Origin of the sequence: Fictibacillus sp. NRS-1165, assembly GCF_050468105.1 — a bacterium.
GTDB classification, from domain to species: Bacteria; Bacillota; Bacilli; order Bacillales; family Fictibacillaceae; genus Fictibacillus_C; species Fictibacillus_C terrinigri.
In genome coordinates this window covers 55,585-103,030 of sequence record NZ_JBDPNU010000024.1, presented here as the reverse complement: position 1 = coordinate 103,030, position 47,446 = coordinate 55,585, and the positions used below count along the sequence as shown (strand labels likewise).

The window sequence follows — 47,446 nt, the reverse complement described above, 5'->3', positions numbered from 1 at the left end:
TTTTAACATCGGCTTTAACAGAACCATGAGGGAGTGAATGAAAGTAATTATAGAACAATGAATGAAGAATGATGAAGATATATAATTTTTAATAGCTGATCCATCTTGTTTGCAGCTTCGTTTAAGGTTGTTCTAATATCCTGATTATGGTAAATAATAGCTTCCATCGCTTTCGTATATTCGTTTTCCATACGGGACCAGCTTTTTACGGGTGGACGAAGACGGGCGTTCTCCAGGCTTTCAACATACGCTTTCATGTATGGTGTTTTTAGCATCGCTGAAGAGTTTGCCGCCGCTTTATTTGCAGGGAGGATACCTGAATTAAACATACGCTGCTGAATATCTTCACTCGTCATCCATTTCATAAATGTCCACGCAGCATCTCTATGTTCAGTACCATTCATAATTACGAGGTTCTCTCCCCCTAGAATAGATCCCTTTCCTTGTTTATCAACAGGGAAAGGATAAGGTATCGTTACGTTCATCAACTGATCCACTGTATAATAAGATGTGGAGAGCACACTGTAAAACCATGGCCCTTCTTCGGCCATAAAAGCCTGTCCCTGCAGGATTTCGTTCCATGTATCGATCGATCCCGATGAAAAGTTTGGTGCCAACAGTCCTTTATCTTTCCAGCTTTTGATTGTTGATACGGCGTGAATACTTTCTTTACTGTTAAAATATCCAGATGCTTGCGTGTAATCACTGTTCGTTAACATACCGCCAAGTCCCCAAAAATAAGGAAGGCTGTCCCATGCATTTAATCCTTTCATCCCGATATAACCAATACCATGCTGTTTTTCAGCGAGTTTCAGAAAGTCATTCATTGTTTCAGGCGGTTCATTAATGCCAGCCCTGTTTAAAGATATTTCGTTATAAATTGCTGCTTTTGTTGTCAGATTAACGGGAAGTCCGTAGTATAAACCGTTGTAAAGGTTGGTTTCTAGTGCATTTGCGTATAATCTTTTTTTCTTTTGATTAAATCCTTTAAAACTATCCAATGGTTCAAGAAGTCCTAGAGATGCGAATTCCGGAACCCAGGCAATATCAATCCTTACAACGTCAGGAGCTTGTCCTGAAGATCCTTTTGAAATAAGAGCGGATTTTAAATGTTCATTATATGGCTGCCTGACTGACGTGATTTTTATCTCAGGGTATTTCTTTTGAAAGAGTGGAATAAGCTCTTCCTCAAACACCCTTGTTTCCTCATCACTGTATGTGTGCCAGAAAACAAGTTCTTCAACCTTCTCTTTTTTATGAAGTGAAGAAATAGTTTCTTTATTGCTAATAATTTGATCAGAGCAGCCGTTTACGAATAAAGCTAAACAAAAAAACATCACCATTTTATGAATGAACATTCTTTGTTTAGCCATACGTAAACCTCCTGCACTCTTGTTTATTTTTGAGCTTTTTCTCGAAAGTCTACTGGACTTAGCCCTGTAAGCTTTTTGAACAGTTTGCTGAAATATTTTACATCATTAAAGCCCGACTTGTGTGCGACTTCATAGACTTTTAAAGAAGTATTGGCCAAAAGGTCTTCAGCCTTCTTAACCCGCAATGAAATCACATAATCAATGAAATTCTGATCCATGTATTTTTTAAACAAAAGACTGAAATAGTTTTTGCTTATAAAACTGTAGTCAGCAATTTTTTGCAGCGTTAGATCGGACGTGTAATTTTGCTGGATATAATGCAATGCTTTTTCCATGAGTTGTTGATGGGAGGTAATAGAAGCAAATGTAACCGGGTGTTCAATTTCCCACCGAGCGATCGTCGCATTCAGAAGTGTTTTAAGCTCTTCCAATGTTTCTGTATGAGTCAGCTCGTCCATTTTTTGAAGAAGGATCGGAATATCTACTTTTCTTTGAAACAGTATGCTTAACATCTCTCCTGCTTCACGTTTGACTCTATCAGGTGATTTATTGCCTTTTTCCCACTCAGCTACCCACTTTTCTTTTACGATTTCCGTTTTTACGCCGTCACTTTCTCTGACAGCTTCTTTTAAATAATCCAAATAGCTGGTCTTACTCTCATCATTCGAAAATCTGGAAGCATATGGATAACTTTCCGATGATACTTGATAAAAATGAGTGTCACAGGCTTCTTTCGCCTGGTAAAAACACGTATTAATATGTGAAGCAACTTTTCCTTTTTGGTAACCGATATATAAGGTGATTCCTGTATCCGCTTCCAGTTTTCTTTTCACATGCTGAAGATTACTTTCGAATTCTTTGGAATAAGGCAGAACGAGAACAACATCTGAGTTATAGAGTGAAAACATCGAGCCCCTATCAAAATTCCTGTAAAAAGTATCAATCACTTCTTCTGCTTTAATTCCCGCGTAAAGGTAGCCGAATTTTTCCTGAAGTTCTTTTTTATTATGAATCCTTCCGTATGAGATAATATAGCCTTCACCAAACGCCGCGTTCCATTTTGCGGGATCAGCTCGATATTCAATTGAAGTAAGCATCTGCTTCAATTCCTGTTCCAATTCCTTGCGGTGAAGCCCTTTTTGGGTTTCTCTATGTTCATCAAGGTCTTGCTGTATCTTGTGTTCCTGCTGAATGAGCCGCGTGCATTTTTCCAACAGCTTAATCAGATCTTCTGGTTCTAATGTTGGCTTCAGTAAGTAATCTACAGCACCGAGCTTCAGACCTTCTCTTACATAATCAAAATCACTGTAGCTACTGACAAAAATAATCTTCAAAGAAGGATGAATGTCTAACGCATGTCTAGCTAGCTCTAATCCGTCCATAATAGGCATCTTAATATCCGTTATAAGAATATCGGGACATTGTTCGTTAAAATGTTCTAACGCTTCTTTTCCGTTTGCAAAAGCACCGGTTAGTTCGTACATACCATTCTCTAAAGGTATCGATGCTTTTAATCCATAACGGATAACAGGTTCATCATCCACTATCATGACTTTATACATGTTCTTCACCCTCCTTCAGCGGATAGAGAAGCAGCGTAATCTGTGTTCCCGTACCTTCCTGACTTTCAACGATCATCGTCGATTTTGGCGAATAATAAAGCTGGATACTCTCGTAAACATGAGCTAATCCAATCCCTACAAAACCATTCTGTATGGATGTTTCGATATCTTTGATCTGCTTTAATTTTGACGGATCAAACCCTTTTCCGTTATCCGTAATGATAAATCTTATAGATCCGCTTTTCTCTTCTTCTGCCTTTAATTGGATCAACCCTGTTGTATCAGTAGGAACGATGCCGTGAAAAATCGCATTTTCAACAATCGGCTGCAGCAGCATTCTCGGAATCTGAAAATCCAGCAGCTTATCATCGATTTCAATATCCAAACGGAATTCTCGATCATACCTAATTTTTAGAATCACTAAGTATTTCTCTAAAATATCTAGTTCTTCCGCAACCGTTATAAGGTTTCCTTTCTTCCCCATGTTCGCTTCTAATAACCGGGTTAGCGCCGAGATCGCTTCATTCGCTTTTTCATTTTGTTTAAATTGAATCAGCCACTTAATTGTACTTAACGTATTAAACAAGAAATGAGGATTGATTCGGTTCTTGATCGCCCTTAATTCTGCCTGCTGCTTTTTGCTCCGTTCATCATTTACACTCGCCATTAAATCCTCTACACGGCAGATCATCGTGTTAAACTGTTTGCTCATCAGTCCGATTTCATCATCAGAAACAACATTTGTGCGGGCTTTTAAGTTTCCTTTTTCAACATTTTTCATCTGGGTCGTTAGCTGCTTGATAGGATCTGTAATTTTGCCAGCGATAAACAAACCGATCAGAATCGCCGCAATGGTTAATCCGATGGAAGAAAGCAGGACTAGCCGGTGCAACTTCTCCATCTCTTCTGTAATCTCGTGAACCGGTACAGTTCCTACGATCATCCACCCATTGCTCAGCGGCTGTTTAACACCATAATAATTCGTGTTGTTATGTACGTATTCAAACTCTGCACTTTCATTTTGTACGACAGAATGATACAGATCCGCATTCTTCAGCTGACTTCCAACTCGGGAGACATCCGGATGGATCATGATTTCCCCTGATTCATTTACCACAAAGAATTTTCCGGTCTGCCCGAGTTTCAGCTGATTAATCTTGGATAATATATTTTTCCCATCTAAATTCACTAAAATATAGCCAATATTATTTAGCGTTTCAAAATCCTTCAGGACACGGCCAACCGGAAGAACGAGCTCTGTATTGTCTCCGCCGCCGCTGTATTTGTCTTTCTGCAGACCCATCCACACAAGCTCCCCGTCTGTCTCCTGTGCCTGCTTCAGCCACTCAAGCTCTGATTTTCTTTCCTTATTCCATTTATAAAAAGAGAAAGTGCCGCTTCCCCAACTCGTATTCTCTTCTTTTAACACATAGATAATTTTTACGAAGGAACTCGAGAAAACATAGTTGTTCAGTTTATCAGTCAGGGTATTATTACTTTCTTGTTTTTCGATGTTTAGTGCAGCAGGATCCGCATCCATTATGACCGTTTGTTGAACGGCGGAATCTCCATATACCAATTCTGATGTATCACTGCCTACCGTAAAGATATACGAGAGCGTGTTTGCTGCTTGTTTCGTAATCTGAAGAGAAGATTCGCGGACATTCTGTTTAATAATAGAAGAAGAGGAGTTGTAATAGAAAAAACTTAAGAAAAAGGCTGGAATTAAAATCACGACCAAGAATGCTGCGATTAGTTTTACAGCAATACTTTGTTTTTGCCACATGTGTCGGATCACCTTTCCAGCCCCTCATTTGTAAGACTATAATATTATGATGTTATTTCTCGTATTCAATGACAAGCATATCCCAATATTTCAATGCAGGAATGGTTACAGTCATTTTACCATTTTTTTGCTTAAAATCTAGTGAAACCGGGGATCCCAAATAATGGTCAGGAGAAGCGTTCCATACGTTCTCTACTTCTTTATTTGCACCAATCTCTAGCTCTGTATCCTTCACTTCTTTCGGCTCCGTCTGCATGCCCTCATTATCTCTCCACTCCATCGTAGAAGCGTCGTTAAAGTTAATAAGATGCACGATATCTTTATTATCTTTTTTGTATGAAGAGTAATGAATTTCTCCTTGATTAAAATCAGGAGAGATCTTGATCTCTTTCCTTGCAGCTTTAACTTCGAGAGTACCTGGTTTTACACCTTCACGAAGAAATTCTGGTAACCGGTTAAAAAGTCGTAATACGAGATTAATTGATTTTCCAGCTGATTCGTCATCTCCAGGTTTTTATGCGGAAAGTATTCTTTTGACAGCATATTTTCCCCAAGCTCTAAGTGAGAGCCTCCTGAAGAGAAGATAACCGCATTCGCCAGTAGAACAGCTGGAGTATTAAATTCACCTGTGCTATCTGACAAATCATAATTCATGTAGGCGGCGAGCACCGTATTTCGTTGAAACGCACTGTAATGATTGTTCTGCTCAATAATCTGCTTTAAATGACTAAATTGATTGTAAGGCTCCCAAATCTCTGTATAAAGAAAATCAACAGGCGCTTCTTGACCGATATTGATTTGCGCATACTGGTTTACCGCATTCATGACGAGGGGAACTTTCAACTCTTCTTTTGCAGCTTTTAAGAAGGGGATGTACGCTTTGTCGAGCGGCACGATATTCCCTTCATAATCCCACCTCATTCCCCGGTCACCGAGCTGGTCAACATGCCAGCCATCAAAAGGAAGCTTACTGAATGCTTCTTTTTCTTTTTGAATCAAAAACGACTGCCACTCTTTATTAGACGGGTCCAGCAGCATAATATCACTCGCCCATGAATCAGGCAGCGGGTGAAAATCCTGCGTCCCATGTGCGGAATCCTGATACAGTCCCCACTCCCGCTTCACCCCGTCTTTTTCTGACTCTCCATAGGCACCAAACAATAAGTTATAGTTCATCGCCATCATATTAAATTCATGGGACATATTTATATACTCTCTAACGGTTTGGTAAGATACTGGTCTGTTCGCGATATCAGGCCATTCGTTTTCTAAAGAACTGCCTTCTGGAGGAACCGGCTGATTATGCTTATACTGCCAATCGTAAAATTGAATACCATTGATATGATAGCGATTCAAACGCTTCATTATTTTTTGCTGTTCAGTCGCATCCATCGGGCCAAAGTCTGCCAAATACCCGTATCGCGGAAACTTTGACCAATTCTCTGATACATCCACTGCAATGTTCAAGTGGTCCACATACTCTTTATCTTTCTTTAAAAGAATCTCTACCAAGTATCCTTTTTCATTGTCTTTCGGAGACTTCCACTCCCATGTAAACGTTTTGTCGTTTTTAGCGTTCTTTTCCACTTCTTTTACAATTTCGTCACCATTGCGATAACGAATCACGAGTGACTCTCCGTTCATTTTTTGACTGAGACCCAATGTGAAGTGAATCGTGTCACCTGGATTATATCTGGCTTTGTCCGTATCGACAGAGTTTAAATATGACCTTTTCTCTTCTCTTTCCTCGATTTCAACGACAGTACTCTTGGATATGCATCCTGTAAGCAAGAGACATAGGCAAACAAACAGCGGCAATACAAATGACGATGTTCTTCTCATCCTTTCATACTTCCTTCACTTAAACCGCTCTTCACAAAATGTTTTTGGAAGATGATATAGATCAAGACCACTGGCAGCAGTGCGATGATAGACGCTGCAAAGATCCAGGCCCAGTTGCTGGCGTGCTGGCCCTGAAACATCATAAGTGCGATCGGCAGTGTACGAAGGGCTTCATCTTTAATAATCGTAAGTGCCACAAAGTACTCATCCCATGTTCCTGAAAAGGAAAAGATCGCCATCGTTCCTAACGCCGGTTTTGATAATGGCAAGTAAATATTCCAAAAAATACGCCAATTTCCACCGCCGTCAATCCGGATGGAATCTTCGAGCTCTTTCGGAATCGTTTCAAAAAAGCCCCGTAGAAAGAATGTTGAACCGACTACTCCACCGCCGATGTAGAGAAGCCACAGTCCAGCATACGTATTTACGAGTCCGAGATTGCTGATGACTGTAAATTGAGGAACGATTGCCAGTACAACTGGAATCATCATCGTAAAAAGAAACATACGAAATAGAAATTCTTTAAACGGAAATTGAAAACGTGCGAACGCATATGCTGTCAGCGCACCTAAAAACAAGCTGCCAACCATCGAGACACCTGCAATCAATAAACTATTTAAGAAATAACGAAAAAAGTTATTCCTATTCCAAACCGTTTCATAATTATCCAGATTCGGTGTTACCGAGAAAACCTCGCTCGGCCTTGGCAGTGTATACGCATTGTCCACAAACGTCGTTAAAAGCATATAGATAAACGGAATAATAAAAACGGCTACACCTAATATCAGTACGGCATATACGACAAACTTCCAAAACAAACTCGTTTTTGTTGTATACACGATTTGTCCTCCTTTCTAAAAGACAAAATTAAAAGTATCGCTGGTTTCCAATTTTCTTTTGCTGCGTCCAGGTTACGAAAAAGATCGTAAGCCCCATCATGACACCGAGTGCAGACGAATACCCAAAATTAAAGTTGTTGAAAGCTTCCTTATAGATCATGCTTTGTAAAACTTCAGTCTGACCGATCGGACCGCCATTGGTAATGAAGTACACTTGCGGAAAAATATTAAATGCGCCGATCACAAGGTTGATCAATACAAAGATCGTCACCGGACCTAACAATGGAATGGTGACATTTCGGAAAAGTCTTAATCCGTTTGCTCCGTCGATACTTGCCGCTTCATACAGCTCTTTCGGGATTCCTTGCAAAGCCGCTAAATAGATTACAACCGTCCACCCGACTGTTTTCCAAATATGAAACGTCCAGATTACAAACATGGCTGTCCATTGGTTCTGCAGCCAGCTGATCGGTTCATCGATGAGCCCGAGCTTTGTATGCAACAAAAAATTAATAAGTCCATTCTCTCCATCTGCAAATAAATAGCGGAATAAAAAAGCTACGACGATCCAGGATGTGATGATAGGCAAATAGTAAAGCGTTCTGAACGTAATTTTATATTTAATAAAATGCATGTTGATCAGTACAGCAAATACCAAACCTAAAAACCAGTTGATCGGTACGGTTACCACTGTGTTTAACAGTGTATTTCTGACCGCATATTTAAATTGTTCATCGCGGAATGCTTCTTTATAGTTTTCAAGACCAACAAAAGGACTCTCTGCCCCAGGGATGATGCTGTAATCTTGAAAGCTCATAATTACCCCCTTAATCAAGGGATAAATAACAAAAACAACGGCTCCAATCAAGCCAATAATAATAAAAGGAAACACTTCTCCCCATTGTTTGATTCCTTTTGTAATGGCTTTTTTCTTTCCTTCTGATCTGGGATTTGGCTGCTGATTGTATTTAGGCGCTTGGTTTAATTCTGGTTTTACAGATGCCATCTTTCTCCCCCCTTGCGATTAATGATCTGATAGTTGAACAAATGCACTCCACTTGATGTGAAGTGCATCTGCGGATTTCTATTTCTTAAGGATGGCTTCTCCTTGTTTAGCCGTATCATCCAACGCTTCTTTTGCTGACATCTTTCCTCGGATGGCTTTTTCAATGTTTAAGTTAAACACTTGTTCGAATTCAGACCACTGTGGAATCGGTGTACGTGGTAATGCTGTTTCCAATTGGTCGACATACTCTTTTACAAAAGGAACTTTTAAAAACTCAGGGTCTTTTGCCACGTTCATGTTCGTTGGGATTAAGCCTGTTTCAGACATAAGTTTTTGAGGCTCTTTTGTCAGCATCCATTGTGCAAATGTCCAAGCTTCTTCTGGATGCTTGGAGTTTGCAAAGATTACGAGATCCTCTCCACCAATTACAGAACGGCTGCCACCAGGACCTTCAGGTATAAGTCCGCGCACCGTATATTCTAATGGGTCTTCTTTTTTCTTCTCTTCATTCATCAAGACACTGTAGAACCAAGGTCCGTCATCAAGCATCATATATTCATGCTTCTTGATCCCGTCCCATGCACCCGGCTCTCCTCCAAGAATGGTCGGGCTTAAAATACCGTCTTTTTTCCACTGAATGATCTGTTCTAACGCTTTTACACTTTCAGGGCTGTTTACAAACCCATCAATTTTTGTGTAGTCTTCATTCGTTAATTTGCCGCCTAAGCTCCAGAAATATGGAAGCACACCCCATGCATTGGCCCCTCCGACTGTGATTCCGCCTTTAGCTCCTGCATCCTTTGCTTTTTTTGCAGCTGCCGCAAGCTCTTGCATCGTTTTTGGAGCTTCGGTTACACCGGCTTTGTCTAACACTTTTTTGTCATAGATAGCTATTTTTGTGTTCGTATTTACTGGAACACCATAATATTTTCCGTCAAACATATTTGTAGCCATAGGACCTTCAAATACAGACGATTTTACTTTATCAAAGCCGTCTAAGCTGCTGACTTCCTTTAAAGCTCCCATTTTTGCGAACTCTGGCACCCAGATGATGTCCATTCGCATGAGGTCAGGTGCTGCGTTTCCTGAGACACCTGCAATAACTTGCTGCTTAAGCCCTTCATAAGGCATGCGTGTTAATTTCAACTTTATATTGGGATGTTCTTTTTCAAAAATCGGTTTAATCTTTTCTTTTAATACTTTTTCTTCTTGATCACTGTAAGTATGCCAATATTCAATGGTTACTTTTCCATCTGAACTCTTTTCCGAAGAACTATCAGAGGATGAGCAAGCGCTTACGAAAAGCAAGGCAATAATGGACAAGATTCCTAACACTTTAGAAAAAGGTGTTTTCATTTTTTTAATTCCCCTTTTATTGTTGTTAGTTCCATTATTGAAAATAGTCAGACTGTTTGTAACCGCTTTCATTATTCAAATGGTGTATAATCTTCCACAAAGGAATGGCTTCCTTTTTGTTGTAAAAAAAAAAGGTGCACTATATCTCTTTTGAAAGAGAAATAATACACCTTAAGCTAGAAAAGCTCTTTATTTTGTTTTGAAGACAGTTGTAGAATCTGCTCCATAACGTTCTGTACCTGATGTCCATCGTAGAAATCCGGCTGCTGAATCGCTGAATTTTGGCTGGATATCCTGTCTATCCACTTCCATATTTCGTTTCCTGGTGTTAACCGCCATGGACGGAAATTTTCTTCTCCGCTTTCTTCTGTTTCTTTCCACTTATAGGTTTCGTTTCTTTCGTCCTGAATAGAAAGCTGAATGCCGAACTCTGTTGATAACAGTTTTATTTTTCCTTTGTCACCGTAAAGATTGATCTTAATCGTTTGTCCCCTGTCTCCTTGGTAGCGAACCCAGCTAGTCTGAAAGTTTGCGATTGCGTCATTAGGCAGTTTTGCTGCAAAGAACACTGAATCGGGTGCTTTCTCTTTTTCGTTATTGTCTCTTTTTAAAATCTGAGTGGAAGCCGACAGGGGACGAATAGATCCATCGAACAGATAATGTGCCAGATCAATAAGATGAGACCCAAGATCAGCAAGAACACCGCCTTCTCCACCAAGCTGGACATCTCCTCTCCACCCGGGTGAGGATTGAATTCCATAATCACCGGTGTATTCAAAATCAGCTTCAAGGATGTTTCCTATTCTATTTTTCAGCAGCTCATTCTTCATCTTTTTAATAGCAGGATTTTCACGATATGTAAAATTTACTGCATGAATGATAGACGAATTTTTTACAGCATCTACTATTTTTGCAGATTCCTCGGTATTAAGAGTTAAAGGCTTCTCACAAATAATGTGCAGACCGTTCTTTGCTGCTGTTAAGACCATATCAGCATGTGTCCTATTCGGTGTGATGATACACACACCGTCTAAATTCTCTGTAACTATCATTTCTTCATAGGAAGTATAGCTTCTTGGGATTCCGTATTTTCCAGCCATTAAACGGGCATTGTTTCCTTTCTCACTGCAAATGGCTGACAGCTCAGCATTCGGATGTAGGCTGAGAACGGGTAAATACCATAAATCTGCAAACCAGCTCGCTCCGATTACACCTATTTTAATTTGTTTCACTTTATCACCTCATGCTCAGAGGTGATTGTCGCGTTTCCAAGAATTTGATGAAGCACCTTTTGATTTTCATAGCCATCATAAAAGGTTGGGCAGTCCTCTGGTGAAACACCGTTAATTAAATCTATGAAGTCCTCGAGCTGATTCCTTTTATAGTTTAAAGGGACTTCTAGGCTCGTTCTATCTCTCGTTTTCTGTTCATGATTGAATTGAATCAAACTAATTTCGTCAGGGCGCTCGCAAGAAAGCTCCATCGTTCCTTCATCTCCAAAAAGGGTAACCTCTAATGCGTTCGAAAAACCAACCGCATTCCTAGTTGTCATAAACTGTCCCACAATTTCATGATCGAGCACCGCGATAAACGCCGAATAATCATCGACATCTACTTCTTCAAGCTGATTGGTTTGGTCCAGGGAAGCTCTTTCATTTACAAATGTAGTATTTAAACTTTTAATATGCTGAAACTCTCCAGCAAAAAAACGGGCTGTATCGATCATGTGTGAACCAAGATCTCCGAGTGCACCCGAACCAGATAACGCTTTCTTAAAACGCCAAGTTAAAGTGGTTTGAACCGCTGGGATGCCCCAGTCCTGTAAATAACGGACTGAGATATGCCGCAGCTTTCCTATCTTATTCTGCTGAAGCAAATCTTTAGCATAACGGAACGAAGCAACATATCGGTAAGAAAACCCGACCATGCACGGAATGGGTTGTTTTTCATACTGTTTTTTAAGTTCTGCAGCTTCTTCAAAATTTAATGTGAATGGTTTTTCTGTCATAATCGGCTTTTGATGCTGAATGCAATGACTTATAATTTTGGCGTGTAAATAATTGGGTACGATTGAAATGACAGCATCCACCTCTGAATCTTTTATCAGTTCCTCATAATCTTTGTATCTTTTATTCTGAGGGATATTCAGCTTGTCTCCAATCATCTGGAGCTGCTCTTTATTCACATCTGATACAGCGCTAACCGAAACATTTTTTAATTGAGATAAAAGATAGATATGGTGATTTGCCATGCCGCCTAAACCAATTAATCCGATTGAAATATGATTTGTCATCTTCTTCATTCCTCCTAGTTTCGTTACTCCCTCTATACAAGAAAAACTGAAAAATCCCTTCTAATTTCATCAACTCTGGAATTTATTACACGATTATCAGAAAATAAAACGATGAGATTTATATATCTAGGTGCAGCACATATTGAGGTCCAACCGGTCCATGTTTGATTTGCCCGCGATCCTTGAAAACCTGCTTTTCATAAAGCTTTAGCAAATGGTGAATTTGAAGAACTATGAATTTTGTTCGATGGAATGGGTTGTTATCTACAAATCGTCACAGGGTGTATTGTTGAATTTGCCGGACTAATATTAAATTCCTTGTCTAAACTAAGTGTATGACACTGTTTTAGGAGGTTAAGGAAATGAAACGAGCAACCGTTCTCATGCTGGCTGGACTATTAGGGATAGCGGGTGCGATTGGAACCGCAAAAGTAGTAGCGAATGAAAAAGCCGATGTGAAATTTCAAGTAGAAGAAAGAAAACCTCAGAATTTGGACTCCAGCTCTGTGGTGGCAAAAAGAGATAATAAAAACGTCCCTAATGAAGCCAAAACGTTACGGGAAGAGATGATCGCATTGCACAATGAAATAAAGTCTCTTCATAGTCAAAAACAGCCAACCGAAAATGATCACAAGGAAGAACAGATTCGAAACCGTTTGATTCAGTTATTAGAGCAGCAGAAGTCCGCGAATCAGATGTCGAAAGAAAATACGGAAGCATTGGATAAAGTGATAACTGTCTTAAAAAAATAGGCGATGATTATAAAAACAGAGATGGATTATTCCAATCCATCCTTTTCTTATTGTCATTATATCGCATTGTAAGATTTCAACCCTTGACGAATATGTTATATCACTTGTTACAAGATAAAGAGTAAATCGCTGAGGACAAGAAAACACGAGCCCTTTCTGTGCAACACAATTTGCATATTTATCCTCACTCTTAATGAAAAGAGCCGAATCCTGCATAGCAGAATCGGCTTTTCTATGGTTAAAAAACGGCGGGCAATGTTTATTCCATAATCCCTACTTTGTTATAGCCATCTTCTGTGGCTTTCGCTTCCGCACTACCCTGTCCATAAAGATCAACCGCTGATTGGATTAGCGCCTTCCGTGCATCCTTAAAATTTGAATTCGGAGTAAGGTAGTTAACGCTCGATAGTAGATCTTACCGAGCTTCGTTTTGCCAATCTGTTGCCCTGTGATGTAAGCCGCATGGTTGATGATCGAGGGGTTGATATGAACTCCTCCGTTATCTAAGTTAAGCGGTAAATGATAAAATTCATCCATAGGTTTCGGATACAGTCCTTTTCCATTACCATAAGGAACGTAATCGGCATTTACTGGATACTTGTCCGGTTTGCTCAGGCTTCGAAGTAATCGTCTTCCATCCATGATCGCAGCAGGTGCCATCCCATCCTCTCCTACTTCCCAAACGTCATATCTACTAGTGCGCCGAAGATATCAGAAAAGGCTTCATTTAATGCACCGGATTCATTACGATATAACAAGCCCGCTGTATGGGTGGTGACGCCGTGAGTCATTCATGAGCCGCTACATCTAATGCTGCAGAAAGCGGGATAAAGAATTTTCCATCACCGTCTCCATAGGTCATCTGTTCACCATTCCAAAAGGCATTGTTATAGTCAACTCCGCAATGGACAGAAGAGATAATCTCTCCTCCATTTCCATCAATGGAGTTTTGTCCATGTTCATCTTTAAAATAATGATAGACTTCTTCCGAATTATAATGAGCATCCACCGCGGCAGCGTCGTTCCTTAAATGAGGCATCACTGCCGGAGAATAATTCGTCTGGTAGCCTCACCTGGTTTGAGGATTACCTTGCAGAGTTACATCAAAGTTCATAACTAGTATTCATAGGTACATTAGACCAACCGCTAATGGGCTTAACTGCCTGTTTCGTTTCGTTACTGAATCATGTTAGACTGCTAGAAAGCGGTTACATTGTATATAAGTCTGCCAATCTTTTACCTCATGTAACCTTTTTCACATGAAAGTTTGTTAGATTTTATGACAGAGTTAGTGAAAGTTGTCGAAAACCTGTACTATGATAGTCAACATATTCAAAGGAGATGAAGGATTGGTGATATGACCCGGCAATGGATGACGAGCATAGGGTTAGATATAGGAACAAGCACGACAAAACTGATTGTCAGTGAGCTATTGATTGCCCAGTCAACCGATCAGTTTACGCTGCCAGGATGTCAGATCATCGACCGCCGCGTAACGTATGCCAGTTCCATTTATACCACCCCTATGGTAAACGAGTATGAAATTGATGTTGTGCAATTAACGCAATTGCTTCAGAAAGAGTATGAACAAGCAAAAATTACCTTGGAACAAGTCCATGCGGGTGCGGTTATCATAACGGGAGAAAGTGCCCGCAAGCAAAATGCCGAGAAAATCGTTCATTATTTGGCAGAGCATGCCGGAAATTTTGTGGTTGCGACAGCCGGAGCCAATTTGGAAGGCGTGCTGGCCGCCAAAGGATCTGGAGCAATCGAACGCTCATCTCAAACAGATGAGATCATTGCGAATATCGATGTGGGCGGCGGCACTGCCAACATTGCCTTATGTCACGACGGAAAAGTAATCGAGACGTTCACCCTTCATGTTGGAGGAAGGCTGATCCGGCTGGATAATGACGGATTTGTGACCTACGTCTCTTCTCATTTAACTGAATTTTTAGAAAACAACTCCATAATTCTGAAACAAGGGGAAAAAGCGAGCTTCCAACAACTCTCTTCCATTTGCCAACTAATGGCGGAAGAAACCGTAAACTACGTCAAAGGGATCAGCAAAGCCACTTCACTGCTCGTGTCACCTCACACAAGATCCGCGATCCAGCCCGGTTCTCTTCTGGTGTCTGGCGGTGTGGGCGCAATGATGAAGGAAGAGGAGCCAAAAACGATAGAGGAAGTCACCGTACACGGAGATATCGGCCCGCTTCTCGCGTATCATTTTCATGCGTTATCCGTGTCCCCAGCGCCTGAAACCGCACGGGCGACCGTCATTGGTGCCGGCATGCAAAATACGGAATTGAGCGGATCTACCGTATACATTAGGTCCGACCGGCTGCCGCTAAAAAATGTCCCGATTGTAGATGTACCGGTGCAACAGGAGGAAGAATGGGAGCCCGAGCGGTTTCAAGAACGGATCCAAAAAGCATTCACACAAACTTCCACCCTTTTTACCGAAAACGATCCTCCGGTTGCCCTGGCGTTATCTCACTTTCCGTATTGCAACTATACGATGCTTCAGCAGCTGACAAAAGCGATCCTTGCTGGATTTACGGCTTGTTTTAAGGAAGCAAAGTGCCTTGTCGTCCTATGTGAGCAGGATATCGCAAAAGCGTTGGGACAGGCCCTCGCCAAACAAAGCAAGGAGCTGGATATCATTTGTCTGGATCAGATTGATTTTACACATGGAGATTATATCGATTTAGGATTGCCGGTCGCAGGAGAAGCCATTTCTGTTTCCGTTAAAACACTGGCTTTTTCATCATAATCCACACTACTTTCAAGGAGCTTAACCATGTATAAAACGACGCGCTTATTAGGAGAAACCTTTTCATTTCATAGTCTGAAAGAAATCATGGCAAAAGCAAATGAAGAACGTTCCGGAGATGAACTGGCAGGCATCAGCGCCGGCTCCATGAAAGAGCGGATGGCCGCCAAGCAGGTGCTGGCCGACCTTACCCTTTCTGACATCCGAAATCATCCACTGTTGAGCCCCGATGAAGACAACGTTTCAGCGTTGATTGAAAGCCAACTGGATAATGCGGTTTATGAAATCATCAAAAACTGGTCCGTCGCTGAACTGAGAGAATATATCCTGTCCGACCAGCACCAAGGAGAAGATCTTCTGACACTAAGCCAAGGCTTGAGCAGTGAAATGATTGCCGCAGCGGCCAAAGTCATGTCCAATCTGGATTTGATTCAGGCCGCCTCCAAAATCGAGGTACAAACGACCTGCCAGACGACCATTGGCCAAAAAGGAGTACTGGCTTCCAGAGCCCAGCCCAATCACCCGTCCGATAATATCAAGGGCATGAGAGCTTCCATATATGAAGCGTTAAGCTACGGAATCGGCGACGCTTTGATCGGGATCAACCCTGTAATCGACACGACAGACAACATTTATACCTTGTTGCATGAAACAAAAAATGTAATCAATGAATGGTCGATCCCCACGCAAAATTGTGTGCTGTCCCATGTGACAAGCCAGATGAGAGCCATCGAAAAAGGCGCGCCTGCTGACCTGATCTTTCAAAGTCTGGCGGGAACCGAAGCCGGCAATGACTCGTTTGGCATTTCCCTTTCCATGCTGGATGAAGCGACCGCTTTGATCCAGGAAAAAGGAACAGCATCAGGCCCAAACCGCTGGTATTTTGAAACCGGCCAAGGCTCAGAGCTGTCATCCGAAGCTCACTTCGGGATCGATCAGGTGACGCTTGAAGCCCGGTGTTACGGGCTCGCCCGCCACTATAAGCCGTTCATCGTGAACACCGTGGTCGGTTTCATCGGCCCTGAATATTTGTATAACAGCAAACAGGTCCTCCGAGCCGGCCTAGAAGATCATTTTATGGGCAAAATGCACGGCCTGCCGATGGGCGTTGACGTCTGCTATACCAATCATATGGATGCCGACCAAAACGACATGGACAACCTGAGCATGCTGCTCGGTACCGCGGGCGTGAACTTTGTGATCGGCGTACCGATGGCCGATGACTGCATGCTAAATTACCAGTCCCTGAGCTATCACGACATCGCGACCGTCCGCCAGGTGCTGGGCCAGACCCCTGCTCCTCTCTTTGCGCAGTGGCTTGAAGAGCAAGGCATCACGCAAAATGGCCGCTTTACCTCCAAGGCTGGCGATCCGACGATTTTTATGAACTTAACGTAAGGAGTGGCTTATCATGGTGGCAAGTTCAAAACGAGATCCGCTTGAAACGCTCAAACAATTCACCCCTGCCCGCATCGGCGTCGGCCGGACAGGAACAAGGCCCTTAAAAAAGGATGTATTGCAATTCCGGACCGATCACGCCGCAGCCGTCGATTCAGTCTACGGCACCGTTCCGGAAAAAATCTTGTCTGAATTCAACCTTTTCTCGGTTACCACACGTGTAAAATCCACAGAACACTATTTAAAACGGCCCGACCATGGGAGGTTATTGGCCGATGAGGCGAAGGCTGCCATACAGAAAAACTGCCTGCAAGCACCTGACGTACAGGTTGTTGTGTCCGATGGATTAAGCGCGAAAGCCATTGAGGAAAACTTAAGTGACGTTTATCCGGCGTTAGTCGATTCACTGGAGTCCTACAGGCTACAGATTGGAACCTCCTTTTTTGTGAAAGGAGGACGGGTGGCATGCATGGATGAAATCGGTGAACTGTTGAAGCCAAAAGCACTTGTCCTGCTGATCGGGGAACGTCCCGGACTCATGAGCGCAGAATCGATGAGTGCCTATATGTGCTATCAGCCGGGCAAAGGCAAAAAAGAATCCGATCGCATGGTCATTTCCAATATTCATAAACAAGGCACGCCTCCGATTGAAGCCGCCGCGCATATCGGAACCTTGATTGACAAAATGATTCAGCAACAAACGAGCGGTGTACACCTGGTTGTTTAAGGCTGTAACCTTTGTGCTCTTGGGAAGTGGTTGATTGCCGTTTCAGGTTGCTCGCTTTCTGCGGGGCGTGCGGTGAGCCACCGGCGCAAGCGCCTCAATAGTCTCCCTGTCCCACATTTCCCGCAGGACAAGGAAGGCTTCGGCAGCATTATATCGCACTTAAAGGAGGAGAAGAGATGGCGCTACAAAAACAGCTAAAACCGATTCATTTATGGGCAATTTCAGTGGGGATGGTAATCTCGGGCCAATACTTTGGATGGAATTACGGGTTTGAACAGGGCGGGATTATCGGGCTTGCGATCGCCACCCTGATTGTCACCGTTTTTTACACAACCTTTATGTTCAGCTATGCAGAGCTTTCCACCTCCATTCCGCAAGCCGGCGGTCCTTCCGCATATGCGAGACGGGCGATTGGTCCGTTTGGCGGCTACATTGCAGGGATGGCGTGTCTGCTTGAATTTATATTTGCGCCTCCCGCCATTGCGGTTTCAACGGGCGCGTACATTCATTTCCTCATTCCAGCCGTGAATCCGGTGTACGCCACGGTGGGAGCCTTTATTTTCTTCATTTTGTTAAATCTGGTCGGTGTAAAGGAAGTTGCGGTCATTGAGCTTACCGCTACGATTTTGGCCTTGATCGGTTTGTCCATCTTTTATGTAGCGGGTCTCCCTCATGTGGAAGCTTCCAACATATTCAATGACAACTCCTTTCTCAATGGACCAACTGGTGTCCTGGCCGCTATCCCGTTTGCCGTCTGGTTTTACCTGGCGATTGAAGGCGGTGCGATGGCCGCAGAGGAAGTGGAAAACCCAAGAAAAGACATTCCGAAAGGCTTTATCGGCGCCATCGTCACTTTGGCCACAGCCACATTATTTACGCTGTTTGTTACCGCCGGTCTTGGCGGAGGAAGCGGAAAGCTGGCAGATTATCCCCTTCCCCAGGCTCTGTCCTCCGTCTATGACAACGGCATTTCAACGGCTGTTGCCATCATCGGATTGTTTGGCCTGATCGCCAGCCTAAACGGCATCATTATGGGCTTCTCCAGACAGACGTACGCGCTCGCACGAGATGGATACTTTCCGAAGTTTCTTGCCAAAACAAACAAAAAAGGCGTGCCGGTCGGCGGTCTCTTGATTCCTGGAGCCATCGGTGTCATCTGCGCAGGTTCAGCAAGCTTCGCAAACGCGCTGATCATCCTTTCCGTCTTTGGAGCGATGATGATGTACTGCATCAGCATGGTTTCTCTCTTCATTCTGCGTAAAAAAGAACCTGAGCTGGCCCGACCGTTCAAGGTAAAGTATCCCGTCGTGCCAAGCATCGCCCTCATCCTCGGAGTGGTTTGTTTGTACAGCATCATTAAGTACAGCGTGCTGACCACTAATATGATGCTGTTTGGCGCTTCTGTCCCTTTGATCTATGTAATCCTCGGCATTTTCCTTCTGGCGTTGGTCTACTATGTTCTGTATGGATCTGTGCGGCTTAAGAGAGAAGCAGATGCTTCTTATGCGGAAGAAGAAGGGGTATTAGGAACTTACAAGTAAAAAGTATAAAAGAAACACCGGTACCGGCAGATGGTACGGGTGTTATTGTGTAAATTTACGTTATTTCAAAATACTTTCCGGATACATCCCCTCTTATTAAAATGTTATGATAATTGAAAAAGTTGATTGTAATTATGAAGGGTTTTAATCTAAAAAAGTCGATTCCTTAACTTACAGGAAGTCGACTTTTTTATATTACTTGTTAAACTAGAGCTGGCTTAGTTTAATTACGATTTATCACAAACTCTAACTTCACAGTTCAGTCCCATGGCCGTATTCATCACTATCAAATATTTTTCTTCTGCACCTATTTTAATAAGATCGACTAAGTCTTTTAAATTTTCCAACTCATCAATATCATTTGCATCCGTTTCAGCAAACAAATCTTTATTTTCAATTTTATTTTTTTCTATCTGTGATTCCTAAACCAGTGAACTTTCTTATAGGTACTATATATTTACTAACCGGACCATTAGGAAGTATCTTAATTGCCATTTTACTCATCTATAAAATCCTTCCCTTTCTCAATAATTTGGATAACAGGTTTATGTGCACTTCTTTCATACAACCTCCGCCTAAAAGATTAGTCTATAGTTCTCTTAAACTCTGACTGACATTTAATCTAACTTCCTTTCCAAAGTAAAAACAAAAAACCTTGAAAAGCATAATGCCATTCAAGGTCAAAATTTCAACTACTCTTTTTTATTTCAACCATAAATCAAAGATATCATCAGGTAATAACCTTTTCATCTTTCTGAATAGATCAAATCATATTTATACTGTGCTTTCAGACTGTTTTGCTTTACATGTATAATGCAATTTATTTCAGTTGGCATATCTCTTTCCATCTTAAAGAATTTGGGTCAGACCTTTTTTCATTTCTTCCTTATTCCAATTTTCCGTCCTGCTTCAGCTGGTTTTGACAGACCCTGATGCAATTTTCCAAAACTTTCAATCCTTGATTGCACTAAGGTCGGGAAAGGAGCCGCACGCCCTTGACTCATATCCATTCCCATAAGTAGTTGTTCGCTTGTTGCCAGGCGGTTGCCTTGTCGATTTTCCATAGTAAAAAATACGTGCATTCTTTTCAAATCATAATCAAGCAATTGGATGTTTACGTGTAAATCCTGGCCTTCCTGTGCTTCCTTTAAATAAATCAGATGTGTTTCTAAGGTATAAATCGAAAATTGGTGTTTCTCACGGAATTCCGTATCGATACCGAGATCTTCCATGAATTGATCGACCGCCATACTAAAAACCAGAGCATAAGCTGAATCGTTCATATGCCCGTTATAATCGATCCAATCGTTGCGAACTGTATCTCTTAAAATTGGATTATTAAGTGGACCCACGTATTTTCCCCCTATCTTACTGTTAATAGATTATCACACAACTATCAAGAACTTATTAAAGGACTTGCAGCATATGTTTTTTATAGTTTCCCGTTCAAGTTGGCGGCTGGCCAATACTTCTCAAGCAATTGCTGCAGCTCAATCAGAAAATCATCTCTGCGAAGTTCCAATTCAGAAATGGTATGTTCTTTTGTTTGCTGTTCACACCCTGAGATGACTTTGTTTTTCAGTTCCTCAGTAAGTTCAGGAGCCACAAGCTTAGTCCACGGAAGTTTCAACGCAGGTCCAAATTGTTCCAGCATATGTTTCATACCTTGTTCACCACCGGCCAGATGCAAGGTTAAGAATGGGCCCATTAGCGCCCAGCGTAGCCCGGGACCATATACGATGGCAGCATCGACTTCTTCTGTTGTGGCCACCCCATCATTTACGAGGTGCAAAGCCTCCCTCCAGATCGCTTCCATCAAGCGATCGGCCACATGACCCTCAATTTCATTTGAGATCACAAGAGGTTTCATATTGATAGAATGATAGAACTGCGCTGCACTTTCGATCACTTCAAAGTTAGTATCTTTCCCGCCAACAAGCTCTACAAGTGGAATTAAGTATACGGGATTAAACGGATGGGCCACAATTACCCGTTCAGGACGTTCGCAATCCGCCTGAAGTTTACTCGGCAAAAGTCCGGATGTACTGGAGGCAATGATAGCTTCGGGTTTGGCATACCGATCAATTTCTGCTAGTAAGCTTCGCTTGATTTCCTCCCTTTCTGGAGCATTTTCCTGAATGAGATCTGCATCAGCCACAGCGCGTTTTAGATTCGGCTCAAACTTAAGCTTGTCTCTTGATGCTCCTTCAGCGATTCCTGCTTTTCCAAGAGTAAGCCAAGCTTTATCGATAGCTGCTTCCATACGGGACTCAGCGTTGGGTGCCGGATCCGTGGCGACCACATCGTAACCCTGTGATAAAAAACGGGCAATCCATCCGATACCGATCACTCCTGTACCGACCACCGTTACTTGCTTAATTGTGTTCATCACTACACTACCTTTCTTGGGGATTTCTTAATCCTAGATGTTTTCGTGCTTCTGCTGGTGTCATTGGTTTAGCCCCAAGCCCATCCATAATCGTAACGGCTCTTTCTACTAACTGTGCATTGGTTGCCAAGACTCCCTTATCCAAGTAAAGGTTGTCTTCGAGTCCGACCCGCACATTACCGCCGAGCAGCATCGATTGGGTGGCCATCGGCATTTGCATACGCCCGATGCCGAATGCGGACCAATGGGCATTTGAAGGCAGTTTATCCCGCATATAAAGCATAGTTTCAGCATCTGCCTCTGCGCCCCAAGGGATTCCGAGGCAAAATTGGAACATCGGATCTCCATCTATCAACCCTTCGTTAATCAGCTGCTTCGCAAAACGAAGATGTCCGGTATCAAAGCATTCTAATTCAGGTTTTACTCCGCTTTGCTGAATCAACCGTGCCTGCTCACGCAGCCAAGTCGTGGTGCTGATATAAAGCTGATCTCCAAAATTCACGCTTCCACAATCGAGTGTGCAAATTTCCGGAAGTAATTCTGCTACTGGTTCATGACGTTCCTCTGGCGTTTGGATATCAGTGCCAGTGCCGCCAGCTGTCGGGTCTTCTTTACTCGGGAACCAGTCTCCTCCCCCACCTGCCGTTATGTTCAAGATCACATCCGTTTCAGATTCTCGAACCCGCTGTACCACTTCTCGGAATAAAGCCGGATCATGACTGATACCGCCCGTCTTAGGGTCACGGACATGGATATGGGCGATGGTCGCTCCAGCCTTGGCCGCTTCAATGGCGGATTCCGCGATTTCCTTTGGGGTGACGGGGACATGGGAGCTTTTCTTGGTCGTTTCTCCTGCTCCGGTTACTGCACACGTTAAGATGACATTTCGATTCATACTGATTCCTCCTTAAAAGAGTAAATAAAAAAGAAAATGGGACAATTTCCATTTTCCTTTATTAAAATAGCTTCACTTTAGGGTTTAGGTACATGCATGAAGATATCGCCGCTTTCAAAGAAATCCACCAATCGGGATAACCATTGGTAATAATCCAGCCATTCCTTCGTTTCTTTCAGCAGGTCATTGACCTTTAGTTCCATTTCTTCAGAAAGGGTGTCACTCTCTAAAATGTTCTTTAATTCGGCGGATAATTTCTTTTCAAACATCTTGTTCTTATTGATTGCTTTTTGCCAGTTTGATGTGAACAAGGAGATAAATGTTTGGTAGTAGTCTTGCTCCACATTATATAAATCCTTGCGGATCCCCTTTTCGAATACCTTTTCGGCGATATTAAGATCCACCATCTCTCTGACGACTTGACTCATCCTGGTTTTGCTCATACCGGTAGCTTCTGATAATTCATCAAGAGTCATAGCCTTTCGGTTCATATAAATAATGCCTAATACCCTTCCAACTGTTGTTGATACACCATAGGTGTGCATATTATCCGCGATTTTTTCAACCAGTTGATCTTCAACATGTTTAATTTTTACAAATGGTTGTTCAACCAAATGAATCACCCTTCCAGTTACCAGCTTCAAGAGCCAATGTACCACATTCTGAAAAAATCGGAAAATGAGCAATTGGGGAGAAACACAGTCGATAAGCCAGCAATTTTAAGTATATACCTCATAAACTTTATACAATAATTATTTTACGTAATTATCGTCCAATTTATACAGTATATAAACTTTTTTTTTTACAAACTTTACTTTATGCTAAAAGAAATGAAAAAATGACGTAGGTTGACAACCTTCTATATCCGATAGATATAGAAAAGGGAAAATGTGGAGGTGTTTTACATTTGCTGAAATTTGAACATGTTTCAAAAGTGTATAAAGGAGGAAAACGAGCGGTCAGTGATTTGTCGCTTGAGTTTGAAAAAGGAGAATTCATTTGTTTTATCGGGCCAAGCGGATGTGGGAAAACAACGACTATGAAAATGATCAACCGCTTGATCGAGCCGTCAGAAGGAAGCATTTATATTAATGGAGTGGATGTGTTAAAAAAGGATCCTGTCCAATTAAGAAGAGAAATAGGTTATGTGATCCAGCAGATCGGTCTGTTTCCGCATATGACGATCTATGAAAATATTTCGCTTGTTCTTAAATTACTGAAATGGCCTGAAGAAAAGCGACGAGCTCGTGCAAAAGAACTGCTAACACTTGTGGATATGACCCCCGATTACCTAGGGAAGTATCCGCATGAATTAAGCGGCGGACAGCAGCAGCGTGTTGGAGTTTTACGCGCTTTGGCCGCAGATCAACCGTTGATATTAATGGATGAACCGTTTGGTGCTCTTGACCCCATCACAAGAGATTCATTACAGGAAGAGTTCAAAAAACTTCAAAAAAAACTGAATAAGACTATCGTGTTCGTTACACATGATATGGATGAAGCACTTAAATTAGGAGATCGAATTGTCATTATGAGGGATGGCCAGTTGGTTCAATGCGATACGCCGGACGATATTCTGCGCAATCCTGCTGATGAATTCGTGGAAGAATTCATTGGAAGAGACCGATTAGTACAAGCAAGACCCAACATCCAAACAGTCGAACAAATTATGAACCCTCACCCGGTAACCATTACAGGTGATCGGTCATTATCGGAGGCCATCCAATTAATGAAACAGCATCGAGTAGACTCCTTACTTGTTGTTGATGAACAAAACCTCCTGAAAGGTTATATTGACGTTGAAATCATTGACCAAAAAAGGAAAAAAGCAAGTTTAGTAAAGGATGTCCTGGAATCCGAGTTTACAGTTGAAAAAGATACGCTTGTACGGGATACCATTCGCAAAATCCTTAAAAAAGGGATGAAATATGTGCCTGTCGTTGATCATGACCAACATCTTGTCGGGATTGTAACAAGAGCAAGCCTTGTGGACATTGTTTATGATTCCATCTGGGGCGAAGAACAACAGGGGGAGATGACATGGCTACAGTCTTACAATTTTTAAGTACGTATGGTAATGAATTGCTTTTGAAAACATGGGAACACTTATTAATTTCAATTATTGCGTCCCTGCTGGGAATTCTCGTTGCCGTTCCGCTCGGAATAGCGTTAACGCGGTTTCCAAAAGGAGCCGGAACAGTGATGGGAACCTTGGGGATCATACAAACGTTCCCGAGCTTTGCGATTTTAGCCTTTTTTATTCCTATCGTCGGTGTGGGTAAAATCCCAGCCATTTTAGCTCTCTTTTTTTATTCCGTCCTCCCTATCTTGAGAAACACCTATATCGGTGTGACGGGTGTCAAACGCAGTTTGCTTGAGGCAGGGCGCGGGATGGGGATGACGGGATGGGAGCGGATCCGATACGTTGAAGTGCCGTTGGCCATTCCAGTCATCATGGCCGGCATTCGGTTATCCACTGTCTATTTAATCGGCTGGGCTACACTTGCTGCTTATATTGGAGCAGGCGGACTCGGCGATTATATTTTTAGTGGACTGAATTTATTTCAAGCTAAATTTATCATAGCAGGCGCGGTACCGGTCACAATCCTCGCCCTGTTAACGGATCTTCTTTTAGGCAGAATTGAAACATGGGTTACCCCTAAAGGAATGAGAAAAATGAAAGAAGCTGCTTAAGAGAGGGAGGCAAACACATGTTTAACTCAAAACGTTTTTTAATTGTACTGACCGTTTCAATGATGGTGTTTATGAGTGGCTGCTCTCTCCCGGGGTTAAGCGGACCTTCGAGAAATACCATAGTAGTAGGAACTTTAGGAACTTCCGAATCCCAAATCATGGGCAATATGGTTCGACTTATGATTGAGCATTATACAAATTTGAAGGTCAATACGGTGAATAACCTGGGATCTTCTACCGTTCAGCACCAAGCCATGATGAACGGTGATGTAGATATTACGGCTACCCGATATACGGGGACCGACCTGGCTGGCGCTTTAGGAATGAAGCCAGTGAAAGAACCGAAGAAAGCGCTGGAGATCGTGCAACGGGAATTTCAGGAAAGATACAATCAAACCTGGTTTGACTCGTATGGTTTTGCGAATTCCTATGCATTTACCGTTACAAAAGAACTGGCGAATAAAGAACATTTAAGAACGGTTTCAGATTTAGAAAAGCACGCTCCGGATTTAAAATTAGGTGTGGATAATGCATGGTTAAAACAAAAAGGCGACGGCTATGAAGGTTTTACCCAAAAATATGGATTCGAGTTCGGAAAGACATTCCCCATGCAGATTGGATTGGTATATCAGGCGGCAGCGAAAGGGAAAATGGATGTCGTTTTGGCGTATACCACCGATGGCCGTATCAAATCCTTTGATTTAAAAGTGCTACAAGACGATAAACATTTTTTCCCGCCATATGATACCTCTCTCGTAGCACGGAATGAAGTGTTAGAAGAACACCCCGAGCTTAAAGGGAAGCTGCAAAAGCTGTCAGGAAAAATTGATACAGAAACCATGCAGTCGCTGAATTATGAAGCAGATGGAAAAAAGAAAGAACCCTCCATTGTCGCAAAGAATTTCCTGGAAAAACACAACTATTTTGAATAGGAGGTGGCATGTTGGAGACAATCAATGAAATTTTTTACTATTATTCGCAAAATGCAAGTTATGTTTGGGAACAATTTTACCGGCATTTCCTCATGTCCGCATATGGCGTATTGTTTGCGGCCATTGTAGCGATTCCTCTTGGTATATTAATTGCACGTTATCATCGACTAAGCACTTGGGTGATGTCCCTTGCAAACATCATTCAAACTATTCCTGCTTTAGCGATGCTTGCCGTACTTATGCTCGTCATGGGCCTTGGTACTAATACAGTTGTCTTCGCATTGTTTCTGTATTCTTTATTGCCGATTATAAAGAACACATACACAGGCATCCGCAACGTGGATCAAGCCTTACTTGAATCTGGGAAAGCGATGGGTATGACAAAATTTCAGGTGCTACGAATGGTCGAGCTTCCTCTAGCGATCTCCGTTATTATGGCAGGTTTGCGTACCGCATTAGTCATTACCATCGGAATTGCGACAATCGGCACTTTTATCGGTGCCGGAGGACTCGGAGATATCATCTTACGCGGGACAAATGCTACGGACGGGACAGCTATTATTCTTGCTGGAGCCATACCAACAGCGTTGATGGCCGTAATATCGGATATTTCGATGGGCTGGCTGGAGAGAAAATTTTCACCAAGTAAAAAGAATAAAATCGCTTTTCAGCAACAGACTGCTGCATAAATATCCTCTTAAACCATCCATCCGGGTATTGATCCTGGGTGGATTTTTAACGATGCTGGCTCTAATGTCCACAGGGTTTCTCCTTATATTTACCCTATTTATCTTTTAAATTAATACGAAGTGTTGTACCAACCAAGTACTGTTCCATTGTTGATATTTCCATAAGATTTCTCACACGTTCATTCTTGCAGCCTAAACAAAAAAACCTCTCACAGGCAAAGATGAAACATGGTCACATGAAAAATTCGATCTTCTAGAAGGAACAAAGTTTGTCCGCTTCCTCTACCAGACGGATGCTTCTGTAAACGGAAGAGGCTGGTATGTGGACGATGTGTATTCCACTAATTCAGAAGGTGAAAAGGAAAGATTAGAAGTGATCGAGAATCAGTGGGAACAACGTAGCTGGTAAGAGTACAAAAGCAGTTCTTAAGAGCGATCTTAGGACTGCTTTTTTAATTAAAGGAAAGTAAATCCAATTGACAATGATTCTCATTTTCGATAACCTAAAATAAGAATCAATCGGAAATCAGGAGATTGGGGGAAACTATATGTTTTTTTCTATGTTGTATGGGTTGAAGGATATTCATACTGTTATCTCAAATCAACGCAAAATCGGCGGGGCTGCTGAAGCAATTTCGATTCGCTTAACCACTGGCGAAGAATACTTTAACCCTGTTTTTACGAATATTGATATATCAAAAGGACAATATGTTTCTATTTGTTTTATTGATGAAGATGGTATTAACACGATTACACATGTTGACCAGATTGCAGTAATCAAAGGTTTGCGACATAAGCTGATCTGCCAGCTTGATAATACTTATGTTAAAGAACTGCTTTTAGATGACACTTTACAATACTTACAACGATTGTGTGATATAAATAACGGTTTCGTGACTCATACGTTCAAGAAAGAAGCACTGAAACTCGTTCGAGATATTAGTGAAAAAGAACTGAAAAAACATAACATTTCTCTTCCCTTCCCCATTGATGAGAAGCTCATAAATTTAACTGAACGATTATATGCATAAAGAAAAACGAGGACCTCTTTTAAAGAACCTCGTTTTTTTATATGATCTCGGTTTGGCAGGCTAGTCTATAGCCTTGCTGCAGTTTTTCTTTTAACTTTTCTTGTTCCTTCTCATCCGGAAATGATAAACCGCGTATCCCATTCTCTATCTTAACTGTACAAACTCCACAAGTTCCCTTTTGGCACTTGTACTTTACATCTTGGCCTTGTGCTAATGCCGTCAATAATAAATTTCCTTTTGCGGGTTGAATAGAGAACCTTCTGCTATTTTGCAATAGATTAATCGTTGGCTTTACGACTGGTCGCTTGATTACACTAACGGGCTGTTTTTCTGGATGTTTTTGCGTAGTAATAGCGGTAACGAGATTCGGTACAAGTGAGCCGACAGTTAACACCCTTTTATCCATCAAACTCAATCCTTACCTTTAGTGTCTTCCAGTGTGCAAATGGCAGAAGGACGTTTAATTCGTAAAACCACCGTTTCATACACACGGAAAGGATGATTCATCCCTTCATCTCCCAGATAGGCTGTTTCAAAATCCTCTGAAACGGCTAGATCCAAATTATTTTTTCCGGTATTTAAGATTACTCCTGTCTTTCCTTTTAATACAGGTGATTGGAAAACACCATCAGTCACTAACTCACGAACATGTTCGATCTCTAGTACATTCGTATCTTTATGAACACGGTGCAACAGCGAATATAATTCAGGTGATAACACGAGAGCGAATGGTCCGTTATGATTCATCTCAAGCAATTTGCTTCTTGCTTCAACGATATCCTGAAAGGCGTTTCCAGACTCATACCAATTCCCTACTAGTTGAGTCAGTCTCCCTTTCACATTCATGAGTCCAGGTATATCAAATTCTTTTGAACCATGAAAAATTAATTGATCTTCTGATACAGCAACATCACGAGCAGCATTTGCAGCTGGTGAAAAATCAATCGGAATATCAAGGTTCTTTGCTTGTTCCAGATCACGCCAATACAGAACAAAGTCTTTGTAAATCAATGGAATCGTGTAATTAACCCGCTTGCTTGACTCGATTTCCGTATCAAACGACCCTTGGAAATCCATTTTTGCTTCTACATTCTCTGTGAAAATATCATTAAAAATGCTTTGAACTCCTCTACCGAGTGGTCCGTATAATTCAATAAAACGTCTCCCGACCAATTGTTTACGTGCTGCGTTAATAACGGTCTCATTTAATTGCGACCAATCCTGTCCGCTCAATGGCGAGTCGATGGAATGTTGAAAATGATTCATGCTTATATCCTGCCTTTCTCCATTTCTTTATAATAAACTCCCGACTGTGAACCCTTTTCTTCTCGGTGTCTGTATTGTTTGTGTTTGAAAATTTTGTGGAGCTAAATGATCATGATGCTCGTCATGGTGGGCATGCGGATCAGTATAATCGGTATCAAACATATCGTTAATTTCTTGTAAATAAGTTTTTACTTGCTGGTAATCTTGATAAGTGACCGCTCTTAGCTCTTTTAGCAATGTACTTCTTTCCTCGTCCGTAAATGAAAAAAGAGCGAGATCCAAATGCTCAACAAAATTATGAAGACCGAACTTTTCAAGGTTCAACTCTTGTAGAAGCTTATTAAACTCATTGTTCGCCGGTGAAAATGCCCGATCATCCGTTTCCTTTTGAAATTTGCTTATTAGAGGAATAAGACTTCCAAGCCTTGATAATCTTTGTTCTTCCTCCTCGTAAATATGGTGATAATACAAACGTTCATGATCGTCTTTCGCATTTTGAATCACCGGGTCCAACATGTTCATAAATTTTTCAATGGCGTCCTTCGTCCCAGAAAATATCCCAAAAAATGTATTGAGTTCCTCTTTCACTCTTCCCACCTCATAATCATGTATAATAATCGCCAGTATTGCCATTTTGCCTGCCTTTTATTTCGATTTTCATCAAAAGAAATAAAAATACTTTCTGAAAACAAAAAAACAGTTCCTACGAGATGGCAGGACTGTTTATTTTTCTTGACTCTGTTTTCTAATATGTTGTTCTACAGTAATTGTTTCTGCCTCATTTCGTAATTATCCGCTCCGGTCTCGAATATACATTCATGGAGTTCCCCCTGATAAAACCAACCGTCGTGATTCCTAGCTCTTCTGCCTAACTCATGAGGAGTAATCCCTTTTTCTTTGCAGTATTGAAACAAAGCTTTTACTCTAATCCGGGGTTCACCAGGTTCACTTGGCCAGCCATAAACGCCGTCTGGGAAGCCACTCTCAAAATTTCGACGAGACATATTCTCACGCACCTTTTTTACAGTGTACCCTTTTTTTGACGGTAATATTAGGTCTTCTAATTTCGCCATAACTTAGCACCTCCCGGGAAATGTCTTTTTGCTAACCTTTGTGCAGCCCTTTCATCGAAAATCACTTTTCGTCCAAAAGGGTAACCTCCAAGATCAGTATAAAATTGTAATACTGAGTTCTTCGCTATAAGTTCTACCCTTGATCTAAACTAACCAGCAAGCAAAAGCGACCAAACACTTACCCACATTCTCATAACGCTGATTATCGTTGAACCCCTTTTTCGGACCCAAGAAGCGCTTATTATGTGGAGCGGCTTCGATGTTTTCTAGATGAACACAACTGAATGCTGGATCATGCTGTGGTAATAATGTGATTAATCCTGTGCAACATCGGGTTCACCCTCGGTAATTAATGCAAACACTGTAAGCCCCTTTTCAAAAGGAACTAACCAATTAAAAGCCCAACCACCTTGCCTTCTTTCGGACAAACCTACATGAAGTTAAAAAAATAAAGCTTTTTAAAAAAGATCAACCTTTTTCAACCAAAGGATCCCATTCATGGAATTCAATTATGGATGATATAGATTTAATAAAAGTCTGTACCCAAACACCTAAAAAACAGTAGTTTAAAATTTTTTGATAAAGTCAAAGCGGGCGCTTTTTAACCATAAGCCTTAGCAGGAATAAAACTCAAAAGTAGGACCCTTTATCGCCTTCAAAATGAACGACTCAAACTATAGAGGACCGTCTTATGATCGTCCCAATGAGCACTTTGAATGGCATTAGCGGAAATCAAATAAAGAAAAGAAAAAGCAGCCGTAAAGTCCGCTGTGTTTATGAGGAGTTGATTAAGTTAGCGGATTGTCTCATCGGTTACACAGTTTACCGAGGAACATACGGTGCTTGTCGAGTGCTTTAAAACAATTCATTCTAATGTTTTATGGGAGGAAAGAAGAGATTTCTGATGGTTATTTTATGAATCACATTCTCAACATTTATATATCATAGTATATCCCTTTGAATCATTGTATAGAAATAGGGAAGAATCATTCTGTTCTTTTCATCTGCCTCTCTGATCCAATCATCATTATTTGAAGATATAGATAATACAACGTTAGCAAAAAGACAGTTAACAATATTACTGAGTCCCTAATAATAGGTGCCTTCGGTTGAAAATAAAAAGGACCATATTTGGCCCTTTTATTTTTTGCTTGTAAACAATATTATTTAAAAGCCCTCATTGAAAGCTATGATCCAGACCCTTTGTTCTTTATGGCGTAATTTTTATGTTTACATAATCGCAAGCATTTATAATTGTGTTCAAATTCGTGATCCTTAGAAGTAAAGGGGATTTGGGATTTGTCTATTTGGATGACTATTTACCAATCGTGGTAAATCCATATTAACTTTTGATCTCCACTTTTCCTAAGTCCTCCTGTATGGCATTCCTAGGGTCTATCGTTGACCGTTCATGAATGTCATTCAAGATAAATACAGTATCGTTATCTTTATTTAATACAACGAATGAATAACCTTTGATGTGCTTTTCTAGAGTATTAATTTGCTTTTTCGTTAAGCGATGAGGGATGTCTTCAACTAAGCGTAAATGACAAAACTTACCCTGTGAATCACCCTTTGAAAAAGATGGGCCAGGCTTAAATGTGGATTGTTCCAGCGAAGTTACTTCAACAGTCTGATCAGGAAAACCAATTCCAAAGGAGTAAACGATTCCATGTGATAAGAAATGTACAAGCTTTCCACTTAATTGATAGTCCATATCAAGAACGAGCTTATTATCCTTAATATGTACCGTAAATGAGGTTGGATGAAAATTGAAATTATCAAACCGTTTACCAAAATCCAGTCTTTCTTCGTTAGTTAACTCCGCTGTTTGTCTTTTGTATGCTTCAGATTCTTGGGTTGAGGCTTCTTTTTCTTTAGGATCAGATTGGTTTTCCTCATTGGAACAACCTGTGATTGCTATCGATAATATCAGGCAAGCAAAAAATTTGTTCATTTCTCCTCCTTTAAATGGGTTCTTGTGCTGAATACTCCCGATATGTCCACTTATTATGGATGGATCTTTTCTTTTTCAATTTGCCCATATTATAGTAGCGTTCATATCCAGCCGATTTTACATATTTACTCCCAAACTTTAGCAGATGTTTTTGTTTTGCAGGAATAGTATAGGTGCAAGTTGTACTAACTCTCTTTGTCTTTCCCCAGCCTGTTTCATAATGGATCGCAATTTCCGCGACGGCCGCTTTAAGACTTCCTGTTGATGAAGCCGATGAACTTGTATATTTAGATCTTTCCACACTCATCGATACTGTCCGTTTCTCTTTGTTTTTGGTATTGTCTGCTTCATGATCCCAATAGGTTTTCTTGTGTTTCGATTTTGTTACCTTTTCATACTCCCATCCCGTATACGCCTCCTCAGCCGGCCTGTAACCGTCATCCGGTAAAGTTGGAAGATACTTTAAAACGGTGTCGTTACCATAATGAGGGCCAGACATCTTTGCAGTTTCCTGATAAGTATCTGCAAGGGCTTGTCCATTTCCAATTCCCATAAAAACGGATGCGGTTAAGACAAACGCAACACTCATTTTTTTAAAATTACCTTTGCTTATCACGACTACCAGCTCCCTTGTTATTGAGTAATAAAAGTCAAAATCCACCATCATCCACGTCTTTTTGTTTTAATGTGACGATGTAGTATAATTAATAAAGACGGATGAAGGAGATGCAGCTCCTTCATCCAGTTATTTTATTGTGGGATCTAAGGAGTGATGTTGTATTGGAAAAAGATATAAAAATTAGAAAAGTTGGAAATTCACTAGGTGTATTAATCCCATTGGAAATGCTAAAAAACCTAGGTGTAGGCGAAGACGATTTGGTTCGTATGACATACGAAAATGGGAAGATCATCATTACAAATAATCTGGAATCATCAGAAGCGAAATTCAAAGAAAGAATATTTCGTCTTATAGACGAGTATATGAAAAATGAAAAATAAAACTAGAAGGTGGGATTCCCACTTTCTTTTTTCTATAGAGCTAAATCATCTCTCCATACATCCACTCCTTTTCACTATTAAGTTATAACAAAAATTATAATATGAATTTATTTTATATCCGAGTTAAGTATATTTCATGGGTAAAAATGCTTATTTTTTCATATTTGTGTTATAACTTATCGAAAAAATCACTTTTCATAAAAAACTCCTTTAAAATGACACTATGTTATAATATAGTTATAATAAGAAGGAAGTTAACAAGGGTTACACGGCCATCTTAAAGCATTTGTTCTTAAATTTATTAACAAAAAAAGAAGCCGTTATCACGACTTCTTCTCCTTCTCTTCCGCAGGTACTCTTCCACAATCGCAGAACTGTTTAGTGCATTGTAGTAAAGTGGTTTACATTTCTCTATTTAACTCTGCTAAATATGTTACCCCTCGCACACTAATAAAATGATATTTATCAATTCCGCTGTCGATAGTCGTAAGTAATCGATAAAAAAAGAAGCATCCTCATCTGGACAGCCTCTTTTGGCTGAACCGGCTATCCGAAGGTATAAGAAATACAAATACAGCTATTAGTTGGTTCCTCCGCCTAAACCCTTGGAAGAATCTCTCCACTCCTCGTCTAATTTACTTTTCAAAGTGAGAAGTACTATAGGCACGATGTCTTTTAATAATTAACATATTTATTTTTTAATCCATCAATTATCTGGTAACCTTTTCTTTACCTCTATCGACTAATTTTATGTAATACACAATAAAAATCAAGGGAGAAAAGGAGAGGATTTTATGTTGAAATTCAACAAAAAATGGTTGACAGGTATCCTTGTTGCATTATTGACTTTTATGTTGTCAACCCCTTCCATTGCCTCGGCAAGCGGGTTTCATCACCCTGAGAATTGGAAACAAAATTCTGTTCTTAAGCAAGGCAAAGCCAACACAGAAGTTAGGAATATGCAGTATATCCTTAACGTGATGTCTTTTTACACTGAAACTGGGCTCGTTGATGTTGATGGAATATTTGGGCCGAAAACAGCCGCCGGTGTAAAGAAGTACCAAAAAGAAAATGGATTAATTGCCGATGGCATCGTCGGCCCAAAAACCTGGAACAGTTTTTCACAATATATAAAGAAGAAAAACACTTCCACCTACGGAGCTGGCGGCTTTATGGGCCTAAGAATGGAATGGAAGTATGACAATAAGTCAGATTCCTCTCCCTCAACTGCGACCATCTTCGGTAATGGAACGGATAAATCGGATGGCTATCGGCTATACGCCAAGTAAATAACAAACCCATTGGTTTAAAAACCCAATGGGTTATTTTATTTATCAGAAAGAGCGTTTTTTTTATTTACACTCCAAATTTTACTACCAGTTTCAGTAACAAAAACCATCAGCAAAACTACAGTAATTATTTGGTTTTTCCATCCTTTTTACGAGGTGGCTTTCCACCTACATTAATTAAGGTTGACCTTTCGTATCTATTCCGTTACGTCATCATGAGCACGCCAATGGTCGCTGATTTAAAAAACAAAACCGATCCAAATTAATGTTGAATTAATAATTCTTTAAAATCTAACAATACAGCTTTTATATTTGCGTATTACACTATTAAAGTGAAAGAGCGGCCATAATCGACGAGCGATAGGAAAAACAGATGGTCCTCAATTACGACTAATCTTTCTCCTGGAGGTTTTCCTTATGAGTATGTCAATGGGGAATGTTATGGATCTTAATATTACACATGAAAAATTGAACGGTACACATTATTTGGAATTAGTCGGAGAAGTTCAGCGCTACACAGCACCCAAGTTAAAAGCAATACTTTTCCCTTTGTCCGAACAAACTAAACAAAAAATCATTATTGATGTTGAGAAAATTTATTTTATAGATAGTGTTGGGTTAGGAGTGTTCGCCGGAGCAATTAAATCATCGATCATGAACAATAGTACGTTAATACTAAGAGGCATGACCTGTCGAGTCCGCCGACTATTTGAGATAACTGGGCTTATAGAAATGATCTAAGTCAGGTATGTGCCCTTTGTTCAGATTGAAAAAGAAGAAATGCCAATGAAGGGAAAGTTAACCAAAAAAGGGGCGGCCATTCAATCTGTATTTCTATCAACAAACGATTGCAATGCGAAGGCTTATGGACTCCTTCACCGACTATTGCAACGAACGAGGACTACAATGCTTCGTTGGAAGAAACAGAAACCCGCTCTCAAATGAAAATTTGAAAGCGGGTTTTACTGTTTGACAGTCATTAAGTTATATTGCCTTTGATACGTTGAATTTCATAAACTGCTTCCATAGTATTAACAGCGCCCTTCTTTGTTTGAAGGGACATCAATCTTTGCGAAAAGAACGGTCAGGGGGCTGAAGTTTGTGAAGTTTTATATTCATGCTGAATTGGTTCTTTTAAACTTAGAATGATTAGGAATCCAAGAATAAGTAGGAATCCAAAGTAACCAAACGCAAGGTTATAATTGTTTGTTGTATCCAAAATAGCTCCTACGATCATTGGGGAAAAAAAACCGCCAAGATTGCCGCCGCTGTTTACTGTAGCTATCGCTACTGGGTAGGTATCTCTGGTGGTTAAACCCATTGGATATGCCGTAAAAGCAGGCCAGCCTATATTAAGGAAGAAACCAGCAAGACCCAGACAGAGAGCAACAAGCGCTCCGTTATCCGGAATATTGATAATAACAAACATCATGACGGCTGCAGCAGTAGCAGTTATTAACATAGTAGGTTTGCGTCTTTTCTCGAAAACTTTATCTGATAAAAATCCGCCCAGAATAGCTCCCAATAAACCGCCAACAGCCGGCATCGATGCTACGAATCCCATTTTCATAAAAGAGTACCCTTTTGCATTCACCAAATAACTTGGAACCCAAGTCAAAATTCCATATATTACACTGTTCATTAAAAAATAAGTAAGGGTATTTCCCCAAATATTCCAGGAAGCAAAGACACTTTTAAATGTAGTTAAAGGTGCTACTTTTTGATAACGAATGAATTTATCGAGCCAGCCAAAGGATTTTTCCTTGCCAGAATTTACTTGGATTGCTTGACTTTCACGAATATACCTAGCTTCCGCTTCGGAAACATTTGGAGAATCCTCAGGTTTAGTTCTTACAAAAGCATACCAGATGACTGCCATAATAATACCCGGTATAGCAAACCAATAGAACACAGATCGCCAGCCTTGGGTGACAGCTATCCATGAAGCGATAATAGGAACCACAATCGGCGCCAGCTGGGTTGAGGCAATATATACACCTGTAGCCGTAGCCTTCTCCTTAGCAGGGAACCACTGGTTAATTGTAGAAGTCATAGTCACAGGTGCAGGTCCTTCTGCAATCCCTAATCCTAAACGAAGCAATACCAAAGAGGTTGCACTTTTTACTGTACCAAGTAGGAATGTTACAAGTGAGAAGGCAAGGATTGCAAGTGCACCTATACCCCTTGACCCCTTTTTACCTAGAGCAAAACCGGCCGGAATTTGTGTAATGGCATATCCCAGGAAAAAGAAACTCGCAATCGCACCAGCCTGGAAGTTATTTAGAGTAAACTCTTTTTGAATAAACGGTAAAACAACTCCAATATTCGTTCGGTCAGCGTAACATACAAAATAGGCACCAAAAATAATAGTCAGGACTACCCAGCGAAAGCTTGATTTTGTCTTTGTTGATGGTACAGCCTTAATTTTGGATTGAGGTACTGCCATCATTTTCACCCTCCAACAATAAATTAAAATGATATAAAAAAATCAGATTCACATAAGTAAGTATCTGGGTGTAAAGAACAAACCAGGCATTAATTTTCAAACTATTCAGACATAAAAAATTAAAAATAATATCTACTCTTGCGATCATCCGAGCAGTTCACTAACCAACAGTTCTACTAATCCGTTTAATCCTGCAGCTTTTCGATAGTGGTTTATTTAACAAATAATCTTTCTGGATGTTTCTCCATGGTCATTCTTTCCTGTAATACTCCTATTATCAGCAATTTTTGGTGCAGCCATGTTATCGTAAGAGAAAGCAAAAGCTTATATTTACCTACTCATGCAAAGTGTCCTATATCTGTAGGATCACTATATCTTTGTCTTCCTGCGATATGAGAAATAATCATTTTTTAAAGATTAACTGGGGTAATTGGCTTTTTTTCATTTAGAACATTCAGAATATTATCAGCAGCTAAATTGGCCATGTTCATTCTTGTTTGAACACTTGCACTTCCGATATGAGGAAGCGTGACAACATTAGGTAGGGAAAGTAAAGGATGATCAGAAGGGACCGGTTCCTCCTCAAATACATCAAGGCCAGCAGCCCAAATTTCACCATTCTTTAATGCATCAAATAATGCTTCTTCATCAACAATCCCGCCTCTTGCAGTATTTATGAGAACGGCATTGCTTTTCATTAGAGATAATTCCTCTTTCCCAATCAAGTGGTAAATTTCATCACTAAACGGTAGGAGAAGGCAGACATAATCAGCCTGCCGCAATAATTCTCGTAGTTCCCTGAAATGGATTCCCAGCTCCCGCTCTTTATCATACTTACGCGTGCGATTATAATAAAGGACATTCATGTTAAATCCTTTCGCCCGCTTTACAAGCGCTTCCCCTATTCTTCCTAATCCAACTATCCCTAACGTTGCACCATATATATCCTGGCCTGTATGCTGCATCGGGGACCATGCACCCCATTCCCCTTTGCGAAGAAAGTCAGACGCATACATGAGTCTCCGGGCTGTGGCCATTAAAAGAGCAAACGTTAAATCTGCTGTTGTTTCAGTGAGTACACCAGGAGTATTAGTTACAATAATCCCCTTTTTTTGAGCCGAGTGTATATCGATATTATTAAAGCCGACTGCCATGTTACTAATAATCTTTAAACGGGTTGCTTCATTAATGACCTCTTCATCAACCATGTCTGTCAATAAGCATAAGAGGCCATCTGCATTTTTAATTTCCCTGAGTAAAATTTCCCTCGGTACCGGGATTTCCTCCTCTTCCCACATCCTTACATTTAAATCGATTGAAAGTTTGTCGATTACATCCTTAGGTAGTAATCTCGTTATATATATGGTTGGTCTCAACTTCTACTCCACCTTTGGCACTTTGTCCTGTGCTAATTGCAAAGAAAGTTTTTAATGAAGGATACAATTCGTTGAATATATGATAAAGCTGAGAATACGTTTCCCGCATGCCGACCTCAGGCTTAGCCGTATATATGGTTCCATTCCCTATAGCAGTAGCTGCTTCTTCCAGAGAGGAAAAATAGCCAATAGTGGTGCCGGCTATGATACAGGCTCCTAATACACCCGTTTCGGAAATAGCTTTAATCTTAATTTTTTTCTCCAGAACATTCGCTTTGATTTGGGCCCATTCCCTGTTTTTAGATCCCCCGCCGATGGAAGAGAAGCTTTCTGCCTGTAATTTGTAACACTCTTCAATAATTTCATAGATCTGTCTTAGACCATATGAACAACCTTCCAAAATGGCACGATACATATCGGCTTTTACAGTATTCAAATGGATGCCTACAAAGACCCCACGTGCGTTAGTATCCCAAATCGGTACTCGTTCCCCCTGCATATACGGCAGGAAGAATACACCGTTCGCACCCGCAATCGATTGCTTGGGCAAATCCTCTAAAATACGTTTTGAATGGCCTTCCGGTTTTAAAAACTGCTCGTAGAACCATTGGATGGCTAAACCGGGGAAAGACATTGCTCCATGGGACAGCCAACGATTTTTCATAACATGGCATCTATTCAAAAATCGCTTATCCAAACAATCAGGCTGATCTGTACAGACGGTTAAAACATTTGAGGTTCCAACGGATTCAAACATTTCATTCACGCCGAGACCAAGTGCAGCTGCTGAACAGGCTGTATCAGCCGCCCCTGCTATAACCGGAATACTATAAGATGAAAAATCAGGCAGGAAGTTTCCAATAACCGAACTCGGATCCACAACCTCAGGAAGCTTCCTGGCATCAATACCCACCTTCTCGTAGATTTCTGGTGACCAATTATATTTTTCAATATCAAAAATTCCAGTGTAGGAACATTGTGTCCAATCCATTAAAAAGTTCCCTGTGAGTTTGTGCAAAATAAATGTTGAAAGGTTTCCCCACTTATATGTTTGTTGATACAAATCGGGATAATGGTTCTTAAACCATAGATGTGTTGTAACCGTATACATCCCAGGCTCTATTCGGTTTTTTGTGATGTTAAACAATAACTCTTTACCCACAGTTTCTTTAATAAGCTCAGATTCATCCCTGCTTCTTTGGTCTAAGTAAACAATTCCGGGGTAAAGGGGATCTCCCTTTTCATTTAAAAACACAGAACTGTTGCAAAAAGTAGAAAGAGAAATGGCATCAACTGAACCAATGGTATCTACTTGCTCCCATACTTTCAAAAGCAATGTTTTCGTCTTATTCCATGTATCCTCTAAGTCAATTTCCACCCAACCCATTAATGGGTAAACAAGGGACAGAGGCTGGAACTCAAGAAATTCCAGCGCTCCTTCCTTGTTCATCGCACCTACTTTAATACCGCTCGTTCCAATATCTATTCCAATAATGTGAGACACGGCTCATCACCCTTAGTATGAAGTTACTGGTGAATCCATCAACTCGTTATAAAGCTCCATCGTTTCTTTGACAGTACCTTTATTATGAATAATATTTTTAAAGGCTTTTACAACAGCAGTTGGATTTGGATTGTTCCATACGATCCTTCCAAAGGTAATGCCTACTCCCCCAGCATCAATTACGTCATAGACCATTTGAAAATAATCTTCTATATTATTCCCGTTATCCCCGCCTGCTACGACTACCTTTCCTGGAGTCGAGGAAACAACCTTGTGGAACGTTTCTGGATTTCCAGTGTACTTTGTTTTTACAATGTCAACGCCAAGTTCAGCGCCTGCACGAACTGCATAGGCCACATCCTTCCAATTATTTTTATCCTCTTCAGGAATTTGATTTCCTCTTGGATAAATATGGGCAATCATCGGAAGTCCGTGAGCCGCTGCCTGCCCGGCTATAATCCCAAGATTACGCAGCTGTTCCGGCTGGTCATCACCGCCAACAATACATCCCATTGAAACGGCATCAGCTCCTAAACGTACAGCTTCATCAACCTCTGTAACCCATGCGTCATAGTTGGGCTGCCACGGTGAGAAGGTAGAGCATTTTAAAATAAAGCCTGTTTTACCCGCATGGGGGCGGTAACACATATCTGCAATTCCTTTATGCATGGTAATAGCATCCGGACCACCAACAACGATTTCATCCATCTTACGCTGGATTGGCATGAGTTCTTCAAAAATCCCACGTGCCATTGCCTGGTCGACAGCCACTGCCAAAAGCTTTCCAGATTCCTGATTTAAGAGGCGATTCATACGAATTTCCTTACCTAAAAAGGACATCGTCAACACTCCTATTCTCACTTTTTATTGGGTAATAACTGATTTCATGCCATTTCCATTTTTCACATCCATAATTGCTTTCTCAATATCCTCCAGAGTGTAGCCAGTAGTGGTTAAAACATCTGTGTTAATTTGACCGGTAGTTATCAAAGAAAGTGATTTGTGGTAATCTGCTCTTGTTAATGACGATGTACCGTTTATATTAATCTCGTTATAATGTATAACATTCGGATCTATTTCCGACATTGCACCATTTGTGAATCCAGCAAATAAGCTTAATGTTCCGCCCTTTTTAAGCAGGGTGGCACATTGATTGACCAGTGACGGAACTCCTATTGCCATAATCACTACATCAGCACCTAACCCATCGGATTGGCTTAATACGATATTCTCCAGTGATTCAGTGAGAGGATTCACCGTAACATCTGCACCAGCCAGGGTGGCTTTATCCCGTCTATGCTCGATTGGTTCACTTAGAACAACAGACCTAGCCCCTGCTATTTTAGCTAATTGAACATGCATCAAGCCGATCGGACCGCCGCCAATAATAACGACAACGTCACCCATTTTAACACTTGCTTTTCTTTGTCCATTAATACAGCAGGCAAGCGGCTCAGTAACAACTGCTTGTTCAAAGGATAAATGAGCAGGAATTCTAACAAGATTTCCAGCCTCCAGGGCAGCAGTTGGTATCCTTACATATTCTGCAAAACCACCATCAAACTCATATCCAATGGCTGTTCGGTTTGCACACACATTCTCTCTTCCATTCAGGCAGTAATAGCAATTCCTGCAAGGAATTACAGGCATAACCGCCACTCTGTCCCCTTTAGAAAAATCCTTCACTTCTAAACCCACTTCGACAATAGTGCCAACAAGTTCATGTCCTATAATCGAAGGAATTCGAACACCTTTAGTCTTTTTTCCTTCAAAGATTCTTACATCCGTACCGCAGACGGCACTAGCGTTAACCTTAACAAGAACTTCATCTTCATTGATTTCCGGTTTTCGAACCTCTTGAAGCTTAAGTTCGTTGGGACCGTGAAAAACCGCTGCTTTCATGGCCTGTTTCTCCTTTGTCCTTGGTTTTTTGGCAAAAATTTTCCTAAACAAAGCAACTGAATAAAATAATATACATCCTCCTTATGTGCATCTTCTCCCCTCATTTCTGACCAGATGCGCTTTCATACAACTTTAAAGAATCGATTAAATATTCAGAAAATAACTTACGAGACCATAATAACATGTGGTGGTAATTTCCTTCAAGTAATATAAATAAAAAAAGAAACTTTTTTTCACTACGGATTAAAGTTTCTTATCAATCGTTGATTTCCTTGTTTTCTGAAGGTTTTGATAGTACATTTCATATTTCTGGTTAGCTACAGCAGCGACCAAAATATCAATTATGGTTAATTGAGCGATCCTTGAAGAAATTGCATCGGTTCGAAATAAGGTTTCATTTGATGCTGTTTGTAATACAATATCCGAAATCTTTGTAATAGGGGATTTGGATGAGTTAGTTATACAAATAAGGGTTGCTCCTGCTTCTTTTGCTAATTTTAGAGCAGATAATACATCTGTATTGGAACCCGTATGAGAAACTCCGATAACCACATCTTTATTGGTTAAAACGCTTGCTGACATAGCTTGTAGAATGGAATCGTTATAGGCAAATGATTTTATCCCTAATTTCAATAACTTATGGTGCGCATCGAGTGCCACAGTACCTGATCCGCCTGTTCCATAAAATTCGATTAGACGGGCATTTGATATGGCATTGACCGCTTTCTTTATTTCTTCATCATTACAAACCTCGATCGTATCATATAAGGCTTGTATGTTGGACTGGAAAACCTTCTTTTTTATAGTTACAACATCGTCGCCTTTTTCAATAATTTCGTGAATAACTTTTTCTGGGGTCATTACTTCTTTGGCCAAATTTATTTTTAAATCCTGAAAGCCCTTGTATCCTAGCCGTTTACATAAGCGAACGACAGAAGATTCACTTGTTTCACTTCTTTCGGCAACCTCTGTTATTGAAAGATGGATAATTTCTTCTTGATTTTGTTCAATGTACTCTATAATCTTTTTTTCTGAATCCCTTAACTTTGACATAGCCGCATTAGTTCTGGTGAAAAAGCCAGGATTTGTATTTACTCTCAAATCGCTCATTGCGTGACCTCTTCTTTCTCTTTCTTTCTATTCTCTATTCTATAATATCTGATTCATAATTTTCTACTTAGATTCTTAACAATTACTCAACTTAAAAAGTTTACAACAATAGTGCCATCACAAAAGGCAGCCTCGTTTACGGATATATTAAGGATAGAATGGCAACATCACCCACCTATGGAACTGCCGTGGTAACAGGCTCCACCATGGATATATTGCAATTCTATGTCCCCTACCGCGCGTGCCGTTCAGGTATTTTTCGGCCCAAATGTAACCCTGGTCAATGTAAACGGTGCTAAGGTCCCATTTGAAAAGAACGGAAATTATATCATCGTTAATTACGGATTCAAATAGCAGAAGGAGTTTCCCCCTTTTGCTATTTCTTGGCGAGGGGCTCCTATTTAAAGACTCAATAAAGACTTGTCTTTTAAGCAGGAACTCCTTAATATGGATTCAGGAACGTGACAAGGAGGTAGTTATGAAATCAGTGGCCGAATTGGAACATCAATTAACTGAACATTCGGATAAGTTTCCTGAGTTTCTATCGACGCTAGATGGCGATCTTTTGATTCTTGGAGTCGGGGGAAAGATGGGACCCAGCCTGGCACGGCTAGCCAAGAAAGCGATCGATAAGCTCCAAATGAAAAAGAGAGTGATTGGGGTTTCGCGGTTTAGCTCCGATTCGTTACGGCAAGAACTCGAAGCAGATGGAATTGAAACGATCGCCGCTGATCTCCTCAATGAGGAACAGTTGGGCGCATTACCAGATGTAAAAAATGTGATCTTTATGGCTGGCACCAAGTTTGGGACAACAGGAAACGAGCCCTTCACATGGGCGATGAATGCCTATCTACCTGGCCGAATAGCAGAAAAGTTTAAACAGTCCAGAATTGTATCTTTTTCCACAGGTAACGTCTATCCCTTAACTTCTGTATCGTTAGGAGGCGCCTCTGAAGAACATCCTCCCAGTCCAATTGGAGAGTATGCCCAATCATGTTTGGGAAGGGAACGTATTTTTGAATACTTCTCCCGAAAATACAATATTCCAATGGTACAATTCCGTTTAAATTACGCGATTGACATGAGATACGGGGTCCTTAGTGACGTTGCAAGGGCCATTATGGAGGAAAAAACCATTGATCTACAAATGGGGAACGTCAATGTGATTTGGCAAGGCGATGCAAATGAAATGGCGATCCGTGCTTTAGGCCTCTGTTCAACGCCTCCCTTTACCTTAAACGTGACAGGTCCTGAAACCGTATCCCTTCGATGGCTAGCAACACGGTTTAGTGAATTGTTAGGGAAAGATCCTCTATTTATCAACGAAGAACAAGAAACCGCCCTACTCAGCAATTCCTCTAAAGCCCATCAATTATTGGGTTACCCTCGCGTTTCCCTTCGTCAAATGATGGATTGGACGGTGCAGTGGATTGAGACGGGTGGCAGTAACATTAATAAGCCTACTCATTTTCAAGAAAGAGTCGGATCCTTTTGAAAGCGCTGTCATATTAAATACCTAATCTATTTGCGAAAACCATTTGTTTATCAACCGCTGTTTAGAGTCGCATGATAAAAAGTTAGGGAGGATATCCATGAACAATAAAAAGTGTGGGGTTATGGTGCTTTGTTTAATGTTCATTTTATTGATGGCTCTTTCAGGTTGCTCAAGCAAAGGAAGCAGCGGCTCTTCTGATCAGGTAGAGATCAAATTGGGGTATTATTCATCCCCTACCTCTGATGCAAAGATGAAAGAATTGGTCGAAGCGTTTACGAAGAAACACCCACATATTAAAATCGTCACTGAAACGGCCCCATATAACCAATTTGTTCAAAAGCTGGATACACAAATCGCAGGCGGTAATGCACCTGACGTTTGGCTTTCAGATGGCGTCTTGGTCTCTAAATTCGCCGAACGCGGAGCCATTAAGGATGTCACAAGCTTAATCGAAAAGGATTTAAACAAAGACGACTTTTATGGGTTTGATTACAACAAAGACCCAAAAGGACAATATTGGGGAGTTCCTCAAGGCATTCAGGTAGGTGCTCTCTTCTATAACAAGGACATGTTTGATAAGGCCAAAGTGAGTTATCCTACAGCCCATTGGACGTGGGATGACACTTTGAAAGCGGCTGAAAAGGTGACAATGGACACGAGTGGAAAGTATGCGGATGAGTCTGGGTTTAAATCCAAGTCTATTAAACAATACGGTTTAACGTTTTTCAACATTACTGAAGGCTGGTTTCCGGTCATGAAAGCCTATGGTGGTGGTGTGCTTGATGAATCCATGAAAAAGTCCATCGTGAATTCTAAAGAAAACAAGGAAGCTGTTCAGTGGATGGTGGATGGAATGAAGAAAAATGTCATCACTGATCCTGCAGATATCAAAAGTTTTAAAAACCCTGTCGATGTGTTTCCAAGTCAGGCAGCGGCGATGAGGATCGGTCTATACGCCAGAACGCTAGCGGCAAATGAAGCGGGATTAAATTACGATGTGACCTTGCTGCCAACAGGTCCTAATGGAAAACGTTTCGCTCCTGTCATAGCAAACTCCTGGGTGATTAACAAAAAAGCGGATGACCAAAAAACAACAGCGGCTTGGGAATGGATCAAATACTGGGTAACGAATGATGATGTGCAAAAACAATGGGGAGATCTCGGAGAAGCGATTCCTGTAAAAAAATCCGTTGCCAATTCTGATGCCTTTCTAAAAGGGAAAATCAATAAAAAGGTATTCATCGATAGCCTTGAATTTGCGGGGACGCTAGACGCAAATGCGGTATGGACGGAATGGCTGGCAAAATTCAATGATAACATCAACCCTGCGTTTACCGGGGAGGAGTCGATTGACGAATCGCTCCAGAAAGCAGATAAAGACATTCAAAGCGTCTTGGATAGTTTTTATAAGAAATAATGAAACACAAAAGAAAGGATGCGAAGAATGGATGAACTAAAGACCAATTCTCATTTGGCACAGAAAAAACAACCGATACCATTATCAAGGAACACAAGTCTCTCGTTTAAGCTCAAGCGAAAATCGTTACTTTCATCTGAGGGGAAATGGGGGCTGTTTATGGTCTCCCCTTACCTCCTTCATTTTTTTGTCTTTGTAGCGTTTCCATTGGTGGCCTCTCTTTATTTCAGTTTATCTGACTATGACATTATCAACCCGCCTGAATTCACGGGGCTGAAAAACTATGAAAAGCTTATTCACGCCCCATTGTTTTGGAAGTCCCTCTGGAACACCATCTATTTTTCCATCCTCTTTGTACCCACTCAAACGATCCTTGCCCTTATCCTTGCCGTCGCTCTCAACCAAAAGTTAAAAGGCTTAAAATTAATGAGAATGGCTCATTTTCTGCCGGTGATTTCCTCTTGGACGGTTATTCTTTATGTCGTTGATGCTTTTTTAAACCCTCGTTTCGGTACCGCCAATTCAATTTTAATCAAGTTGGGGCTGGAACCTCAAAAATGGCTTCAGGATGAAGCACTGGTGATCCCCCTTCTGGTGGCGATTGCCGTCTGGAAAGGCGTTGGGTACATGATGATTATCTTTTTAGCCGGATTGCAAAACATTTCACCAGAACTTTATGAAGCGGCTGAAATGGATGGCGCGGGAATAATTAAGAAATTTATGCGTATCACACTGCCCATGATTTCCGGAACGACCTTCCTTGTCTTGATTATGAGTTCGATCACGACCTTCCAATCCTTTGAGCAAATCTATGTCATGACTGGGGGTGCGGCGGATATCTCCCTTGCTGGTGGACCAAATAATGCCAGCCTTGTGCTTATGCTATACCTTTACAAAGAAGGCTTTACATTTATGCATATGGGATATGCATCAGCCATTGCATGGATCCTTTTTATTTTTCTATTTCTCTTTACCTTATTTCAATTATTGATTCAAAAACGTTGGGTCCATTACGATTAAATGTGATCTCATCACGTACTTTTGGTTTTCAAAGAGAGGAGCGTTCGTATGCTGCGTAAGATCTCTGCTTATACATTCATAATTTTAAGTTGCCTAATCATGTTTCTTCCCTTCGTGACCACGATCTTTAATTCTTTAAAAAGCTATGCCCAATACTCCGCTCTCCCTTCAAAATGGTTGCCAGACCCTATAGAATGGAGCAATTACAGAAAGGTCTTTGAATTAGGCGACTTTGGTCAATATGCCTGGAACAGTATCATTGTCGCGGTTTTATCAATAGTTGGTGCTCTCCTATCTAGTTCTATGATTGCATACGCTTTTGCCAGACTGAACTTTCCGTTTAGGAACTCCCTTTTTTTTCTAGTCCTAGGGACAATGATGATTCCACCGGTAGTGACAATTATTCCAACGTTTATTCTTTATAAACATGTCGGGATGCTGGATACCCTCACTCCCCTTTGGCTGGTCGAGTGGCTCGGACAGCCCTTTGGAATTTTTCTGTTGAGGCAGGCGTTTTTAAGCATTCCAAAAGCCTACGAAGATGCCGCCAAACTAGATGGCTGCAACCCATTTCAAATGTATTGGAGACTCTTCCTCCCTATGTGTAAACCGTCTCTTGCCACATTGGCCATTTTTACGTTTATGACAAAATGGAACGAAATCCTCTCCCCTTCAATTTACCTGTCATCGAAAGAGAACTATACCTTGCCC

Annotated in this window: 41 protein-coding genes and 3 pseudogenes (1 of these 44 cut by a window edge); 17 read left to right on the top strand and 27 right to left on the bottom strand. The window is 41.0% G+C overall.

Going from position 1 to position 47,446, the window contains the following annotated elements:
* Nucleotides 1–47 precede the first annotated feature (47 nt).
* The 9 genes and pseudogenes from ABHN01_RS10610 to ABHN01_RS10570 form a co-directional block, all read right to left on the bottom strand.
* Complete coding sequence (locus tag ABHN01_RS10610; protein WP_429875523.1) at nucleotides 48–1,373, bottom strand: extracellular solute-binding protein; 1,326 nt, start codon at nucleotides 1,371–1,373, stop codon at nucleotides 48–50.
* Nucleotides 1,374–1,396: 23 nt separating this feature from the next.
* Nucleotides 1,397–2,935, bottom strand: a complete 1,539-nt coding sequence (locus ABHN01_RS10605) for a response regulator transcription factor (RefSeq protein WP_429875522.1) — start codon at nucleotides 2,933–2,935, stop codon at nucleotides 1,397–1,399.
* On the bottom strand, nucleotides 2,928–4,721 hold the full coding sequence (locus ABHN01_RS10600) for a sensor histidine kinase (protein WP_429875521.1): 1,794 nt from the start codon (nucleotides 4,719–4,721) through the stop codon (nucleotides 2,928–2,930). The genes ABHN01_RS10605 and ABHN01_RS10600 overlap by 8 nt, the downstream gene beginning before the upstream one ends.
* A 52-nt stretch (nucleotides 4,722–4,773) precedes the next feature.
* A pseudogene (locus ABHN01_RS10595) lies at nucleotides 4,774–6,563 on the bottom strand (glycoside hydrolase family 66 protein).
* The gene (locus ABHN01_RS10590; RefSeq protein ID WP_290402033.1) at nucleotides 6,560–7,402 is read right to left on the bottom strand and encodes a carbohydrate ABC transporter permease; all 843 of its coding nucleotides are present in this window, start codon (nucleotides 7,400–7,402) and stop codon (nucleotides 6,560–6,562) included. Before ABHN01_RS10590 ends, ABHN01_RS10595 begins: the two are co-directional and overlap by 4 nt.
* 28 nt (nucleotides 7,403–7,430) lie before the next feature.
* Nucleotides 7,431–8,408 (bottom strand): carbohydrate ABC transporter permease, encoded by a 978-nt coding sequence (locus ABHN01_RS10585; RefSeq protein ID WP_289483260.1) that lies wholly within the window; start codon nucleotides 8,406–8,408, stop codon nucleotides 7,431–7,433.
* 78 nt (nucleotides 8,409–8,486) lie between these two features.
* Nucleotides 8,487–9,764, bottom strand: a complete 1,278-nt coding sequence (locus ABHN01_RS10580) for an extracellular solute-binding protein (RefSeq protein WP_429875520.1) — start codon at nucleotides 9,762–9,764, stop codon at nucleotides 8,487–8,489.
* 176 nt (nucleotides 9,765–9,940) lie between these two features.
* A complete protein-coding gene (locus ABHN01_RS10575) occupies nucleotides 9,941–10,996 on the bottom strand; it encodes a Gfo/Idh/MocA family protein (RefSeq protein ID WP_429875519.1) in 1,056 nt (351 codons plus the stop codon).
* A complete protein-coding gene (locus ABHN01_RS10570; protein ID WP_429875518.1) occupies nucleotides 10,993–12,057 on the bottom strand; it encodes a Gfo/Idh/MocA family protein in 1,065 nt (354 codons plus the stop codon). The genes ABHN01_RS10575 and ABHN01_RS10570 overlap by 4 nt, the downstream gene beginning before the upstream one ends.
* 362 nt (nucleotides 12,058–12,419) lie before the next feature.
* On the opposite strand from ABHN01_RS10570, the gene ABHN01_RS10565 reads away from it, so the two are divergent.
* On the top strand, nucleotides 12,420–12,809 hold the full coding sequence (locus tag ABHN01_RS10565; protein WP_429875517.1) for a hypothetical protein: 390 nt from the start codon (nucleotides 12,420–12,422) through the stop codon (nucleotides 12,807–12,809).
* A gap of 259 nt (nucleotides 12,810–13,068) precedes the next feature.
* Here ABHN01_RS10565 and ABHN01_RS10560 read toward each other — a convergent pair.
* A pseudogene (locus ABHN01_RS10560) lies at nucleotides 13,069–13,830 on the bottom strand (M4 family metallopeptidase); the annotation flags it as partial.
* A gap of 336 nt (nucleotides 13,831–14,166) precedes the next feature.
* Here ABHN01_RS10560 and ABHN01_RS10555 point away from each other — a divergent pair.
* From ABHN01_RS10555 to eat, 4 genes are all read left to right on the top strand, one after another.
* Nucleotides 14,167–15,585, top strand: coding sequence for an ethanolamine ammonia-lyase reactivating factor EutA (locus ABHN01_RS10555; RefSeq protein WP_429875516.1), 1,419 nt, complete (start codon nucleotides 14,167–14,169; stop codon nucleotides 15,583–15,585).
* 27 nt (nucleotides 15,586–15,612) lie between these two features.
* A complete protein-coding gene (locus ABHN01_RS10550) occupies nucleotides 15,613–16,983 on the top strand; it encodes an ethanolamine ammonia-lyase subunit EutB (RefSeq protein ID WP_429875515.1) in 1,371 nt (456 codons plus the stop codon).
* 13 nt (nucleotides 16,984–16,996) lie between these two features.
* Nucleotides 16,997–17,710, top strand: a complete 714-nt coding sequence (eutC, locus tag ABHN01_RS10545) for an ethanolamine ammonia-lyase subunit EutC (RefSeq protein ID WP_429875514.1) — start codon at nucleotides 16,997–16,999, stop codon at nucleotides 17,708–17,710.
* Between the two features lie 176 nt (nucleotides 17,711–17,886).
* Nucleotides 17,887–19,251, top strand: a complete 1,365-nt coding sequence (gene eat, locus ABHN01_RS10540) for an ethanolamine permease (RefSeq protein WP_429875513.1) — start codon at nucleotides 17,887–17,889, stop codon at nucleotides 19,249–19,251.
* Nucleotides 19,252–19,478: 227 nt separating this feature from the next.
* Here the strand turns inward: eat and ABHN01_RS10535 are convergent, their stop codons facing one another.
* The 5 genes from ABHN01_RS10535 to ABHN01_RS10515 form a co-directional block, all read right to left on the bottom strand.
* The gene (locus tag ABHN01_RS10535; RefSeq protein ID WP_429875512.1) at nucleotides 19,479–19,634 is read right to left on the bottom strand and encodes a hypothetical protein; all 156 of its coding nucleotides are present in this window, start codon (nucleotides 19,632–19,634) and stop codon (nucleotides 19,479–19,481) included.
* Between the two features lie 492 nt (nucleotides 19,635–20,126).
* A complete protein-coding gene (locus ABHN01_RS10530; protein ID WP_290399984.1) occupies nucleotides 20,127–20,603 on the bottom strand; it encodes a thioesterase family protein in 477 nt (158 codons plus the stop codon).
* Between the two features lie 80 nt (nucleotides 20,604–20,683).
* Nucleotides 20,684–21,640 (bottom strand): 3-hydroxyacyl-CoA dehydrogenase NAD-binding domain-containing protein, encoded by a 957-nt coding sequence (locus tag ABHN01_RS10525; protein ID WP_429875511.1) that lies wholly within the window; start codon nucleotides 21,638–21,640, stop codon nucleotides 20,684–20,686.
* Between the two features lie 7 nt (nucleotides 21,641–21,647).
* Nucleotides 21,648–22,535 (bottom strand): 3-keto-5-aminohexanoate cleavage protein, encoded by an 888-nt coding sequence (locus tag ABHN01_RS10520; protein ID WP_429875510.1) that lies wholly within the window; start codon nucleotides 22,533–22,535, stop codon nucleotides 21,648–21,650.
* A gap of 77 nt (nucleotides 22,536–22,612) precedes the next feature.
* Nucleotides 22,613–23,149 (bottom strand): GbsR/MarR family transcriptional regulator, encoded by a 537-nt coding sequence (locus ABHN01_RS10515; protein WP_429875509.1) that lies wholly within the window; start codon nucleotides 23,147–23,149, stop codon nucleotides 22,613–22,615.
* Nucleotides 23,150–23,442: 293 nt separating this feature from the next.
* Here ABHN01_RS10515 and ABHN01_RS10510 point away from each other — a divergent pair, with 293 nt between their 5' ends.
* The 5 genes from ABHN01_RS10510 to ABHN01_RS10490 all read left to right on the top strand — a co-directional run bounded on the left by ABHN01_RS10510 (nucleotide 23,443) and on the right by ABHN01_RS10490 (nucleotide 27,881).
* Nucleotides 23,443–24,600, top strand: coding sequence for a betaine/proline/choline family ABC transporter ATP-binding protein (locus ABHN01_RS10510; protein ID WP_429875508.1), 1,158 nt, complete (start codon nucleotides 23,443–23,445; stop codon nucleotides 24,598–24,600).
* Nucleotides 24,576–25,229: an ABC transporter permease gene (locus tag ABHN01_RS10505; RefSeq protein ID WP_429875507.1), complete on the top strand. Its 654-nt coding sequence runs from the start codon at nucleotides 24,576–24,578 to the stop codon at nucleotides 25,227–25,229. The genes ABHN01_RS10510 and ABHN01_RS10505 overlap by 25 nt, the downstream gene beginning before the upstream one ends.
* A gap of 17 nt (nucleotides 25,230–25,246) precedes the next feature.
* Nucleotides 25,247–26,161 (top strand): osmoprotectant ABC transporter substrate-binding protein, encoded by a 915-nt coding sequence (locus ABHN01_RS10500; protein WP_429875506.1) that lies wholly within the window; start codon nucleotides 25,247–25,249, stop codon nucleotides 26,159–26,161.
* Nucleotides 26,162–26,169: 8 nt separating this feature from the next.
* On the top strand, nucleotides 26,170–26,850 hold the full coding sequence (locus ABHN01_RS10495) for an ABC transporter permease (protein WP_429875505.1): 681 nt from the start codon (nucleotides 26,170–26,172) through the stop codon (nucleotides 26,848–26,850).
* Between the two features lie 548 nt (nucleotides 26,851–27,398).
* Nucleotides 27,399–27,881 (top strand): hypothetical protein, encoded by a 483-nt coding sequence (locus tag ABHN01_RS10490; protein WP_429875504.1) that lies wholly within the window; start codon nucleotides 27,399–27,401, stop codon nucleotides 27,879–27,881.
* A 37-nt stretch (nucleotides 27,882–27,918) separates the two neighbouring features.
* Here ABHN01_RS10490 and ABHN01_RS10485 read toward each other — a convergent pair whose 3' ends face one another.
* The 6 genes and pseudogenes from ABHN01_RS10485 to ABHN01_RS10460 form a co-directional block, all read right to left on the bottom strand.
* A complete protein-coding gene (locus ABHN01_RS10485) occupies nucleotides 27,919–28,287 on the bottom strand; it encodes a 2Fe-2S iron-sulfur cluster-binding protein (protein ID WP_429875503.1) in 369 nt (122 codons plus the stop codon).
* 5 nt (nucleotides 28,288–28,292) lie between these two features.
* Complete coding sequence (locus ABHN01_RS10480) at nucleotides 28,293–29,147, bottom strand: family 1 encapsulin nanocompartment shell protein (RefSeq protein WP_429875502.1); 855 nt, start codon at nucleotides 29,145–29,147, stop codon at nucleotides 28,293–28,295.
* Between the two features lie 27 nt (nucleotides 29,148–29,174).
* The gene (locus ABHN01_RS10475; RefSeq protein ID WP_429875501.1) at nucleotides 29,175–29,735 is read right to left on the bottom strand and encodes an IMEF encapsulin system ferritin-like cargo protein; all 561 of its coding nucleotides are present in this window, start codon (nucleotides 29,733–29,735) and stop codon (nucleotides 29,175–29,177) included.
* 190 nt (nucleotides 29,736–29,925) lie between these two features.
* Nucleotides 29,926–30,015, bottom strand: a pseudogene (locus ABHN01_RS10470) (formate dehydrogenase accessory sulfurtransferase FdhD); the annotation flags it as partial.
* A 1,547-nt stretch (nucleotides 30,016–31,562) separates the two neighbouring features.
* The gene (locus ABHN01_RS10465) at nucleotides 31,563–32,177 is read right to left on the bottom strand and encodes a hypothetical protein (protein WP_429875500.1); all 615 of its coding nucleotides are present in this window, start codon (nucleotides 32,175–32,177) and stop codon (nucleotides 31,563–31,565) included.
* A 10-nt stretch (nucleotides 32,178–32,187) separates the two neighbouring features.
* Nucleotides 32,188–32,793, bottom strand: coding sequence for a hypothetical protein (locus tag ABHN01_RS10460; protein ID WP_429875499.1), 606 nt, complete (start codon nucleotides 32,791–32,793; stop codon nucleotides 32,188–32,190).
* A 164-nt stretch (nucleotides 32,794–32,957) separates the two neighbouring features.
* Between ABHN01_RS10460 and ABHN01_RS10455 the strand changes: the two genes are divergently transcribed.
* The 3 genes from ABHN01_RS10455 to ABHN01_RS10445 all read left to right on the top strand — a co-directional run bounded on the left by ABHN01_RS10455 (nucleotide 32,958) and on the right by ABHN01_RS10445 (nucleotide 35,206).
* The gene (locus ABHN01_RS10455) at nucleotides 32,958–33,176 is read left to right on the top strand and encodes an AbrB/MazE/SpoVT family DNA-binding domain-containing protein (protein ID WP_429875498.1); all 219 of its coding nucleotides are present in this window, start codon (nucleotides 32,958–32,960) and stop codon (nucleotides 33,174–33,176) included.
* A 794-nt stretch (nucleotides 33,177–33,970) separates the two neighbouring features.
* On the top strand, nucleotides 33,971–34,465 hold the full coding sequence (locus ABHN01_RS10450) for a peptidoglycan-binding domain-containing protein (protein WP_429875497.1): 495 nt from the start codon (nucleotides 33,971–33,973) through the stop codon (nucleotides 34,463–34,465).
* 417 nt (nucleotides 34,466–34,882) lie between these two features.
* Nucleotides 34,883–35,206, top strand: a complete 324-nt coding sequence (locus ABHN01_RS10445) for an STAS domain-containing protein (RefSeq protein ID WP_429875496.1) — start codon at nucleotides 34,883–34,885, stop codon at nucleotides 35,204–35,206.
* Between the two features lie 343 nt (nucleotides 35,207–35,549).
* On the opposite strand, the gene ABHN01_RS10440 is transcribed toward ABHN01_RS10445, so the two are convergent.
* The 6 genes from ABHN01_RS10440 to ABHN01_RS10415 form a co-directional block, all read right to left on the bottom strand.
* Nucleotides 35,550–36,911, bottom strand: coding sequence for an MFS transporter (locus ABHN01_RS10440; RefSeq protein WP_429875495.1), 1,362 nt, complete (start codon nucleotides 36,909–36,911; stop codon nucleotides 35,550–35,552).
* A gap of 410 nt (nucleotides 36,912–37,321) precedes the next feature.
* Nucleotides 37,322–38,287, bottom strand: a complete 966-nt coding sequence (locus ABHN01_RS10435) for a 2-hydroxyacid dehydrogenase (protein ID WP_429875494.1) — start codon at nucleotides 38,285–38,287, stop codon at nucleotides 37,322–37,324.
* Entirely contained in the window at nucleotides 38,250–39,791 is a 1,542-nt protein-coding gene (locus ABHN01_RS10430; RefSeq protein ID WP_429875493.1) for a xylulokinase, read from the bottom strand. The genes ABHN01_RS10435 and ABHN01_RS10430 overlap by 38 nt, the downstream gene beginning before the upstream one ends.
* 12 nt (nucleotides 39,792–39,803) lie before the next feature.
* Nucleotides 39,804–40,631, bottom strand: a complete 828-nt coding sequence (locus ABHN01_RS10425) for a class I fructose-bisphosphate aldolase (RefSeq protein WP_429875492.1) — start codon at nucleotides 40,629–40,631, stop codon at nucleotides 39,804–39,806.
* A 24-nt stretch (nucleotides 40,632–40,655) separates the two neighbouring features.
* Complete coding sequence (locus ABHN01_RS10420; RefSeq protein ID WP_429875491.1) at nucleotides 40,656–41,693, bottom strand: zinc-dependent dehydrogenase; 1,038 nt, start codon at nucleotides 41,691–41,693, stop codon at nucleotides 40,656–40,658.
* A gap of 243 nt (nucleotides 41,694–41,936) precedes the next feature.
* Nucleotides 41,937–42,803, bottom strand: a complete 867-nt coding sequence (locus ABHN01_RS10415) for a MurR/RpiR family transcriptional regulator (protein WP_429875490.1) — start codon at nucleotides 42,801–42,803, stop codon at nucleotides 41,937–41,939.
* A 478-nt stretch (nucleotides 42,804–43,281) separates the two neighbouring features.
* Here ABHN01_RS10415 and ABHN01_RS10410 point away from each other — a divergent pair, with 478 nt between their 5' ends.
* From ABHN01_RS10410 to ABHN01_RS10395, 4 genes are all read left to right on the top strand, one after another.
* Nucleotides 43,282–44,298, top strand: coding sequence for an NAD-dependent epimerase/dehydratase family protein (locus tag ABHN01_RS10410; RefSeq protein WP_429875489.1), 1,017 nt, complete (start codon nucleotides 43,282–43,284; stop codon nucleotides 44,296–44,298).
* A 97-nt stretch (nucleotides 44,299–44,395) separates the two neighbouring features.
* Nucleotides 44,396–45,715, top strand: coding sequence for an ABC transporter substrate-binding protein (locus tag ABHN01_RS10405; RefSeq protein ID WP_429875488.1), 1,320 nt, complete (start codon nucleotides 44,396–44,398; stop codon nucleotides 45,713–45,715).
* Nucleotides 45,716–45,742: 27 nt separating this feature from the next.
* Nucleotides 45,743–46,735, top strand: a complete 993-nt coding sequence (locus ABHN01_RS10400; RefSeq protein WP_429875487.1) for a carbohydrate ABC transporter permease — start codon at nucleotides 45,743–45,745, stop codon at nucleotides 46,733–46,735.
* Nucleotides 46,736–46,783: 48 nt separating this feature from the next.
* A protein-coding gene (locus ABHN01_RS10395; protein ID WP_429875486.1) for a carbohydrate ABC transporter permease crosses the window boundary here: on the top strand, nucleotides 46,784–47,446 show its 5' portion. 150 nt of this gene lie beyond the right edge of the window; only the first 663 of its 813 coding nucleotides appear in the window; it begins with the start codon at nucleotides 46,784–46,786; the stop codon falls past the right edge of the window.

Coding starts and splice junctions, on each gene's coding strand:
- ABHN01_RS10610 (WP_429875523.1), bottom strand. CDS start 1,373: ATGGCTAAACAAAGAATGTTCATTCATAAAATGGTGATGTTTTTTTGT.
- ABHN01_RS10605 (WP_429875522.1), bottom strand. CDS start 2,935: ATGTATAAAGTCATGATAGTGGATGATGAACCTGTTATCCGTTATGGA.
- ABHN01_RS10600 (WP_429875521.1), bottom strand. CDS start 4,721: ATGTGGCAAAAACAAAGTATTGCTGTAAAACTAATCGCAGCATTCTTG.
- ABHN01_RS10585 (WP_289483260.1), bottom strand. CDS start 8,408: ATGGCATCTGTAAAACCAGAATTAAACCAAGCGCCTAAATACAATCAG.
- ABHN01_RS10580 (WP_429875520.1), bottom strand. CDS start 9,764: ATGAAAACACCTTTTTCTAAAGTGTTAGGAATCTTGTCCATTATTGCC.
- ABHN01_RS10570 (WP_429875518.1), bottom strand. CDS start 12,057: ATGACAAATCATATTTCAATCGGATTAATTGGTTTAGGCGGCATGGCA.
- ABHN01_RS10565 (WP_429875517.1), top strand. CDS start 12,420: ATGAAACGAGCAACCGTTCTCATGCTGGCTGGACTATTAGGGATAGCG.
- ABHN01_RS10555 (WP_429875516.1), top strand. CDS start 14,167: ATGACCCGGCAATGGATGACGAGCATAGGGTTAGATATAGGAACAAGC.
- ABHN01_RS10550 (WP_429875515.1), top strand. CDS start 15,613: ATGTATAAAACGACGCGCTTATTAGGAGAAACCTTTTCATTTCATAGT.
- eutC (WP_429875514.1), top strand. CDS start 16,997: ATGGTGGCAAGTTCAAAACGAGATCCGCTTGAAACGCTCAAACAATTC.
- eat (WP_429875513.1), top strand. CDS start 17,887: ATGGCGCTACAAAAACAGCTAAAACCGATTCATTTATGGGCAATTTCA.
- ABHN01_RS10525 (WP_429875511.1), bottom strand. CDS start 21,640: ATGAACACAATTAAGCAAGTAACGGTGGTCGGTACAGGAGTGATCGGT.
- ABHN01_RS10520 (WP_429875510.1), bottom strand. CDS start 22,535: ATGAATCGAAATGTCATCTTAACGTGTGCAGTAACCGGAGCAGGAGAA.
- ABHN01_RS10505 (WP_429875507.1), top strand. CDS start 24,576: ATGGCTACAGTCTTACAATTTTTAAGTACGTATGGTAATGAATTGCTT.
- ABHN01_RS10500 (WP_429875506.1), top strand. CDS start 25,247: ATGTTTAACTCAAAACGTTTTTTAATTGTACTGACCGTTTCAATGATG.
- ABHN01_RS10495 (WP_429875505.1), top strand. CDS start 26,170: ATGTTGGAGACAATCAATGAAATTTTTTACTATTATTCGCAAAATGCA.
- ABHN01_RS10490 (WP_429875504.1), top strand. CDS start 27,399: ATGTTTTTTTCTATGTTGTATGGGTTGAAGGATATTCATACTGTTATC.
- ABHN01_RS10485 (WP_429875503.1), bottom strand. CDS start 28,287: ATGGATAAAAGGGTGTTAACTGTCGGCTCACTTGTACCGAATCTCGTT.
- ABHN01_RS10480 (WP_429875502.1), bottom strand. CDS start 29,147: ATGAATCATTTTCAACATTCCATCGACTCGCCATTGAGCGGACAGGAT.
- ABHN01_RS10465 (WP_429875500.1), bottom strand. CDS start 32,177: ATGAACAAATTTTTTGCTTGCCTGATATTATCGATAGCAATCACAGGT.
- ABHN01_RS10450 (WP_429875497.1), top strand. CDS start 33,971: ATGTTGAAATTCAACAAAAAATGGTTGACAGGTATCCTTGTTGCATTA.
- ABHN01_RS10445 (WP_429875496.1), top strand. CDS start 34,883: ATGAGTATGTCAATGGGGAATGTTATGGATCTTAATATTACACATGAA.
- ABHN01_RS10440 (WP_429875495.1), bottom strand. CDS start 36,911: ATGGCAGTACCTCAATCCAAAATTAAGGCTGTACCATCAACAAAGACA.
- ABHN01_RS10425 (WP_429875492.1), bottom strand. CDS start 40,631: ATGTCCTTTTTAGGTAAGGAAATTCGTATGAATCGCCTCTTAAATCAG.
- ABHN01_RS10420 (WP_429875491.1), bottom strand. CDS start 41,693: ATGAAAGCAGCGGTTTTTCACGGTCCCAACGAACTTAAGCTTCAAGAG.
- ABHN01_RS10415 (WP_429875490.1), bottom strand. CDS start 42,803: ATGAGCGATTTGAGAGTAAATACAAATCCTGGCTTTTTCACCAGAACT.
- ABHN01_RS10410 (WP_429875489.1), top strand. CDS start 43,282: ATGAAATCAGTGGCCGAATTGGAACATCAATTAACTGAACATTCGGAT.
- ABHN01_RS10405 (WP_429875488.1), top strand. CDS start 44,396: ATGAACAATAAAAAGTGTGGGGTTATGGTGCTTTGTTTAATGTTCATT.
- ABHN01_RS10400 (WP_429875487.1), top strand. CDS start 45,743: ATGGATGAACTAAAGACCAATTCTCATTTGGCACAGAAAAAACAACCG.